This window comes from Streptomyces silvisoli (assembly GCF_029269905.1).
Lineage (GTDB): Bacteria > Actinomycetota > Actinomycetes > Streptomycetales > Streptomycetaceae > Streptantibioticus_A > Streptantibioticus_A silvisoli_A.
In genome coordinates, this window is the sequence record NZ_JARJBC010000012.1 from 1 (window position 1) to 56,665 (window position 56,665).

50 protein-coding genes and 1 pseudogene (1 of these 51 cut by a window edge) are annotated in these 56,665 nt (G+C 69.3%); 29 read left to right on the forward strand and 22 right to left on the reverse strand.

Annotation, left to right across the window (positions count from 1 at the left end):
• Positions 1–208: 208 nt before the first annotated feature.
• The gene (locus P3G67_RS19175; RefSeq protein WP_276094538.1) at positions 209–1,711 is read left to right on the forward strand and encodes a glycosyltransferase family 87 protein; all 1,503 of its coding nucleotides are present in this window, start codon (positions 209–211) and stop codon (positions 1,709–1,711) included.
• Between the two features lie 4 nt (positions 1,712–1,715).
• Here the strand turns inward: P3G67_RS19175 and P3G67_RS19180 are convergent, their stop codons facing one another.
• From P3G67_RS19180 to P3G67_RS19190, 3 genes are all read right to left on the reverse strand, one after another.
• Entirely contained in the window at positions 1,716–2,750 is a 1,035-nt protein-coding gene (locus P3G67_RS19180; RefSeq protein ID WP_269855415.1) for an alanine racemase, read from the reverse strand.
• Positions 2,751–2,790: 40 nt separating this feature from the next.
• Positions 2,791–3,909 carry a lipid II:glycine glycyltransferase FemX gene (locus P3G67_RS19185; protein WP_269855416.1) on the reverse strand — a complete coding sequence of 373 codons (1,119 nt, stop codon included), beginning with the start codon at positions 3,907–3,909 and terminating at the stop codon, positions 2,791–2,793.
• 97 nt (positions 3,910–4,006) lie between these two features.
• On the reverse strand, positions 4,007–4,315 hold the full coding sequence (locus P3G67_RS19190; protein ID WP_276094539.1) for a hypothetical protein: 309 nt from the start codon (positions 4,313–4,315) through the stop codon (positions 4,007–4,009).
• Between the two features lie 257 nt (positions 4,316–4,572).
• Between P3G67_RS19190 and rpsF the strand changes: the two genes are divergently transcribed.
• The 4 genes from rpsF (at position 4,573) to rplI (ending at position 6,270) form a co-directional block, all read left to right on the forward strand.
• Positions 4,573–4,863 (forward strand): 30S ribosomal protein S6, encoded by a 291-nt coding sequence (gene rpsF, locus P3G67_RS19195; RefSeq protein WP_269855418.1) that lies wholly within the window; start codon positions 4,573–4,575, stop codon positions 4,861–4,863.
• A 75-nt stretch (positions 4,864–4,938) separates the two neighbouring features.
• Positions 4,939–5,511, forward strand: coding sequence for a single-stranded DNA-binding protein (locus tag P3G67_RS19200; protein ID WP_276094540.1), 573 nt, complete (start codon positions 4,939–4,941; stop codon positions 5,509–5,511).
• A gap of 58 nt (positions 5,512–5,569) precedes the next feature.
• Positions 5,570–5,806 carry a 30S ribosomal protein S18 gene (gene rpsR / locus P3G67_RS19205; protein WP_014143881.1) on the forward strand — a complete coding sequence of 79 codons (237 nt, stop codon included), beginning with the start codon at positions 5,570–5,572 and terminating at the stop codon, positions 5,804–5,806.
• A 17-nt stretch (positions 5,807–5,823) separates the two neighbouring features.
• Positions 5,824–6,270: a 50S ribosomal protein L9 gene (rplI, locus tag P3G67_RS19210; RefSeq protein ID WP_269855420.1), complete on the forward strand. Its 447-nt coding sequence runs from the start codon at positions 5,824–5,826 to the stop codon at positions 6,268–6,270.
• A gap of 127 nt (positions 6,271–6,397) precedes the next feature.
• Here the strand turns inward: rplI and P3G67_RS19215 are convergent, their stop codons facing one another.
• Positions 6,398–7,795: an MATE family efflux transporter gene (locus P3G67_RS19215; RefSeq protein WP_276094541.1), complete on the reverse strand. Its 1,398-nt coding sequence runs from the start codon at positions 7,793–7,795 to the stop codon at positions 6,398–6,400.
• A 447-nt stretch (positions 7,796–8,242) separates the two neighbouring features.
• On the opposite strand from P3G67_RS19215, the gene dnaB reads away from it, so the two are divergent.
• The 5 genes from dnaB to P3G67_RS19240 all read left to right on the forward strand — a co-directional run bounded on the left by dnaB (position 8,243) and on the right by P3G67_RS19240 (position 16,577).
• Positions 8,243–9,754 carry a replicative DNA helicase gene (dnaB, locus tag P3G67_RS19220; protein WP_391858296.1) on the forward strand — a complete coding sequence of 504 codons (1,512 nt, stop codon included), beginning with the start codon at positions 8,243–8,245 and terminating at the stop codon, positions 9,752–9,754.
• A 199-nt stretch (positions 9,755–9,953) separates the two neighbouring features.
• The gene (locus tag P3G67_RS19225) at positions 9,954–10,673 is read left to right on the forward strand and encodes a TnsA-like heteromeric transposase endonuclease subunit (RefSeq protein WP_276094542.1); all 720 of its coding nucleotides are present in this window, start codon (positions 9,954–9,956) and stop codon (positions 10,671–10,673) included.
• Positions 10,670–12,805 (forward strand): transposase, encoded by a 2,136-nt coding sequence (locus P3G67_RS19230; protein WP_276094543.1) that lies wholly within the window; start codon positions 10,670–10,672, stop codon positions 12,803–12,805. The genes P3G67_RS19225 and P3G67_RS19230 overlap by 4 nt, the downstream gene beginning before the upstream one ends.
• Positions 12,802–13,920 carry an AAA family ATPase gene (locus P3G67_RS19235; protein ID WP_276094544.1) on the forward strand — a complete coding sequence of 373 codons (1,119 nt, stop codon included), beginning with the start codon at positions 12,802–12,804 and terminating at the stop codon, positions 13,918–13,920. The genes P3G67_RS19230 and P3G67_RS19235 overlap by 4 nt, the downstream gene beginning before the upstream one ends.
• Positions 13,917–16,577, forward strand: coding sequence for a TniQ family protein (locus P3G67_RS19240; RefSeq protein WP_276094545.1), 2,661 nt, complete (start codon positions 13,917–13,919; stop codon positions 16,575–16,577). The genes P3G67_RS19235 and P3G67_RS19240 overlap by 4 nt, the downstream gene beginning before the upstream one ends.
• A 73-nt stretch (positions 16,578–16,650) precedes the next feature.
• On the opposite strand, the gene def is transcribed toward P3G67_RS19240, so the two are convergent.
• Entirely contained in the window at positions 16,651–17,322 is a 672-nt protein-coding gene (gene def, locus P3G67_RS19245) for a peptide deformylase (protein WP_276094546.1), read from the reverse strand.
• Positions 17,323–17,432: 110 nt separating this feature from the next.
• On the opposite strand from def, the gene P3G67_RS19250 reads away from it, so the two are divergent.
• Positions 17,433–18,011 (forward strand): winged helix-turn-helix domain-containing protein, encoded by a 579-nt coding sequence (locus P3G67_RS19250; protein ID WP_276094547.1) that lies wholly within the window; start codon positions 17,433–17,435, stop codon positions 18,009–18,011.
• 192 nt (positions 18,012–18,203) lie between these two features.
• Here P3G67_RS19250 and P3G67_RS19255 read toward each other — a convergent pair whose 3' ends face one another.
• Entirely contained in the window at positions 18,204–19,730 is a 1,527-nt protein-coding gene (locus P3G67_RS19255) for an FAD-dependent oxidoreductase (RefSeq protein WP_276094548.1), read from the reverse strand.
• A gap of 421 nt (positions 19,731–20,151) precedes the next feature.
• Between P3G67_RS19255 and P3G67_RS35840 the strand changes: the two genes are divergently transcribed.
• The gene (locus P3G67_RS35840) at positions 20,152–21,363 is read left to right on the forward strand and encodes an alpha/beta fold hydrolase (protein WP_313880732.1); all 1,212 of its coding nucleotides are present in this window, start codon (positions 20,152–20,154) and stop codon (positions 21,361–21,363) included.
• On the opposite strand, the gene P3G67_RS19270 is transcribed toward P3G67_RS35840, so the two are convergent.
• The 4 genes from P3G67_RS19270 to P3G67_RS19285 all read right to left on the reverse strand — a co-directional run bounded on the left by P3G67_RS19270 (position 21,350) and on the right by P3G67_RS19285 (position 24,628).
• Entirely contained in the window at positions 21,350–22,450 is a 1,101-nt protein-coding gene (locus P3G67_RS19270; RefSeq protein ID WP_276094549.1) for an alpha/beta hydrolase, read from the reverse strand. The genes P3G67_RS35840 and P3G67_RS19270 overlap by 14 nt on opposite strands.
• Positions 22,451–22,519: 69 nt before the next feature.
• Entirely contained in the window at positions 22,520–23,617 is a 1,098-nt protein-coding gene (locus P3G67_RS19275; RefSeq protein WP_276094550.1) for a DUF1648 domain-containing protein, read from the reverse strand.
• Positions 23,614–24,054, reverse strand: a complete 441-nt coding sequence (locus tag P3G67_RS19280) for a GntR family transcriptional regulator (RefSeq protein ID WP_276094551.1) — start codon at positions 24,052–24,054, stop codon at positions 23,614–23,616. The genes P3G67_RS19275 and P3G67_RS19280 overlap by 4 nt, the downstream gene beginning before the upstream one ends.
• A gap of 73 nt (positions 24,055–24,127) precedes the next feature.
• On the reverse strand, positions 24,128–24,628 hold the full coding sequence (locus P3G67_RS19285; protein ID WP_276094552.1) for a DUF2269 domain-containing protein: 501 nt from the start codon (positions 24,626–24,628) through the stop codon (positions 24,128–24,130).
• Between the two features lie 124 nt (positions 24,629–24,752).
• Between P3G67_RS19285 and P3G67_RS19290 the strand changes: the two genes are divergently transcribed.
• From P3G67_RS19290 to P3G67_RS19300, 3 genes are all read left to right on the forward strand, one after another.
• A complete protein-coding gene (locus P3G67_RS19290; protein WP_276094553.1) occupies positions 24,753–25,385 on the forward strand; it encodes an HAD family hydrolase in 633 nt (210 codons plus the stop codon).
• Positions 25,386–26,833: 1,448 nt separating this feature from the next.
• Complete coding sequence (locus P3G67_RS19295) at positions 26,834–28,105, forward strand: globin domain-containing protein (protein WP_391858297.1); 1,272 nt, start codon at positions 26,834–26,836, stop codon at positions 28,103–28,105.
• 82 nt (positions 28,106–28,187) lie between these two features.
• Positions 28,188–28,886: a pyridoxamine 5'-phosphate oxidase family protein gene (locus P3G67_RS19300; protein WP_269855428.1), complete on the forward strand. Its 699-nt coding sequence runs from the start codon at positions 28,188–28,190 to the stop codon at positions 28,884–28,886.
• Positions 28,887–28,893: 7 nt separating this feature from the next.
• On the opposite strand, the gene P3G67_RS19305 is transcribed toward P3G67_RS19300, so the two are convergent.
• On the reverse strand, positions 28,894–29,394 hold the full coding sequence (locus tag P3G67_RS19305; RefSeq protein WP_276094554.1) for an NUDIX hydrolase: 501 nt from the start codon (positions 29,392–29,394) through the stop codon (positions 28,894–28,896).
• An 83-nt stretch (positions 29,395–29,477) separates the two neighbouring features.
• Positions 29,478–30,413 (reverse strand): LysR family transcriptional regulator, encoded by a 936-nt coding sequence (locus P3G67_RS19310; RefSeq protein WP_276094555.1) that lies wholly within the window; start codon positions 30,411–30,413, stop codon positions 29,478–29,480.
• 348 nt (positions 30,414–30,761) lie between these two features.
• Here P3G67_RS19310 and P3G67_RS19315 point away from each other — a divergent pair, with 348 nt between their 5' ends.
• A complete protein-coding gene (locus P3G67_RS19315) occupies positions 30,762–31,172 on the forward strand; it encodes an SSI family serine proteinase inhibitor (protein ID WP_276094556.1) in 411 nt (136 codons plus the stop codon).
• A 29-nt stretch (positions 31,173–31,201) separates the two neighbouring features.
• Here P3G67_RS19315 and P3G67_RS19320 read toward each other — a convergent pair whose 3' ends face one another.
• Entirely contained in the window at positions 31,202–32,335 is a 1,134-nt protein-coding gene (locus P3G67_RS19320) for a cystathionine gamma-lyase (protein ID WP_276094557.1), read from the reverse strand.
• A gap of 110 nt (positions 32,336–32,445) precedes the next feature.
• Here P3G67_RS19320 and P3G67_RS19325 point away from each other — a divergent pair, with 110 nt between their 5' ends.
• The 5 genes from P3G67_RS19325 to P3G67_RS19345 are packed head-to-tail and all read left to right on the forward strand — an operon-like array spanning position 32,446 to position 35,642.
• The gene (locus P3G67_RS19325) at positions 32,446–32,823 is read left to right on the forward strand and encodes a DoxX-like family protein (RefSeq protein ID WP_276094558.1); all 378 of its coding nucleotides are present in this window, start codon (positions 32,446–32,448) and stop codon (positions 32,821–32,823) included.
• Positions 32,820–33,698, forward strand: coding sequence for a DUF3419 family protein (locus P3G67_RS19330; RefSeq protein WP_276094559.1), 879 nt, complete (start codon positions 32,820–32,822; stop codon positions 33,696–33,698). The genes P3G67_RS19325 and P3G67_RS19330 overlap by 4 nt, the downstream gene beginning before the upstream one ends.
• Positions 33,695–34,468 (forward strand): DUF2071 domain-containing protein, encoded by a 774-nt coding sequence (locus tag P3G67_RS19335; RefSeq protein ID WP_276094560.1) that lies wholly within the window; start codon positions 33,695–33,697, stop codon positions 34,466–34,468. Before P3G67_RS19330 ends, P3G67_RS19335 begins: the two co-directional genes overlap by 4 nt.
• Entirely contained in the window at positions 34,465–35,223 is a 759-nt protein-coding gene (locus tag P3G67_RS19340) for a class I SAM-dependent methyltransferase (protein ID WP_276094561.1), read from the forward strand. The genes P3G67_RS19335 and P3G67_RS19340 overlap by 4 nt, the downstream gene beginning before the upstream one ends.
• On the forward strand, positions 35,220–35,642 hold the full coding sequence (locus P3G67_RS19345; RefSeq protein WP_269855437.1) for a hypothetical protein: 423 nt from the start codon (positions 35,220–35,222) through the stop codon (positions 35,640–35,642). The genes P3G67_RS19340 and P3G67_RS19345 overlap by 4 nt, the downstream gene beginning before the upstream one ends.
• Positions 35,643–35,679: 37 nt before the next feature.
• Here P3G67_RS19345 and P3G67_RS19350 read toward each other — a convergent pair whose 3' ends face one another.
• The gene (locus P3G67_RS19350) at positions 35,680–36,066 is read right to left on the reverse strand and encodes a phage holin family protein (protein ID WP_269855438.1); all 387 of its coding nucleotides are present in this window, start codon (positions 36,064–36,066) and stop codon (positions 35,680–35,682) included.
• Between the two features lie 71 nt (positions 36,067–36,137).
• Here P3G67_RS19350 and P3G67_RS19355 point away from each other — a divergent pair, with 71 nt between their 5' ends.
• The gene (locus P3G67_RS19355; protein ID WP_276094698.1) at positions 36,138–36,455 is read left to right on the forward strand and encodes a cupin domain-containing protein; all 318 of its coding nucleotides are present in this window, start codon (positions 36,138–36,140) and stop codon (positions 36,453–36,455) included.
• Positions 36,456–36,579: 124 nt separating this feature from the next.
• On the forward strand, positions 36,580–36,798 hold the full coding sequence (locus P3G67_RS19360; protein WP_269855439.1) for a DUF5326 family protein: 219 nt from the start codon (positions 36,580–36,582) through the stop codon (positions 36,796–36,798).
• Between the two features lie 101 nt (positions 36,799–36,899).
• Here P3G67_RS19360 and P3G67_RS19365 read toward each other — a convergent pair whose 3' ends face one another.
• The 3 genes from P3G67_RS19365 to P3G67_RS19375 form a co-directional block, all read right to left on the reverse strand.
• On the reverse strand, positions 36,900–38,411 hold the full coding sequence (locus P3G67_RS19365; protein WP_269855440.1) for a flotillin family protein: 1,512 nt from the start codon (positions 38,409–38,411) through the stop codon (positions 36,900–36,902).
• A gap of 167 nt (positions 38,412–38,578) precedes the next feature.
• Positions 38,579–38,776 (reverse strand): hypothetical protein, encoded by a 198-nt coding sequence (locus tag P3G67_RS19370; RefSeq protein WP_269855441.1) that lies wholly within the window; start codon positions 38,774–38,776, stop codon positions 38,579–38,581.
• Between the two features lie 14 nt (positions 38,777–38,790).
• On the reverse strand, positions 38,791–40,089 hold the full coding sequence (locus P3G67_RS19375; RefSeq protein ID WP_313880742.1) for a YibE/F family protein: 1,299 nt from the start codon (positions 40,087–40,089) through the stop codon (positions 38,791–38,793).
• A gap of 192 nt (positions 40,090–40,281) precedes the next feature.
• Here P3G67_RS19375 and thiC point away from each other — a divergent pair, with 192 nt between their 5' ends.
• Positions 40,282–42,039 (forward strand): phosphomethylpyrimidine synthase ThiC, encoded by a 1,758-nt coding sequence (thiC, locus tag P3G67_RS19380; RefSeq protein ID WP_269855442.1) that lies wholly within the window; start codon positions 40,282–40,284, stop codon positions 42,037–42,039.
• Between the two features lie 139 nt (positions 42,040–42,178).
• On the opposite strand, the pseudogene P3G67_RS19385 reads toward thiC, so the two are convergent.
• From P3G67_RS19385 to P3G67_RS19405, 5 genes and pseudogenes are all read right to left on the reverse strand, one after another.
• Positions 42,179–42,817 (reverse strand): annotated as a pseudogene (locus P3G67_RS19385) (LLM class flavin-dependent oxidoreductase); the annotation flags it as partial.
• Positions 42,818–43,023: 206 nt separating this feature from the next.
• Positions 43,024–43,791 (reverse strand): SH3 domain-containing protein, encoded by a 768-nt coding sequence (locus P3G67_RS19390; protein WP_276094562.1) that lies wholly within the window; start codon positions 43,789–43,791, stop codon positions 43,024–43,026.
• Between the two features lie 309 nt (positions 43,792–44,100).
• On the reverse strand, positions 44,101–44,961 hold the full coding sequence (locus tag P3G67_RS19395; protein WP_276094563.1) for a hypothetical protein: 861 nt from the start codon (positions 44,959–44,961) through the stop codon (positions 44,101–44,103).
• A gap of 244 nt (positions 44,962–45,205) precedes the next feature.
• Positions 45,206–46,465 carry a metallophosphoesterase gene (locus P3G67_RS19400; protein ID WP_276094700.1) on the reverse strand — a complete coding sequence of 420 codons (1,260 nt, stop codon included), beginning with the start codon at positions 46,463–46,465 and terminating at the stop codon, positions 45,206–45,208.
• Positions 46,466–46,685: 220 nt separating this feature from the next.
• On the reverse strand, positions 46,686–47,783 hold the full coding sequence (locus P3G67_RS19405; RefSeq protein ID WP_276094564.1) for a LacI family DNA-binding transcriptional regulator: 1,098 nt from the start codon (positions 47,781–47,783) through the stop codon (positions 46,686–46,688).
• A 385-nt stretch (positions 47,784–48,168) separates the two neighbouring features.
• Here P3G67_RS19405 and hisC point away from each other — a divergent pair, with 385 nt between their 5' ends.
• The 5 genes from hisC to P3G67_RS19430 form a co-directional block, all read left to right on the forward strand.
• Positions 48,169–49,251 carry a histidinol-phosphate transaminase gene (gene hisC, locus P3G67_RS19410; RefSeq protein WP_276094565.1) on the forward strand — a complete coding sequence of 361 codons (1,083 nt, stop codon included), beginning with the start codon at positions 48,169–48,171 and terminating at the stop codon, positions 49,249–49,251.
• Positions 49,252–49,511: 260 nt separating this feature from the next.
• A complete protein-coding gene (locus P3G67_RS19415; RefSeq protein WP_276094566.1) occupies positions 49,512–51,104 on the forward strand; it encodes a cytochrome ubiquinol oxidase subunit I in 1,593 nt (530 codons plus the stop codon).
• 33 nt (positions 51,105–51,137) lie between these two features.
• On the forward strand, positions 51,138–52,145 hold the full coding sequence (cydB, locus tag P3G67_RS19420; protein WP_269855449.1) for a cytochrome d ubiquinol oxidase subunit II: 1,008 nt from the start codon (positions 51,138–51,140) through the stop codon (positions 52,143–52,145).
• 7 nt (positions 52,146–52,152) lie between these two features.
• The gene (cydD, locus tag P3G67_RS19425; protein ID WP_276094567.1) at positions 52,153–55,764 is read left to right on the forward strand and encodes a thiol reductant ABC exporter subunit CydD; all 3,612 of its coding nucleotides are present in this window, start codon (positions 52,153–52,155) and stop codon (positions 55,762–55,764) included.
• Positions 55,765–55,867: 103 nt separating this feature from the next.
• Positions 55,868–56,665, forward strand: the start of a protein-coding gene (locus P3G67_RS19430) for a GAF domain-containing sensor histidine kinase (protein ID WP_276094568.1). The gene runs 798 nt beyond the window's last position; the window shows 798 of its 1,596 coding nt (coding positions 1–798); its start codon is at positions 55,868–55,870; its stop codon lies beyond the right edge, outside the window.

Here is a 56,665-nt window from a genome sequence, read left to right on the forward strand (position 1 = left end):
AGGTGGTCCCGGCGGTACCGGAGGCCCCGGTACGGGGGGCACCAGCAAGGGCACCAGCAACGGTGCTCTGTTCGGCGGGCCCAACGGCTAGCCACCACTAACCGGCGTACGCCGACAACACGGCCGTGGAGGGCATCTCGCCCTCCACGGCCTTTTTCTGTACACCGTGCACGGCCGTCACCCAGGTTCGTACGGCAGGATGTCCCGCATGACGACCGCGCGCGAGAACGACGACAGCGCCGCCCCCGTGCAGGCCGCGACCGTACCGCCCACCGCCGAGGACCCGCTGGCCGAGGCGGGTAGCGAACTGCTCGGAGGGCCCGTCGGGCGACGTGCGACGACCGGTCGAAGCGGTTGGTGGAATCCGCTGCGGGTGCTCGCACTGGTCGTCATCGGGATGTTCGCGCTCGGCATGGTGCAGAAGGTGCCGTGTTACGACAGCGGCTGGTTCTTCGGCGCGAACGACCAGTACACCCACGCCTGTTACTCCGACATCCCGCACCTGTTCTACGCACGCGGCTTCGCCGACGACCTGGTGCCGTACTTCGACCACATCCCGGACGCCACCTCGGGCGGCATGGGCTACCTCGAATACCCGGTGCTGACCGGGTTGTTCATGGAGGTCGCCTCCTGGTTCACCCCGCACGGCTCCGACCTGGTGCACCGCGAGCAGGTCTACTGGCTGGTCAACTCGGCGATGCTGATGCTCTGCGCGGTGATCACGGTGATCGCCGTGGCGCGCACCCACCGCCGTAGGCCGTGGGACGGACTGCTGGTCGCGCTGTCCCCCGCGTTCGCGCTCACCGCGACGATCAACTGGGACCTGCTGGCCGTGGCGCTCACCGCGGTGGGGATGCTGATGTGGGCGCGCAGCCGCCCGGTGGCGGCCGGGGTGCTGATCGGTCTGGCGACGGCCGCGAAGCTCTATCCGGTACTGCTGCTGGGGCCGCTGCTGCTGCTGTGCCTGCGGGCGGGGCGGATGCGGACGTACTGGAAGGCGTTCGGCGGCGCGGCGGTCGCCTGGCTGGTGGTCAACGTGCCGGTGATGGTCTTCGCCTGGGACGGCTGGGAGAAGTTCTACACCTACAGCCAGTCGCGGGGCGTGGACTTCGGCTCGCTCTGGCTGATCATCTCGCAGCAGACGGGCAACCCGCTCGACGGCGCGAACGCGTATGCCATCGCGCTGATGCTGCTGCTGTGCGCGGCCATCGCCGCGCTCATCCTGTACGCGCCGCGCAGGCCGCGCTTCGCGCAGGTCGCGTTCCTGGTGATCGCCGCGTTCATCCTGACCAACAAGGTCTACTCGCCGCAGTACGTGCTGTGGCTGATCCCGCTGGCCGCGCTGGCCCGGCCGCGCTGGCGGGACTTCCTGGTCTGGCAGGCCTGCGAGGTCATGTACTTCCTCGGCATCTGGATGTACCTCGCCTACACCACGGGCGGCAACAACAAGGGTCTGCCGGAGGGCGGCTACGACTTCGCGATCGCGCTGCACCTGCTCGGAACGCTCTACCTGTGCGCCGTGATCGTGCGCGACGCGCTGATGGCGGAGCGGGACCCGGTGCGGCGGGACGGCTCCGACGACCCGTCCGGTGGGGTGCTGGACGGTGCTCGGGACGTGTTCGTACTGGGGCGGCGCGCGCATCAGCCGCGGCACGCCGCCCAGTTCAGCAGCGGTTACGTCGAATGGGGCCGGGAGAACGCGGACGCCTGACGGCTCAGCGCTCGACCACCCGGTCCGACCGCGTGGTGGTGTTCCTCAGGTGGGCCACCAGTTCGTCGCCCACCGCGGGCGGGGCGACATCGCTGGGCAGGAACAGCAGCGAGACCTGCATGTGCGGGGGCTCGGCGAACCAGCGCTGCTTGCCCGCCCAGATGAACGGCGAAAGGTTCCGGTTGACGGTCGCCAAACCGGCCCGCGCCACGCCCTTCGCCCGGGGCATCACACCGTGCACCGCCTTGGGCGCCTCAAGGCCCACGCCGTGCGACGTACCACCGGCCACCACCACCAGGTGCCCGTCGCCAGCGGCCTTCTGCTGGCGGTAGCCGTAGCGCTCGCCCCGGGAGACGCGGGTGACGTCCAGCACCGCGCCGCGGTACTCCAGCGCCGCCGGCTCGCCCAGCCACAGCCGGGTGCCGATCCGGGCGCGGAACCGGGTCTGCGGGAACTGCTGTTGCAGCTGGGCGAGTTGAGCCGGGCTCACATGGCTGACGAACATGGTGCGCAGCGGGAGTCGGGCGGCGCGTAGCCGCTCCATCCAGCCGAACACCTCCTCCACCGGGTCGATGGCGCGCTCGACGCCGTCCAGCGGCAGGTGGATGGAGAAGCCCTCCAGCCGTACGTCGTCTATGGCCCCGTGCAGCTTGGCCAGGTCGTCCGGGGAGACGCCGTGCCGCCGCATGGTGCTCATGACCTCGATCACGACGCGCGCGCCGACCAGGGCGCGTACCCCCTCGACCGAGGAGACGCAGCGCACCACGCGGTCCGGCAGCGGCACCGGCTCCTCGCCCACCCGGTACGGGGTCAGGACCAGCAGGTCACCGCCGAACCAGTCCTTCATCTGGGCCGCCTCGTAGGTGGTCCCGACCGCCAGCAGATCGGCGCCCAGCCGGCCCGTCTCGTCCGCCAGCCGCTCATGGCCGAAGCCGTAGCCGTTGCCCTTGCAGACTGGCACTATGCCGGGGAACTGGTCCACCACGGTCTTCTGGTGAGCACGCCAGCGCGCGGTGTCGACGTACAGGGTGAGCGCCATGGCTGGGTCGGGACCTTTCCTTGTGTGCGGCGGGACGGATTCAGCGGCGCGACATGTAGATGTCGAGCGCCTTGTGGAGCAGCTTGTTGAGCGGGAAGTCCCATTCGCCCAGGTACTCGGCGGCCTGGCCACCCGTTCCGACCTTGAACTGGATCAGGCCGAAGAGGTGGTCGTTCTCGTCCAGCGAGTCGCTGATGCCGCGCAGGTCGTAGACGCTGGCGCCCAGTGCGTAGGCGTCCCGCAGCATCCGCCACTGCATGGCGTTGGACGGCCGTACCTCGCGCTTGTGGTTGGCGGAGGCGCCGTAGGAGTACCAGACGTGGCCGCCGACGATGAGCATCGTGGCGGCCGCGACCGCCTCGCCCTCGTGCGTCGCGAAGTACAGCCGCATCCGGTTCGGGTCCTCGGTGTTGAGGGCCGTCCACATGCGCTGGAAGTACGACAGCGGGCGCGGCCGGAAGTGGTCGCGCTCGGCCGTGATCTCGTACAACTGCTGCCAGATGGGCAGTTGGTCGTAGCCGCCCTGGACGACCTCGACGCCGGCCTTCTCGGCCTTCTTGATGTTGCGGCGCCACAGCTGGTTGAAGCCCTTGTGGACGTCCTCCAGGCTGCGGCCCTCCAGCGGCACCTGGAACACGTAGCGCGGCTGCACGTCGCCGAATCCGGCGCCGCCGTCCTCGCCCTGCTGCCAGCCCATGCGGCGCAGCCGGTCGGCGACCTCGAAGGCGCGCGGCTCGATGAAGGTGGCCTCGACGTCGCGCAGCCGCTTGACGTCCGGGTCGGAGATGCCGTTCTTGATCGCTCCGGCGTCCCAGCGGCGGATGACCACCGGCGGGCCCATCTTCACCGAGAACGCGCCCTGCTGCTTGAGGTGGGCGAGCATCGGCTGCAGCCACTCTTCGAGGTTCGGCGCGTACCAGTTGATGACCGGGCCCTCGGGGAGGTAGGCCAAGTAGCGCTTGATCTTGGGGAGTTGGCGGTAGAGCACCAGGCCCACGCCGACCAGTTCACCGCTCTTGTCGAACCAGCCGAGGTTCTCGGACCGCCATTCGGCCTTGACGTCGGCCCAGGCCGGAACCTGCATGTGGCTCGCCGCGGGCAGGCTCTGGATGTAGGCCAGATGCTGCTCTCGGCTGATCGTCCTCAGGGTCAGGCTCATTCGGGGCGCTCCCCATCGCTGCAGGTTCTACCGGGCTTTCCCGGCGAAGCCTACTGCGCGAGGGCAAGACCCCGACCTGTGACCGGTCGGAAGGGTGCTAGATGCCGCCCCAGAGCCCGCCGTGCGCCACGCCCAGGAAGAACCCGATCGCGGACGCGCCGAGGCTGAGCACCAGGACGAAGCGCTCGGCCGTGGTGGCCGAGATGAACTGGCCGTAGGCGCCGGTGAAGATCCCCGCCAGGCCGGTCCATGAGGTGAGCAGGTGGAGGTTGCTGAAGATCGACGTGATGATCGCGATCGCGCCGAGCACCGCGGTGACGGCGACGAAGGAGTTCTCCTTGGGATGGGCCTTGCCGTCGGTGTTGAGGATGGCGAGGACGCCATGCGGCCGGAAGGTCTGTGCCATGGGGCACCTCCGTGAGCGGATGGTGGCGCACTGGTGGCGCCATGCAAACCGTCGTGTACAGATTGTCCCGGTTCCCCGCGCGATTTCAAGCGGACGGTGGTGTGCGGGTAGTGTGTACCGTCTGCACCGGTGTCTGTGTGGTCCCGCCCGGCACTCCCAGCCGGATCCCGGGGTCCGCGTCACCGATGCGACGCAACGCAAACCCTCCTGCCACGGAAACGCCGTGGCCGCTGAGTCCAAAGGAGGTGGGTTCCACCATGCGTCACTACGAGGTGATGGTCATCCTCGACCCCGATCTTGAGGAGCGCGCCGTCGCCCCCCTGATCGAGAACTTCCTTGGCGTCGTCCGCGAGGGCAACGGCAAGGTGGAGAAGGTCGACACCTGGGGCCGTCGTCGTCTCGCCTACGAGATCAAGAAGAAGCCCGAGGGTATCTACACCGTCCTCGACATCAACGCTGAGCCCGCGGTCGTCAAGGAGCTCGACCGTCAGCTCAACCTGAACGAGTCGGTTCTTCGGACCAAGGTCCTCCGTCCGGAAATGCACTGAGCGCCTAAGCGCCAGAGCTGAGTACGGCTACCGAGCAGCCAGCAGCACAGCACACCCGCCGAGAGGTCACCCACCATGGCAGGCGAGACCGTCATCACGGTCGTCGGCAATCTTGTCGACGACCCCGAGCTGCGCTTCACCCCGTCCGGTGCGGCGGTCGCGAAGTTTCGTGTCGCGTCCACCCCCCGCACCTTCGACCGGCAGACCAACGAGTGGAAGGACGGCGAGAGCCTCTTCCTCACTTGCTCGGTCTGGCGGCAGGCGGCGGAGAACGTGGCCGAGTCGCTCCAGCGCGGCATGCGCGTCATCGTGCAGGGCCGTCTGAAGCAGCGGTCCTACGAGGACCGTGAGGGCGTCAAGCGGACGGTCTACGAGCTGGACGTCGATGAGGTCGGCGCCTCCCTGCGCAACGCGACCGCCAAGGTCACCAAGACCGCCGGTCGCGGCGGCCAGGGCGGCTACGGCGGCGGCGGTCAGGGTGGCGGCGGCTGGGGCGGCCCGCAGGGCGGTCCCAGCGGCGCACCGGCCGACGACCCGTGGGCGACCAGCGCCCCGGCCGGCGGCCAGGGCCAAGGCCAGGGCCAGAGCGGCGGTGGCAACTGGGGTGGAAGCTCCGGTGGCGGCTACTCGGACGAGCCGCCCTTCTAAGCCCGACGAGGGTCAAGGGCGACGAGTAACTACTTCTTGATCACAGTGGAGAAAGACAATGGCTAAGCCGCCCCCGCGCAAGCCGAAGAAGAAGGTCTGCGCGTTCTGCAAGGACAAGGTCACCTACGTCGACTACAAGGACACGAACCTGCTGCGGAAGTTCATCTCCGACCGCGGCAAGATCCGTGCCCGCCGGGTTACCGGCAACTGCACCCAGCACCAGCGTGACGTTGCCACGGCCGTGAAGAACAGCCGTGAGATGGCGCTGCTGCCCTACACCTCGACTGCTCGCTGAGAGAGGGTGACCGAAGCATGAAGATCATCCTCACCAATGAGGTCAGCGGCCTCGGCGCCGCCGGCGATGTCGTCGAGGTCAAGGACGGCTACGCCCGCAACTACCTGGTTCCGCGTGGTTTCGCGATCCGCTGGACCAAGGGTGGCGAGAAGGACGTCGAGCAGATCCGCCGTGCGCGTCGGATCCGTGAGATCGCCACGCTGGAGCAGGCCAACGAGGTCAAGGCCCAGCTGGAGGCCGTCAAGATCAAGCTGGCGACCCGCGCCGGTGACTCGGGCCGTCTGTTCGGCTCCGTCACCCCGGCGGACATCGCCGGTGCGATCAAGAACGCTGGCGGTCCGGCCGTCGACAAGCGCCGCGTCGCGCTGGTCGCGCCGATCAAGACCGTCGGTTCGCACCAGGTGACCGTCAGCCTCCACGCGGAGGTCTCGGTCAAGCTCGACCTCGAGGTCGTCGCTGCCTGACGCGCTTCGCGCGAGTCACTACGAAGGGTCGGCACCCGCTGGGGTGCCGACCCTTCGGCTTTGCTGTTTCACGTGAAACCGTCGGCAGTCGCCACGATGTTTCACGTGAAACAGCACCTGCTGGCCGTCAGGCGCGTACCGCCCCGGTCACCAGCCAGCTTCCGGAGCGTGCCCGAAGCCACAGGAACACCAGGCGGGTCAGCAGGAACAGGCCCATGGCCCACCACAGCGCGGTCAGTCCGCCGCCGAGCGCGGGCACCGCCAGCGCGGCGGGTACGAAGACGGCGAGCGTTCCGAGCATGGCCCAGGCCAGATACGGACCGTCGCCCGCGCCCATCAGCACACCGTCGAGCACGAAGACGATGCCCGAGACCGGCTGGGTGACCGCGACCACCAGCAGCGCGGACAGCAGTTGGGCACGCACCACGGAGTCGCTGGTGAACAGCGGGATGAACAGCGGCCGTGAGACGGCCACCAGCACCCCGAGCAGAATGCCGGAGGCGATCCCCCACTGCACCATGCGGCGGCAGGCGGCCCTGGCGCCCGCCGCGTCCTCGGCGCCCAGATAGCGCCCGATGATCGCCTGGCCCGCGATGGCGATGGCGTCCAGCGCGAAGGCCAGCAGGCTCCACAGGGTGAGCAGGATCTGGTGTGCGGCGACCTCGGCGTCACCGAGGCGGGCGGCGACCGCGGTGGCGATCATGAGGATGGCCCGCAGGCTCAGGGTGCGGACCAGCAGCGGTACACCGGCGGTAGCGCAGGCACGGATCCCCGCCGCGTCCGGCCGCAGTGGCGCGCCATGCCGTTTCGCGGCGCGTACGACGACGGTGAGGTAGGCGGACGCCATACCGAACTGGGCGATCACGGTGCCCCAGGCGGATCCGGCGATGCCGAGCCCGGCGCCGTAGACCAGTCCGGCGTTGAGCCCGGCGTTGGCGGCGAAGCCCGCGACGGCCACCACGAGCGGGGTGCGGGTGTCGTGCAGCCCGCGCAGTACGCCGGTGGCGGCCAGCACCACGAGCATCGCGGGAATGCCCAGCGAACTGATGCGCAGATAGGTGACGGCGTACGAGGTCGCGTCGCCGGAAGCGCCGAACAGACTCGCCAGTATCGGGGCAGTGGGGACGACGACCGCGATCACGGCCGCGCCGAGCAGTAGCGCCAGCCAGATGCCGTCGACGCCCTGGCGGATCGCGGCCCGCAGATCCGCGGCGCCGACGCGGCGGGCGACGGCGGCCGTGGTGGCGTACGCCAGGAAGACGAAGACGTTGACCGCGGTGTTCAGCAGGGCGGCAGCCACGCCGAGACCGGCCAGCTGCCGGGTTCCGAGATGGCCCACGATGGCGCTGTCCACCATCACGAAGAGGGGCTCGGCGACCAGCGCGCCGAAGGCGGGCAGCGCGAGGGCGACGATCTCGCGGTCATGGTGTCGCCTGATGTCCTTCGGGAGCCGGGTCGGGCGCTGCGCGGGGGCGCCGGAGCGCTCCCGCGAGGCGGTCGTGGGTCTCTCGGAGGCCGATTTCACAGGCTTAGGATAATCTTCCACAGGTAATAGGCACAACGGGAATGTGGCCATTACCACTGGTGGCGCTGAGTGATCAGGTCCGCGCCGTTTGTCGTGATCTTGCGCCAACCGGGAAAGTTTTTCTCCTGCACAGCCGGTGGATGATGAACGTGCAGGTCAGAGGTGGTGCGCTCAAGGTGTGGGGGTCTTGTCCACAGCGCTTTCCCCCGCCCTGTACACAGGTTTGGCGGGCTTCTCCACAGGCTCTCGCCGTTCATCCACATGGCCTGTGGATAACCATCTTGGCTGACGGGGGCTGTGGCCCTACCGTAGTCCGGCACCCGCCTTCCGTCCGGTCCTCGCACTCGACGCGCCGCAAGCGGAGTCGCGTGTCTTTTTTGTCAGAGCCGTGCCGTAAGAAAGAGAGGCACGGATCGGGGTCCGAAGGACCGGGAGGAGGTGGCGGGGGTGAGCCAGCCCGAGCCCGCGGACGACCACTGGGGGGACGCGCCGCCCATTGATCCGCCGTTTCCCGACGGCCCCGGCGACCGGCTCCCGGCGGCCCGGTACCGCCGTTCCGACCGAGACGGCGGCGGTCGCGACGGCGGGTCGAGGGACAACGGGCGGGACCGCGGCGGCTGGTCGGAGGGCGGATTCGAGCGGGTCCCCCCGCAGGACCTCGACGCCGAGCAGTCGGTGCTCGGCGGCATGCTGCTCTCCAAGGACGCCATCGCCGACGTGGTCGAGGTGCTCAAGGCCGCGGACTTCTACCGCCCGGCGCACGAGACCATCTACACAGCGATCCTCGACCTCTACGCCAGAGGCGAGCCCGCCGACCCCATCACCCTCGCCGCCGAGCTGACCAAGCGCGGTGAGATCACCCGGGTCGGCGGCGCCGCCTATCTGCACACGTTGGTCAACGCGGTCCCCACCGCCGCCAACGCCGAGTACTACGCCGAGATCGTCCATGAGCGAGCGGTGCTGCGCCGCCTGGTCGAGGCGGGCACCCGCATCACGCAGATGGGGTACGCGGCGGACGGCGACGTCGACGAGATCGTCAACCGCGCCCAGGCCGAGATCTACGCCGTCACCGAGCAACGCACCTCGGAGGACTACCTTCCGCTGAGCGAGATCATGGAGGGCGCCCTCGACGAGATCGAGGCGATCGGCTCCCGCAGCGGACAGATGACCGGTGTCCCCACCGGCTTCACCGATCTCGACGCGCTCACCAACGGCCTGCACCCCGGCCAGATGATCGTGGTCGCCGCGCGTCCCGCGATGGGTAAGAGCACCCTGGCGCTGGACTTCGCCCGTTCCTGCTCCATCCAGTACGGCCTGCCCAGCGTCTTCTTCTCCCTCGAGATGGGCCGCAACGAGATCGCGATGCGTCTGCTGTCCGCGGAGGCGCGCGTCGCGCTGCACCACATGCGCTCCGGCAACATGACCGACGACGACTGGACCCGGCTGGCCCGCCGCATGCCGGAGGTCTCGGCCGGGCCGCTGTACATCGACGACTCGCCCAACCTGTCGATGATGGAGATCCGCGCCAAGTGCCGTCGCCTCAAGCAGCGCAACGACCTGCGGCTGATCGTCATCGACTACCTCCAGCTGATGCAGTCCGGCGGCTCACGCCGACCCGAGAGCCGTCAGCAGGAGGTCTCGGAGATGTCCCGGAACCTCAAGCTCCTCGCCAAGGAGCTGGAGGTCCCGGTTATCGCCCTCTCCCAGCTCAACCGTGGCCCGGAGCAGCGCACCGACAAGAAGCCGATGGTCTCGGACCTGCGTGAGTCGGGCTCCATCGAGCAGGACGCGGACATGGTCATCCTGCTGCACCGCGAGGACGCCTACGAGAAGGAGTCCCCCCGGGCCGGCGAGGCGGACCTCATCGTCGCCAAGCACCGTAACGGCCCCACGGCAACCATCACCGTCGCCTTCCAGGGCCACTACTCGCGCTTCGTGGACATGGCGGGGAACGTCTGACGAGTTTGTAGGGTCTCAAATTTCGCGGCACAATCTCAGACTCGATGGCACATCGGTGGCACTTGTGCCGCTTTCGTGAGACTTGCTGGTCGAGGCGCTCACCCTTTTGGGTGACGGAGGCTCCAGTCTGCCAACTCGCCTACGTGGCACTGACACCCTTGGCTACACGGGCCATCGCCCGTGGGCTGGGGGGTGTGCGATGGACAGTGCCACTGCGACGGTGAGCATCCGTCGACAGCGCGGCCCTCTCGTGGAGGACCAAGATTGGGGCACCGCGCCCGTCGACCTTCTGCAGTCGGCTCGCCCGTGGCGGACGTTCCGCTGGTACAAGGGGCAGAAGCACTACTCGGGCACCTACTGGTCGGCGACTATGCGCGACCACGTGATTTACGAGTCGCGACTTGAGCTGTCGCGCCTGCTCTTCGCCGACTTCGATCTGTCCGTACGCGGCATCGTGGCCCAGCCTTTCTTGCTGAAGATGGTGTTGGAGGGGAAAGTTCACAGGCACATCCCCGACTATCTCTTGCTCACCGGGCAGGTGCCGGTGGTCGTCGACGTCAAGCCCCTGCACCGGTTGTCCAAGCCGGAGGTGGCGTTCACCTTCGGCTGGACTCGGGAGGCGGTGGAATCACGGGGATGGAAGTACGAGGTCTGGAGCGAGGTGCCGGCCGTGGAACTGGAAAACGTCCGGTTCCTGGCGGGCTACCGCCGGGACTGGCTGTTCAGCCCCGAAGTCCTGGACGAGCTTCGCGGAGCTGAGCTTGATGGAGTCACTTTGGGGCAGGCCTCGTGCTGTCTGCCGGACCGTCCTGAGCCTCAAGTCCGCTCGGCTATTCATCACTTGCTCTGGACACAGGAGCTCGTCACCGATCTCGGCCGTCCGCTCGGCCCTTCGTGCGTTTTGAGGCGGGCGGCATGAGCAGGGCGGGGGTTCGGGTCGGGGTCGGTACGCGTTTCCACTACGACGGGGAGACCGTCGAGGTGGTGGAGATGGCCGCCACGACGGCGGGCAACGAAGTGGTTCTGAAAGACGGCCAGGGGAGGCTGCTGCGGCTGGCACTCAAGGAACTGCTGTTTTCCGACCGCGCTGTCATCAGTCCGGACGGCCCGGGGCCGTCGGCGGACGACGAGGGCGAGATTGCCTCCGTGGTGCTGGGACAGCTTGATGAGGCAGAGAAACGGAAGGTCCTCGACCGGGCTGAGCATGTTCGAGAGGTGCTGACAGGCTATCGGTCTGGCAGTTCAGAACTCGCACGCGATGATGAGCCTCGTCCCGAGTACTCGCTAGACAGACCGTTGGAAGCCAGATACGCGGCGAAGGTCGCCGAACTCGGAATGGGCTTGCGCACCTTGAAGCGGTGGATTGCCGAGTTCCGGGATCACGGAGAGGCTGGCCTCGCGCCCAAGAAGGGACCGACTCGGAAGGCGCAGATCGCGGTCGATGACCGGTGGGTGGAGACCGCGGTGGAGGTGATGGTCGAGCACACCGATCAGTCGCGGCCGTCGCGGACGATGGTGATCGAGCGGACCCGGGCTCGGGTGATCGCGCGGTTCGGCGAGGGTGTGGTGCCGCAGCCGAGTCGGGCGACGGCGTTTCGGCTGCTGCAGGAGTTGGAGCGACGACATCCGCTGTTCCGGCTGAGTACGAAGCGCAACCGGGATATCGCCGGTCGGCCGGAGGGCCAGTACGGCAAGCTGCGGCCGACACGACCGGGCGAGTACCTGCTGATGGACTCCACCCGCCTGGACGTCTTCGCATTCGACCCGCTGACGCTCAAGTGGGTTCAAGCCGAACTGAGTGTCGGGATGGACTGGTACACCCGCTGCATCACGGGGATTCGGCTCACGCCGGTCTCGACGAAGGCGGTGGATGTCAGCGCGGTGCTCTTCCAGTCGTTTCGGCCGAGGCCGGCGGGGCGGGACTGGCCGCGACACGCGGTCTGGCCCGAGCACGGCATCCCCCGCACCGTCCTGGTCGACGTCGAGGGCGCCGCCGGCCCCGGCCTGGCCTCGCCTCCTCTGGTTCCCGAGACGCTGGTCGTCGACCACGGCAAGGTCTACGTCTCGGAGCATCTGACCAGCGTCTGCCGCCGGATGGGTATCTCCATCCAGCCGGCCCGGCTGCGGACGGGCCGAGATAAGGGGCCGGTTGAGCGCTATTTCCGGACCCTGCGGGAGGGGCTGCTGCAGGTGCTGCCGGGCTACAAGGGGCCCGACATCCACTCGCGGGGCGAGAACCCGGAGGATGATGCGTTCTTCTTCCTCGACGAGCTTGAGGCAATCATCCGGGAGTGGACCGCGGCGGTCTATCACTGCAGGCCGCACTCCAGCCTGGTCGATCCGGGACTGCCGGGCCTGCGGATGTCCCCGGCGAAGATGTTCGAGCACGGCATGGCGCGGGCGGGCTACATCGAAGCACCCCGCGACCGGGACCTGGCCTTTGAGTTCCTGCAGACGAAGTGGCGCACGGTCCAGCACTACGGGGTCGAGATCGGCCGCCGCCGCTACAGCGGTCCCGGCCTGCCCGAGCCGGGCATCCGCAGCCCCTACGACAGTCCAGTCAAGAACGGCTGGCCGTTCCAAGCGGACCCCGACGACATCACCAAGATCTACTTCCGCAGCCCCACAACTCGCGAATGGCACACCCTGACCTGGGAGTACGCGCCGTCAGAGCGGATGCCGTTGAGCGAGGACGCACTGGCATTCGCCCGGAAGTTGGCCGCCGCGAAGTACCGCTACCCCGATGACCGGCTCGCCGTCGCTGATCTGCTTCAGCGCTGGAACCTGGGGCTGGGCACCACCCTCGTCGAGCGGCGCATGGCCCTACGGCTCTCGCGCGAACAGGCCGCGATCGAACTCCCGGCAAGCGAGGCGGAGACGGTCGTCTCGCTTCCGTCCGTCCGCAAAGCTCTCGGTCAGAGCGACGAACCGGCGGAGTGTGAAGTGCCAGAGTCGGAGTCGGTGGCTGAGGTGGGCGATGACGACGAGGCCGATCTGGAGGATCTCGCCGACGAGACCGACTTCTACGCGGATGCTTTGGAGGACGTATGAGCACGGTCAGCCTGCCGAGCCTGGGCAATCTGGCGCTGTCGCGGAAGGAGGACTTCAAGATGTTCGCTCAGGCCCCGCGTCGCAGCCAGCCGGAGGTGTTGACGTCGGCCCAGCTGAAGGACCTGGGCGAGGATGCGAGAGCCGAGTACGACCTGCGGCGGCGGGAATGGCACGCGAACATCGGTCCGATCAAGACTCCGCAACTGGCCGATCTGCACGAGGATTTATGGGACATCGTCGACAGCAACCTGCAGGACGGTGACAAGGCCAAGGGAGCTGTGGCCCTCGACGCCTTCCCTGGCCTGGGCAAGACCACCTCGGTCCTCGCGTTCGCCCGCGAGTTCTACCGCAGGGAGATCGCCGAGCGGGGTGAGTTCACCGACCAGGGGCACGAGCGCCTGCCGGTCTGCCGGGTCGGCCTGACTGGGAACACCGGCATGAAGGACCTCAACCGGGCCATGCTGGAGTTCTTCGGACACCCCGGCCGCAACGGCGGAACGACCGCCCAGTTCGGCCAGCGAGCTCTGGACTGTGTGCTGTCCTGCGAAGTTCGCCTCCTCGCCCTTGATGACTTGCACTTTCTGAAGTGGAACCAGCGCAACGGCATCGAGGTCAGCAACCATCTGAAATGGATCGCGAACGAGTTCCCTGTGACCTTGCTGATGATCGGCGTCGGTCTCGTAGAGAAGGGCCTGTTCAGCGAAGGCGACGCCAGGCGGGATGCGGCGCTGGCCCAGACCGGGCGCCGCACCACCCGTCTGGGGATGCGGCCCTTCACGATCGAGTCCGAGGCCGGCCGCCAGGAATGGCGGCAGATGCTGCTGGCTCTTGAACAGCGCGTGGTCCTGGTCGAAAGGTATCCCGGGATGCTCGCGGACGAGTTGTCCGACTACCTTTTCGCCCGCAGCACCGGCCACATCGGCTCCTTGATGACACTGATCAACCGCGGCTGCCAGCGGGCGGTCCGCAGCGGCACCGAGTGCTTGGACTGTGACCTGCTCGACGGCGTGAAGAACGACGAGGCAGCCGAGGCGGCCCGCAAGGAACTCGAAGCGGCCCTGGAGAAGCGGCGGCTGACGAGCCGTCCGCGATCCTGCCGCCGCAAGGCCGCATGAACGAGGGCGTCCGGACCCTGCCGATCCGGCTGCCGCCCCTGCCGGGTGAGGCACTCGATTCCTGGCTCGAGGCTCTCGCACGCCGACTGGACAGCCCGCTCGGTGACGTGCTGCGGCATTTTGGCCTTCCGGCCAGAAGCGGGCGTGGGGATCACCTGCGGGGCATTCCGACGGACTGGACGATCCTGCTGGACAGAAGACAGGCCGCAGCCATCGCGCACGCGAGCGGACTGGGCGAGCAGACGATCACGGGCATGACGCTGGCGCACTACGACGGGCGGGCCATTCGCATCAACTTCGAGCGCCGGTACGTCAACCGCTGGGTTCTCTGGGGCCGGGGTGCCGGATCCCGGTTCTGCCCGGACTGCCTCACCGACAGCGGCGGCCGCTGGCCGCTGTTTTGGCGCCTGGGCTGGGCCTTCGCCTGCCCCCGTCATCACCGACTGCTGGCGGACTGCTGCCCGAACTGCGGTCGTATTCAGCGACGGTTGCCCCGATCCGGCAGACTCATACCCGGGCTTGGCATCTGCGGCAATCCACCCTCCCGACAAGACGGCGATCCCTCAGGCGGATGCGGCTTCGACTTGACCGAAACGGAAACACCGCTTCTGCCTGCAGGACACGCGGCGCTCATAGCCCAGGACCGATTACTAGAGATCATCGACTCTGGGACAGCAAGCTTCGGCGCTTATATTGCCGATCCGCAACCAACCCGGACGGCCCTCGCGGACATCCGGGCCGTCGGTGGACGCGTTCTTGCAGACCTCCCGGCGGACAACATCAGGAGCCTGGTCCCGGCGGATATCGCCGACATGCATCTCACACCCGAACCCGATTCTCGACTCGCCTCCCGAGCCTCTGAGCGGCCGGGCTTCATGGCTCCGCCCCGGGCCGTGAGTGCCGCGGTTGCAGTGATTGCCGCGCTGCGAGTCCTTGAACCTGGCGATGTGCACGAGGGCGGTGAGGTGATGCGCAGCCTTCTGGAAGCAATGCGTGAAAGGCTCTATCAGATCAGTCCGAGGAGCATCGATACCTGGGGGAAAGGCCTGAGTCCTGTCCTCCACGGCGTATACCTGGCCGCCCTCGCCCCTTCATTCCGCACAAGTGAACAGCTCCGCTTCCGCACGCCTACCACCATGCCCAGCCGCCCGAAAAGTACAAGTCGGGCGGTCGCCCGGCGAGCACGAAAGGTCCCCAGTACGTTTTGGCCGTCCTGGGCAGTACGGCTCACGCCATCCAACGGGATCTATCCCCGCACTCTCGCCCCCGTCCTGGCCAGCTCACTCCTGATCGTGGGGAGTTGCACCCAACTCACCACGGCCGCAGGATTCCTCGGCTCGGTCACCGACGGCGTCACCATGTCCCGGATTCTCCAGGCTCTGCAGAACCACCCGCATTGGCAGGACATGGTGACCGCACTGCTCCGACTAGTGGACTACCTTGATGCCCACGACGTTCCTATCGATTACCAACGGCGCCGCCGTCTGGACTACACGCGCCTGCTGCCGCACGCGCGATGGCTGGACATCTGCCGCCGCACCGGCACAGTGCCCGGCAGCGGCCCTCGCGAGCGGATCGTCCGCTGCCAATTGTTCCAACGCATCAGCGGCCTTCCCGCCGAAGCTGCACCCGACTATCCAAGCATCAACGAAGCCCGGTTCCGGGCCGAAGTTGCTCGCTTCGCTGTCTTCCAAACCCCGGAACTGGCCGCGGCATTGGTCGACGAAGCACGGTACTTTCTCGCCGCCCATCGCGTCCGCGACGAGCCAGTGACCTGGCAACCGCCCATGTCCCTGCTGGCTGGGCTCGAGCTGCCCGGCTCAGACCCAGCGCACATCGATGTCTCCCGCCTCCACACACTCATCCGGCAGCACAAGAACCCTGTTCAGCATGCTGCTAAGACCTTCGGCACGAGCATCAGGGTGGTTCGGCACCTCCTGGACGAACATCCTGCCCCCGCAGCACCGCTGACCAAGCGCGCAGCTAGGGCAACAGGACATATCAGATTCCAGGCCCGCCAGGCAGTGCCGAAGGAGACCTTTACCCGCCTCTACCAGGACGAACACCGCTCCTTGAAGCAAATAGAGGCTCTGACCGGCTTCTCCAGCCACCTCCTGACCACCCTGGCGCGCGAATATGGCATCCCGCTACGCGACGGACCACAGGACTACAAACGCTGGACAGTCGAACGGGATTGGCTGATCGAGCAGTACGTCATCCGCCAACGGAGCCTGACAGACCTAGCCGATGAGACAGGCATGAGCCGCATGACCATGAGCCGATGGGCCCACACCCATAACATCCCTGTCCAACCCGGCAGAGCAGGAAGCCACAACGCAGCGCTCCGTGCTCCTGACATCCTGCGGAAGGCCTTCAGTGACACATATGCATGGCAGCGAGTCGAGCGCTTCCTCGACGCGGTCGCGCACCCCACGCTATACGAGGCCGCCCAAACGCTAGCCATCAACTACACGACACTGACCACCCAGATCGCCCGACTCGAGCAAGAACTCGGACAGCCCTTGCTCGAACGCGCCGAACGTGGCCGAGCCATGCAACTGACCCCTTTTGGCCAGCGCGTTACCGTTGCTGCAAGGAAGTTCCGCGCGGAGGAAATGACACGGCAGGTGATGCAGGATCCTCCGGCCAAGCCGTGAGACAACCGGAGAAACCGCAGTTAGGCCGCAGGATGCGACAGAACTGCCTTCGGCCGGAACATGGCCGCCGCCGTCAAGCGCCTGATTGACCCAGACTGGCGGCCTTGATCGTGCGTCGCGCGAAGACGTCTTCACGGCGGTCTACCATCTGCCGCAACGCCTCCTTGCGGTCCCGTTTGGAGAGCCGGTCAAGATACGTGTGGCCGACGAGGTGATCGGTCTCATGCTGCAGACACCGGGCGAAGTAACCTGTCGCCTCGATGATGAGAGGGTTGCCCTCGTTGTCCAACCCGCGAGCGACGGCACGATCAGTGCGAGGAACCTCCATGGCGGCACCGGGCACGGACAGACAGCCCTCGAAATCGTCAACAAGGCGGCGGTTACCCGGATCGGGCAGGTCCAGAACCGGGTTGATGATATGACCGACATGCCGGATCCCGTAGTCGTCCGGGCAGTCATACACGAACAGCCTCAGATCGACACCTACCTGGTTGGCCGCCAGGCCGGCACCGTCGGCCACATGCATCGTCAGGAACATGTCGTCGATTAACGCCGACAACTCCCGAGTTCCGAACTCCGCCACATCCCGGCACGGACGGCTCAGGATCTCCTCACCCACCACCGTGACCCGCCGCACCGAACCCCGTTCCGCCTCCGGCGGCAGCGCTGGATACGAGTCGACGGGTTGGCCCTGCACACGGACTCGCCGGTCTACGGGACGGGACCGGTCGGGACGAACGGACATCGCTGTCTCCCCTTCTACGCACGCCGCATACGCCGCGGACGGCACCGCGGCCTGATACTCCCAGCGAGAACCACTTGCCAGGATCTTTGCAAAGTAGCAGACTTTGCAAAGTGACTGAAGATGACCTCAACTCCCAGCCCGACCAGACACCGGACACCGGCGACAAACTGCGTGAGCACGAGGTCCGCACCGCCCTGCGGGACCTGCTGGCCGAAGTCGGCACCGTCACAGCGACCGAAGCCGCCGCCCGACTGGGCTACAGCTCTGGGCTCTGCTCGTTTCACCTTCGGCAGCTCGAACGTCACGGACACATCGAGGAAGCCCCTCACCGAGGGGGTCGCGCACGCCCCTGGCGTTTGAAGCAGCACACCCCCACCGCAGGGACACCCGCGGAGGAGCAGTTCGGCGACTTGGCCCGAGGGCTGGAGGACGAGAGCTGGCAGCGATGGCTCGCCCAACGCGACCAAGCGCCGACCGAATGGCGCCAGGACGAAGCCTTCAGTGCTGTCGCCTACCTGACGCCGGAAGAGATGAGCCGGGTCGGGGACGCCGTCCGACGGGCGCTCGCTCCCTACCAAGACCGCGAACAACGCCCCCTGGCCCGGCCTGACGGCGCCCGACCGGTCGCCCTCATCACCCGGCTGTTCCCCTTGCTTCCCCATGCGACAGACGAGGGCGGCCAGGACTGAGAAGTCGAGGACTGCGCAACGGCTCACCCGAGGAAATGCCACGAACCTGAGACGGCAGGCAGGTGCCACGGCGTGAGACAGCTTGAGAAGGTCCAGGTCATCGCGTCGCTGCATGACACGGAAGGCGAGACCCTACAGAGTTGTATCGCCCCCGCTCGGGGGCGGCTCAACCAGCCGCCCCCGGCGGGGAGTTCAGTCGATGGCCTGGGCGAAGTGGAAGAAGCGGTACGGGTCGTAGCAGCGCTTGGCGTGCTGTAGCCGCGCGTAGTTCTGTCCGTAGTACGCCTGGCGCCAGTTGGTCAGAGCCGGGTCCATGTAGTTCTGGAAGGACTCGTGGTTCGAATACGGGTCAAGCGTCGTATAGCCGTGGTTCACCCAGCCCTGGGCGGAATCGATGTCGGCCTGGGCGGGATTCGGCTGGGTAAGGCCGATCTGATAGCCCGCGGCGAACAGTGCGTCGCGGTGGACGAACGCGGTGGCCGTGGGCTCCACGTCGTTGATCTTTCCGCCGTAGGCGAATAGACCAAAGAAACGGAATTGGCCCCCTCGGTTGTCCGCCAGGAATGCGGTGAGCGCTTCCGAAGCCGCGGAACGGCTCAGCGGTTCATGGAAGTACAGATTCCGCTGGGTCGCCCAAATGTCCCTGGGCAACTGCGCCTCGGACGAGTACCCCACCCGATGGCATTGCGCCACGGTGCGTTCCCCGCAGCCGAACACCGTCATCATCGCCTGCTGATAAGGCTGTTCCACGACGTCCCGAGTGGTGTTCGGCCGACCGACGGCGGATACCAGCTCGTCGAGCAGGCCGTCGCAGTCCGCTTTCGCTCCGAGATATCCTCCGGTGGCCACCACCAGGGGCTGGGTTCCCGTGGCGCTGTCGGTCTGGAACTCGATGAGCAGTTCCGCGGACAACTCCCTGGGCGCCTGGGCCACCCACTGCTGCCACGCCATGATGACGTCGACCGCGTCCGACCAGTCCCAGTTCAGGTTGTAGTTGGTGATCACGGGAGCCTGTGTCGGCAGCACCTCGTACTCCGTGACCACACCGAAGTTGCCGCCACCGCCGCCGCGCAGGGCCCAGTACAGTTCCGGGTGCTGGTCGCTGGAGCAGCGCACCACACTGCCGTTGGCCAGCACCACCTCGGCCGACACCAGGCGGTCGCAACCCATGCCGAACTTGCGGGCCTGCTGGCCGAGGCCGCCGCCCTGTAGCCAGCCCCCGACGCAGACGGTGGGGCAGGTACCGGTGCACACCTGGACGTTGTACGGGGCCAGCGCGGCGGCGATGTCCACGCCCTGGCCGCCCGGGCCGAGCCGCACGGTGTTCTGGCCGACCTGGACGCTGTTCAGCCCGGAGACGTCGATGACCAGGCCCGGCGACGTCGAATAGCCGCCGTAGCTGTGGCCTCCGCTACGCGGCGCCACCGGAAGGGAGTTGTCCTGCGCGAAGCGTATGCACGCCGCGACATCGGCGCTGTTGGCGCAATAGGCGACGGCCTGCGGGTGTATCGCGTCGAACTGCGCCAACTGGAGCTGTTTCGCAAGGCCGTAACCGGAATCCGTCGGTAGCACGAGGCGTCCGCTGAGCTTGCCCCGCAGAGTGCTCCACGGCGGCGATCCCGCGGCCCATACGGAACCCGTGCCAGCGGTTGCCGCGGTGAATGCGGCCGCGGCGCCGACACCGGCACCGGCTCTTAACAGTGCACGCCTGCTGATCATGACAGACACCTCTCCCCGTTCTGTACTGCCGTGTGTTGGGTGGAATGCGGAAATCGCGGGCATGCCAGGGCAATCGTCAACGGCGGTGTTTCCTGTGCCGGACGGCCTTACCGATACGCAGAGTTGGGTTACCCGCAAGTAGAGTGAGACGCCCGTGCCAAGAAAACCTGCCTCCCCCCGTCGGCACGGCAACGCCTGTGGTCCGGACCGCGGCCCGGTAGCCGGGAATTTACACCGACGCCCCGGCGGTGCACAGGCCCTGACAATGGATTTGTCAGTCCGCTTTATTCGCCGTCAACGACCCGGATAAAGGCCGGCCGATCCCGACATCGCGGAAGCCCGACAGGAGCCGACGGCCAGGGTCCCGGTCGGCTCGGCGCGAGCATCCGGCGTTGTCAGTGGTGCCTGTCAGTCTGGTCACATGAAGCCGTCGACTCCGTGGACGCTCGTCCGCATCCAGCGTGCGCTGCACGCCAGTTGGGCCGCTGACACCTGCTCGGCGGACGACGTCGCGCGTGCCCCCTGGCAGCCGGACAATCCGGCATGGGGCCACTGCGACATCACCTCGCTGGTGGTGCACGACCTGTTCGGCGGCGAGCTGGTGCTCGGCCGGGTGCGCCTCGGCGACGAGGAGCGCGGCCACCACTGGTGGAACCGGCTGCCCGGTGGGGCGGAGGTCGACCTGACGCGCGAGCAGTTCCGGCTGGGGGAGTCCGTGGTCGGTGGGCGGACCGTGCCGCGCCCACCCGGCCTGCCGGTACGCAGAAGGGCTGAGTACCTGCTGCTACGCGACCGCCTGGCACGGCAGTTGGGGTCCGAGCTGCCGCCGTCTCCGGCGGGGGAGGCCGAGCCGGTGCGCGGATGCCTGGAGATGGACGGGCGCCGACTGTCCTACCTGGACTTCGGCGGACCTGGGCGGCCACTGCTCGCGCTGCACGGGCACTTCTGCGAGGGCCGTACGTTCACCCGCCTCGCCCGGCAACTCGCCCCGCATTGGCGGGTGATCGCACCTGACCAGCGCGGTCACGGCCACTCGGACCGGCCGGTGTCCGGGGAGCGGGACAGGCCGGACTACTCCCGCTCCGGTTACGTACAGGACGCGGCGGCACTGCTCGACCGGCTCGACCTCGGCCCCACGGTGGTGCTGGGGCACTCGCTCGGCGGGGTCAACGCCTACCAACTCGCCGCCCGGCACCCACACCTGGTCAGCGCGCTGGTGATCGAGGACATCGGAGCAGTGGTCGATGACGACCTGTCCTTCTGCCTGGTGTGGCCCAGCCGGGCACCGAGCAGGGCGGCGCTGGTCGAACGGCTGGGGGATGCCGCGCGCTATCTCACGGACTCCATACGTGAGTTCGCGGACGGCTGGGGGCTGGCCTTCCGGTCGACGGACATGGTCGCCTCTCACCGGCGGCTCCTCGGCAACCACTGGGGGGACTGGTTGGCCACCGACTGCCCGGCGCTGCTCGTCCATGGCGCGTTCAGCGACACGCTGGACGCCGAGCACGCCAAGGACATGGCGGCCCGGCGTCCGAACACGCGGCTCGTGGAGCTGCCCACGGGTCACACGGTCCACCAGAGCGATCCCACCGGATACGCCCTGGCCGTGGGCGGGTTCCTCAGCTCGCTGTGAGCTGCCGCCAGGGGCGGACGAAGTCGTGCAGGGCGCGTCGCGCGGCCGGGGCGAGCGTCCGTTCGTTGACCGGGCTGCCCGCCGGATGCAGTAGGTGGTCAAGGCCGGGCAGCACCCGTAGCCCAGGACCGGTGGTGCGGGCGCTGGCCAGGGCGGCGAGCAACGGCGGGGTGGTGCGGCACGGCACATTGGCGTCCGCGGTGCCGCAGGTGACCAGTCCACGCGTGCCGTGGGCGATGCCCCGGGCGATGTCCGGCGGATAGCTGGCGTCGTCGCTGCGGACGAAGACGGCGTTGTGCGGACCGAACAAGGCGTTCAGGAAGGAGGCGATGGATGGCAGCAGCCCTGAGGTGCCCACCTGGTGGTGGGCGCGGAACTCCGCGATGGCCCGGCGTACACCGGCCTTGTTCAACGCCGCCTGACCCGCGCTGAGTTGGTCGACTGCGACGGCCTGGTCCAGCTGACCGGCGAGCTGGTAGTCGACCGCGTCCAGCAGCCGGGTGTCCTGCGGGGCGATCAGCGCCAGCCCGGCGGGCTTCTGCCGTACGGCGCGGTCCACCAGCAGGGCCTGGAGGCCGCCCTCGCTGTGCCCGACGATGAGCAGCGCGTTCGGGTCGGCCTCGGGCTGGGCCCGCAGGGCGTCGTACGCGGCCACGGCCTGGCGGGTGTAGGCGGCCATGTCGATGTGGTCGGAGTTGCGGTAGCGGCCCCAGCCGGTGTTGCCGGTGCCGTACTTGTCGAAGCGCAGGCTCATCACGCCGTCGTCGCCGAGGGTGCCGGCGAACAGGGCCAGGGTGTGCGGGGTGAACGCGGGTGGTTCGTCACCGTCGCGGTCGGTCAGGCCGCTGCCCGGGATCAGCAGGGCGGCGGCGAGCCGGTAGCCCGCGCGATGGGCGGGGATGTGCACGGTGCCGTACGCCGTGCTGCCGTCGGCGGTGAACCGTACCGGGCGGTCGGTGGCCGCTATCAGGGGCGCGGGGCGGGCGGCCGCGGTCGCCTGGGCCACCGGTCCGACGGTGGTGACGGCCACCGCGGTCAGTAAGGCGGCCTGGATACGCCGCCGCCAGGCGGTGTTGTGCCAACGCATCTGTCCTCCGGGGAAGTTGGGGAACCGCTGAACCACAAGGGCGGTGGGTGTGATGTGACGGAACGGCGGTCAGTGGACGATCAGCGGCAGGAGGAGCGGAACGCCCACGATGAGCACGAGCAACACCAGTGCGCGAGGGTTGCCGAAGTTGAACGTCCACCCGAAACCGGACCGTTTCTGCACCATTAGCGAGGGATCGGTGCGATTGGCGTAGAGCGATCCGGCCACGTGCCAGTAACGGTCGTCGTCGCGCTGGACCATGCCGGTCTCCGGCTCCCGCGCCGCGCCGTCCGCCGCGGGCAGGCGGCTGCCCGCCTGCCCGGTGCGCAGTGCGACGCCGACCACGACGAGCAGACCGACCAGCAGCGGCAGCAGGACGAGAAACGGCGACAGGCTTCCGGTATGCCACATGGACCAGGCCGCGACGAGCATCGACAGATTGACGCAGGCGGCGAGCAGCAGCAGGCAGACCACCGCGCGCACCGAGAAGCGCCGGTGCCTGCGCGCGGAGTCGACCGGCCGCGCCGGGTCCAGCTCAGGCCGGGCACGGAACGAGAACCAGGACAGCCCCAGGAGCAGCGCGGTCACCCCGGCCTGCGTGAAGACCAGGAAGAAGACGTTGCCGATCGACTTGGTGGCGTAGTTGTCCGCGTGACCGACCGCGTTGAAGTGCACCGGAAGGCGTTCGGGCACTGACGGATAGACGATGACGCCGGTCACGGCCGTGGCCGCGACGATCAGCAGGGCGGGGATCGACCAGAGCCAGGGGAAGCGTTTCGTTTCGGTGCGCAGCGAGGTGTCGGCCACCACGCCCTGGCGCAGGCCGCGGTACCACTCCTCGTCGCGTTTGACCGCCGCGATCGCCCTGTTGGCCCGGGCGAAGGCGGCCAGGGCCAGGGCCGCAAGCAGCAGGGGCGACATGCCGGGGAAGCCGAAGTGGGTAGTAGCCGTCAGCGTGGTGCACACGGCGATCACTCCCGCGCCGCCGACGCCCACCATCCACCGGTAGCGTCCGCGCTGTTCGGCGATCACCGGAGCGTTCACGCGAGCGGCGGGGATCCGTACCCCGAAGGGCAGGGTGGGGCTGGTCAGCGAGGGCGTGAGCCACACAAGTGCCGTGATCACCAGTCCCAGGAGCGGGTCGACCAGTAGCCCTGCGCTGTTCATGACGCCGAATCTCCTTGCTTCGCCCCGTGGTCCGCGCCGTGTGCGACGAGCGCGGTCGGTGTGAACGAGGCCAGTACGGAGGCGCAGCTGTCCAGTACCGCCGGGTCGCCGACGCCATGCGCGACCGCTTCTGCGAGCAGCGTCCGCAGCCGTGTCTCCCACTCGTCGGTGAAACCGGGTTCCGGTGGACCAGTGCTGGGGTCACGCTGGACCAGGGCGCCGCTCTTGCGGTTGATCCGCAGCAGTCCTTCCCGTCGCAGCAGGTCGTAGGCCTTGTTCACGGTGTGGAAATTGATGCCCAGATCGACCGCGAGCTGCCGGGTGGAGGGCAGCGAACCGCCCTCCACCAGCTCACCGGATGCGATGGCCTCCACGATCCGGTCCCGGATCTGTAGGTAGATCGGCACCTCGCTGCCCAGATCGAGGCTGAGGATCACGTCCGAACTCCCGCTGTCGCTCTGCTATAGCTTTTATAGAACAGTACAGCAAACTGGCCTATCCCCAGGGGTGTTAGGAATGTGACAAGGCCTTGGTGGAGCGACGGGTGCGCCCCCAGGGCTTGGTCACCGAGATCGCGGTGATGAAGACGTACAGCGCCAGCGCCACGCTGGGCGCGATGACGAGGTCCCGGCCGCCGGCCGGCGCCGGAAGCCCGGCCACCGCCGCGTCCGCGGCCTGCCCGATGACCGTGCGCAACGCCAGGATCGAGGCCGCGGTGGCCGCCAGCGTCAGCCAGAACTTCGTCAGGACCCAGCGGTGCCGGGCCAGCCCCCAGTGCGTGCCGAGCGACAGCACCAGACCGCTGACCAGTGTGAGCAGGCTGACCGGCGTGACAAGCCAGTCGGCGAGGATCCGCATGGCCGGGTAGGCGGCGGCAGCGGTTGCCGGATCACGGCTCCCGGCACCCGCGATGCCAAGGGCGAGCAGCGCGGCGGTGAGGCCGAGCCAGCCGACGGATACGGTGACGTGGAGTACGAGGACGGCGCGGCGCGTCCGGCGGGTGAGGTTCATGGTCCCACCGTCGCCGGGGTCGCGCGTCCAGGCGTCGCACATCGGGAGTATTCGCGACGTCTTCCCTGGCAGCAGACCCGCTGGACCCACCGGTATCGTGCCCTGACACTCAGGAGGGGGTTCGGTGGCGAAGCTGCACCTGTTCGACATGGACGGAACACTTCTGTACGGCTCGTCCGCGAATGTGGAACTCGCGCGGGAACTGGGGCTGGTCGAGGAGTTCCATGCCCTGGACGCCGACTTCCTGGCCGGGCTGATCGACTCGCCCCACTATGCGCGGCGGGCGTACGAGTTGTGGCAGGACCTGACCGTGGCGCAGGTGGCGGCCGCGTTCGCGGCGGCGCCCTGGCTGGAGGGTATACGTGAAGTCTGGGCGGACATCCGGGCCCGCGGTGAGTACTGTGCGGTGATCTCGCTTTCCCCGGACTTCTTCGTCCGTCGGCTTACGGCGTGGGGTGCGCACGCGGCGTTCGGCGGCAGGTTCCCGGAACTTCCTTTCCGCGGCGCGCCGTTGGACGTGTCCGGTCTACTGGCGCCGGAGTCGAAGGTCCGGATCGCGGATCGGCTGTGCGCGGAGTACGGACTCACTCGCGCGCAGTGCGTTGCGTACGGGGACTCGATGTCGGACGCCGCGTTGTTCTCGGTGGTGCCGACCTCGGTGGCGGTGAACGGCGACCATCATGTGAGCGGGCTCGCCACGTTCTCGTATGCCGGTCAGGACCTGCGTGCCGCCTACGAGTTGGTACAGGGCGTCTGACCAGCGCGAAGGCGTTGGTTCGCCGATTATTACCCACGGGTAATTAGTCGGTGCCGCAACTCGGCGGTCGCCCTAAAGCAGTTGATGACCCGGGGTGATGCTAAGTAAGTGAATTCCGGGCGTCTGTGGGCAGAATCACGGAAATTGGCGGAACTTGGATCCACCGGGGGTATCGGGGCTTGTGGATTCCCGGCCGCCCGGTATGGTCGACTGCGATCGTTCGCGGCCTGCCGCCGCGGAGCCGGAGAGTCCGTCGGGTGGAATCGATGTGCAGCAAGGGCAGGGCCGAAGCCGTGAGCCAACCCACCTTAACCTGAACAGCCCTCCGTTACCCGGACTTCCGGCTATTTGTCCTATGCCGTTGCGGGACGTGGCACGCTCTCCCCGTAGCGACCGGCCGCCGACGGCCACGTTGGGGGCCGGTGCGGCGCGTCCGCTCCGCCGGTACTGTGGCGCGGCCCAGCGGGAAGCGGCGGAGCGGCGGAATGCGGATATTGAATGGGGGACAGCCGGAACGCCGCCTGCGGCGTTTCGATTGTGACGTATGAAAACCGACCGGGAGATGTTCGAGGCAGACCATGGACGCTCTGACCAGCAGTTCGGCCGATCGGGGGCCCGGTTCCGATAGCGGATACGCCAAGGGCCGAACTGGCGAGGCGAACGCCGCTTCCGCCGCATCGAGGTCGGATAACCAGGGCGATTGGGACTGGTTCGCCCCGGCGAAGCCGCACTCCACGGACGATCCGGCCAATGGCGACCCCGACACCGGCGACTTTTCCAACTCCGGCCAGGGAGAGGCCGACCCGCACCAGCGGTCGACCGACGGCGGCGGTGCCGGGATACCCAGCCGTGCCCCGACGGCGATACGGCCGGTGGGGAGCAGCCCCCGGCGAACCGAGCCCGGCGGTCAGGACCTGGCCCCCGGTGCGCCGTGGGATACGGAGCGGGACGTTCCGCCTCCGGCGGAGGCCACCCGTCCGGGGCTGCCGACCCGGCCCCGGCAGCCCGCGAGGTCGGCCGAGGAAGCGGCGGCAGCCACGTGGAGCGGCCGCCCGGACACGGTGCCCCAGCAGCGCGGCGCACAATCCGGCGCTGTCGCTACGCACGCAGGGCACCGAGAGACGCCGCCCCAGTCCGAAGGCTCCTGGTTCGACCCCTCGCCGGCCAACCCCACCGAACACCAGCGGCCCGCGCCCCCGAACCCGAGCACCGAGGCGCCTCAAGCGGCCGCCGAGGCCCGGACGCCGGAGCCGTCCGCCACGTGGGGGAGCACTCCGCCGGTGCCCGGTGTCCACACTCCGCGGTCTTCCGGTGCCGCCACGGCCGAACCATCCACCGCGGCACGGCGGTTCACGGCGCCGCAGCAGCCGACGGCCCCGCAAGAAGGGGCCCAGTGGGAGCACGGCGGCCCGGCCGCGCGCCAACCCGCCACCGAAGCACGGCCTTCCGTGGCACCCGAGCCTCAACCCGCCGTCAGCGCACAGCCGTCCGCCGCGCCCCGGCCCACGGCACCGGAACCCGCCGCGTCACGGGGCGAGCCCACGCGTACCACCGTCCCCGCGCCGCGGGCGACCGCCAAGGGCGCCGCCCCGTCCGCCGACGCCGTGCTCATCCGTCGCACGATGGACGCCATCGAGCCCGTCGCGGACAAGACCACCTCGTACTTCTACGCGCTGCTGTTCCTGGGCCATCCAGAGCTGCGCGACCTGTTCCCCGCGGCGATGGACGCGCAGCGCGACCGGCTGTTCAAGGCGCTGCTGACCGCCGCCAAGCACGTGGACGACGCCGACACGCTCACCGAGTACCTCTCCAACCTCGGTCGCGGGCACCGCAAGTACGGCACCAGGCCCGAGCACTACCCCGCGGTCGGCGAGTGCCTGCTCGGTGCGCTCGCCCGCTACGCGTCCGATGTCTGGAACGAGGAGGTGGAAGCCGCCTGGGTGCGCGCCTACACCGCCATCTCGCAGATCATGATCGACGCCGCGGCCGCCGCGGAGCTGACCTCACCGCCGTGGTGGCAGGCGGAGGTCGTCAACCATGAGCGGCGCACCAAGGACATCGCCGTCGTCACCGTCCGCCCCGACCAGCCGTACCCCTTTCTCGCCGGGCAGTACACCAGTGTGGAGACCCCGTGGTGGCCGCGGGTGTGGCGGCACTACTCGTTCGCCTCCGCCCCGCGCCCGGACGGACTGCTGTCCTTCCACATCAAGGCCGTACCGGCCGGATGGGTCAGCTCGGCTCTCGTCAACCGTGCCCGCCCCGGTGACGTGATCCGGCTCGGTCCTCCCGCCGGTTCCATGATTGTGGACCACGGCACTGACAACGGGCTGCTGTGCCTGGGCGGCGGTACCGGCATCGCGCCGATCAAGGCGCTGGTCGAGGACGTGGCGGAGCACGGTCGTAGACGCGCGGTCGAGGTCTTCTACGGCGCCCGCAGCGGCCATGACCTCTACGACCTGGACACCATGCTCCGGCTGGAGCAGGAGCACTCGTGGCTCTCGGTGCGCCCGGTGGTCTCCGAGGGGCCGTCCGGCGGGCTGACCGGGCCGCTGTCCGAGGTGGTGTCGCGGTGCGGTCCATGGCACTCGTTCGACGCGTATCTGTCCGGCCCGGCCGGGATGATCCGCAGCAGCGTCGACGCGCTGGTGGGTATCGGCATGCCCGCACACCGCATACGTCATGACTCGGTGGCGGAGCTGGTCGGAGCGGCAGGGCACTGAACGAGCGGCGTGCTCAACCCACGGTGCCCGACAAGGCGTTCAACACATCTCGGGAGAAACGTTGAACCAAGATCCTCTTGACTTGACGTTCGCCGCGCGACGGCCTGGTAGCGATGGTGAGCACCAGATCCAGCGGGAACTCGGCACGGTGGAGCGTGCCGACCGTTTCTACCGGGAGCAGGTCCGCGACCGACTCAACGCGCGGATGCGGGAGTTCACGGCGCGGCAGGAGATGCTGTTCCTGTCCACGGCGGACCGCGACGGCGAGTGCGACAGCTCGTTCCGCGCGGGACCGCCGGGGTTCATCCGGGTGCTGGACGACCGGACGCTCACGTACCCCGAGTACCGGGGCAACGGTGTGATGGCCTCGCTGGGCAACATCCGGCAGAACCCGCATGTCGGGATCCTGATGATCGACTTCTCCCGGGACCGCATCGGTCTGCACGTCAACGGTCGCGCCCGGCTGGTCCCCGACGACCTGATGCGCGCCACCCACCCCGATCTGCCGGTCGACCCGGTGCCGGGGCGGCGTCCGCAGGTGTGGGTGGAGGTGGCGGTCGTGGAGGCGTACATCCACTGCTCCAAGCACATACCGAGACTGGTCAAGGCGCCGCGAACCGGCGCCTATGGCGACGGCGAACAGGTTTGGGGCACGGACGACGTCAAACGCAAGGGCGGGGACTATTTCGGCGCCGCCGCCGAGGCACGGCAGCGGGTGGCCACCGAGCCGTGCGGTGCGGGGGGCGCCGACCAGCAGGGCGGATTCGAGTGGTTCGGCTGAGGTCCGCTCACCCGAGGTCGTTGGCGAGCAGTGCCCGGACGCCCTCGATGTTCGCGTCGAGGTAGCCGCGCAGCGAGGGCGGGACCACGTCGACGGACCCCACGCCCTCGCGGGTGAACGGGACACGGACGACCTCGTACGTTCCACATGGCTCGTCCACCTCGGGGCCGTGCCGTCGGGACAGGTCCATCGAGGCCAGTCGGCAGACGAAGAAGTGCTGCACCTTCACCCCGCGCACGCCGTCCTCACGAACGTGTTCGACGGTGTCCACGAAGGCCGGGACGACATCGGTCACCTTGGCGCCGAGTTCCTCGTCGACCTCGCGATGCAGGGCGTCGACCACCGTGGCGTCCTCGGGCTCCACTCCACCGCCGGGAGTGATCCAGTACGGCGGCTCACCCGGCTTGGTGCGCTTGATCAGCAGGAGGTGGTCGCCGTCGAGGAGGATCGCCCGTGCGGTGCGTTTGACCACCGGCCGGGCGGCGGGATCTGGGCTGTCCGCTGCCATGGAGGAAAAATGCCGCACCTCGGCGGTGGTGAAACGCCTTGGCCGGGGCGAATCGGAGTGCGAGATTCCAAGGGCTCCGGCGGTCACCACTCGGCGGCGGCGTTGAGCAGCCGCTCGTGCGCGCGGGCCAGGTGCGGCAGGGCGAGGGTGCCCGCGCGGACCACCAGGTAGTAGGTGCGCAGCGGTGGAATCCGCGGTTCGAGTACCGGGACGACCTCACCGGCGGCGATCGCGGCGGCGCACAGATAGCGCGGCAGCACGGCCATCCCGGCGCCCGACCGTACGCACTCCAGCACCGCTCTCAGGTCCGGTACGACCACGGTGGCGTCGGCGACCGGTTTGCCGCCGAAAACCTCCGCCCAGTAGCCGACCAGCAGCGGGAGATCCTCCTCGTAGCCGACGAGCGGAACGCTGTCGAGCGCTTCCACCAGTTCCGTGGTGGGCTCGGACGCCGGTGCGCGCAGCGGTGTGGGCGCGGGCGTCGTGAGGAGCGCGCCGATACGCTCCGCCCATCGCGGCGCGGTGACCAGCACCTGTTCCTCGTCCCACAGCGGCGTGGCGTGCAGCAGCCGGGCCCGTGGCCGGGTGGTGCCGACGACCAGATCGTGCCGCCCCTCCGCGAGGCCGGCCAGCGCCTCGTCCCCGCAGCTGTGTGCGACCCGCAGGGCGAAGCTCTCCCCGGCGAGCGGCGCCAGCGCGGGCAGCACCCGTAGCGCCGTGAACTCCGTGGGACCGGCGAGGTGCAGCGTACGGTCCTGTGCCGCGCCGTCCAGCTCGCTCTCGGCGATCTCGCGGAGCGCGTCGAGGTGCGGCGCCACCTTGTGCGCGAGCTCGTCCCCCACGGTGGTGGCGGCGACGCCGCGCGGCAGACGGAGGAACAACTGGCGACCCAACTGGCGTTCAAGGCTGCGGATCTGCCCGGTCACCGCGGGCTGGGAGAGCCCCAGGAGCTGCGCGGCCCTGGTGAACGACCCGGCCCGGTGCACAGCGACGAAGGTGCGCAACAGGGCCAGATCCATGGGTGCTCCTTGTTCGGTGCGTATGCAGGAGGCGTTTGCCTGGCGAATCGGCAACGATAAATATGTCGATGGGCACGCTCTATAACTGTGATTGGACACTGACGCAGAGTCAACTAACCTTGTGGGGGCGCTAATTCGCGCTGAGGGGCAGGGCGGTCGGAGCCACGAGGGGGGAGGCTCTGACCGCCCGTTCCCGTTACGCGCCGCTACCGGGCCGGACGCGGCCCCGGGGACGCGCCCCTGTTCCCGGCTTCGGCCGACACGCCGCCATGCGAGTGACGATCACGGAGAGTGGTCCGTGGACTCGCTATTGCTTCGGTGAGCTGTTCCCGAAGCAGAGGAGACCCCATGGGCACCATCGCCCGCCGAACCGTTCCGCTGGCGCTGGCCTTGTCCGCCGTGCTGGCTCCGCTCACGGCGGCTCCGGTCGCCGCCGAGCCCGCCGCCCGCGCGGTGCTGAAACTCAGCATCGAACACCGGCACCACCGCCACGGCCGCAGCGCGCCCACCAGGGTCCTGCTGCTGTGCGGGCCCGCCGGCGGTACGCATCCGTCCCCCCAGGCGGCCTGCACGGCGCTGGAGGACGCACGCGGGCACTTCAGACGGTTGCGGCGGGCGACGCGGCTGTGTCCGATGGTCGTGGACCCGGTGACGGTCAGGGCGCACGGTCACTGGTGGGGCAGGCCGGTCCGGTTCCGGCGGACGTACGTGAACAGTTGCGTGGCCGCCCGGCAGACCGGAGGGGTGTTCGCCTTCTGAGCCCGCCGCGGTGTGGGAGTTCCGCGCGGCTAACGCGCCGCGTCCAGTGCCTGGAGCACGTCCGCCACGATGTCCTGCGTGTCCTCCACGCCGACGGAGAACCGGATGAACCCCTCCGGAACCGTGTCCCCTCCCCAACGGGCCCGGCGCTCCGCGGTGCTGAGCACCGAGCCGAAGCTGGTCGCCTCCCCGGCCAGTCGTAGTGCGGCGAGGAAGCGGTCGGCGTGCTCGCGATCGGGCAGGACGAAGGACACCACGGGCCCGAAGTTACGCATCTGCCGCGCCGCCACCTGGTGTGCCGGGTCGGTCGGCAGCCCGGGGTAGCGCAGCCCGGTCACCTCCTCGCGCTGGCCCAGGGCGGCGGCCAGCGCGAGCGCGTTGCGCTGCTGCTGGGCGACCCGCAGATGGAGCGTCGCCAGGCAGCGGTGGGCCAGCCATGCCTCCATCGGGCCGGGGATCGCGCCCACGGTCTTGCGCCACAGCCGCACTGACGCCGCCAACCGTGGGTCCCGCGCGGTCACATAGCCAAGCAGCAGGTCTCCGTGGCCGGTCAGCGCCTTGGTGCCGCTGGCCACCGCGAAGTCCGCACCCAGTTCCAGGGGCCGTTGGCCCAGCGGTGTGGACAGCGTGTTGTCGACTGCGACCAGGGCGCCGACCGAGTGCGCGGCGTCCGCGAGCCGCCGGATGTCGCAGACGTCCAGGCCGGGGTTGGAGGGCGTCTCGATCCACAGCAGCCGCGCGCCGTCCAGGGCGTCTAGTTGCGCATCGCCTGCCGTTGGCGCCAGCCGTACCCGGACGCCGTACGACTCAAGGCGCTCTCGCAGCGCACGGGTTGTCTGGTAGCAGTCGGAGGGCAGTACCACCGTGTCCCCGGAACACACCTGGGAGAGGAGCACCGCCGATACCGCGGCCATTCCGGAGGCGAAGGCGACCGTCTCCGCCGGGGCTTCCGGCGACTCCAACCCGCAGATCGCCTCTTCTAGACGGCTCCAGGTCGGGTTGTCGTCACGGCCGTAGGTGTAGGGGCCGACCGCCTCGCCGGGCAGGTGGTAGTGCGCCGCGAAGGTAGGACCCGGTAGCGACGGGGCGTACGGCTCGGCGGGTGGCCTGCCGGCGTGCACGCTTCGGGTGCCGTCCCCTGTCCCGGTGGGGTGTTCGGACATCGCTGCCTCCTGCTCGGACGGTCGATGTTTCACGTGAAACCACGATCCCGCCGGAGGGCGGATCGCTATGCGCTGGTTGTATATGGCCTGTGATCCTAAGAGGCGGGGCGATGCCGGGATGGCGGGTTGTGGCGCCGCGGGCAGCTGTCGCACTGGTGTGGTTCTACGAAGGCCTGTGGTGCAAGGTCGTCCCCGGGCGGGCTGACCAGCGCGCGATCATCACACAGATTCCGCTGCTACCGCACTGGGCGGTGACACCGGTGATGGTGTCAATCGGCTTGGCGGAGGCGGCGGTTGGAGTGTGGGCCCTCAGTGGGGTCCGGCCGTATCTGGCGGCGGGCGTCCAGACCTGGCTGATCGGATCGTTCAATCTGGGTGGGCTGCTGTTCGCGCCGGACCGAATAACCGAGCCGGGACGGCTGATCGTGATGAACCTCGCGCTGATCTGCCTGATCTGGCTGGTGGCCGAGCGGCGGGCGTCCCGATGAGGGAGACGCCTTGGGCGACCGGGCGGATCCTCACTGCGCAGAGCGGTGGCCCCCGGCTGCTGTTCGGCCGGATGTACGAGGACCCGCGCATCGAGCTGCGCGCCTTCCCCGCTGCCGCCCGTGTGCTGTGCATCGCCTCGGCGGGCGATATGGCGGCCGCCCTCGCGCACGCCGGACACGATGTCACAGCCGTCGACATCAACCCCCGCCAACTCGCCTACGCGGCAGACCGCGTGACCCACGGCGCCCCGGCCCGTACCGGTACCGCGGAGCACCTGACGTCCGTCGGACGGCGTGCCGCCGCCGTGCTGCCCGGCTGGCGGCCCACGGAACTCGCGGCGTTCCTCGAACTGAACGACCCCGCACGCCAGTCGGCCTGGTGGCGGACACGGCTGGATGGCCCGGGGCTGCGCCTGCTGATGGGCGTCGCACTGCGGCCCGCAGGTCCGCTCGCGGCGCTGCTGCGCCCCGGATTCCGCGGCGTGGCCCCTACGCGCTTCGACGCCGTACTGCGTCAGCGCATCGCGGGCACCGTCGCCCGGCATCCGAACGCGGACAACCCCCTGCTGCGGTTGCTGCTGCTCGGTCTGGCCCCCGATCCGGCGCCCGCCACGGGCGTGCGGTTCATGCACACCGAGGTGGCCGAACACCTGGAGTCGGTGACCCCCGGCAGCTATGACGCCGTGACGCTCTCCAACATTCTGGACGGCCCGGGCGGTTCGTACGCCCGACGGCTGCGCGCCGCAGTGGAGCGCGCGGTACGGCCGGGTGGCCTCGCCGTTCTGCGCAGCCTGCGCGGCTCGGGGCGGCCCACCGACGACCGCTGCCCGCTGTGGGGAACCGTGCGTCTGATGCCTACAGGAGGCCCTAGGTGAAGCATCTGCTGCGCCGCCATCCGATCCCACTGCGCACACACTTCGCGCACTCGCTCGTCCTGACCTACGCCTTCCCCGCCGACGTACTGCGGCCGCTGCTCACCCCCGGCCTGGAGCTCGACACCTACACGTCGGACGGGCAGGAGTACGGTTTCGCGGCGGTCGCGCTGGTCGATCTGCGGGCACTACGGCCGGTGTTCGCGCCACCCGTACTCGGTACCGACCAGCTGATGACCGGCTACCGGGTCTTCACCCGCTTCCGCACTCCGGGCGGGCGGACCATGCGCGGGCTGCGGATCCTGCGCAGTGACACCTCCAGCCGGGTGCTGGCGCTCGGTGGCAACGTGCTGACCCGCTACCACTACCAACTGGCCGGACTGCGCTGCCGGTTGACCGGTGACCGGCTGGAGTTCGCGGTCCGTTCCCGGGACGCGGCGGCCGATCTGCTGGTCGCCGCCGACCTCAAGGGAACCGCCACGCTGCCCGAGGGCAGCCCCTTCGCCTCCCTGCGCGACGCCCGCCGCTTCGCGGGGCCGCTGCCTTACACGTTCGAGTACGAGCCGCGCGATGACAGCGTCACGGTGGTGAAGGCGTTCCGCACCCGGTGGGAGCCCCGGCCGGTGGATGTGGAGGTACGGCGGCTGACCTTCTTCGAGCACGGCGTTTTCACAGGTACCCGGCCCGTGCTGGCCAACGCCTTCCATGTGGCGGGCGTGGACTACGGCTGGCACGCGGGCGTACGGCATGGGACGGACGGGAGCCGGATATGACCGTCGAGGCCGTGGACGGTACACCCGCACCGTCTGGCGCCCGGCATGTCGTCGCCTACAACTGGCCGCTGTATGTGGCGGGTTCTGCGGCGGCCGCCGCCGGTGCGGTGATCGGGCGCCGCCATCGGGCCGCCTGGGCGGGAAGCGCGCTGGCCGCGTGGTGGCTTTCGGCCAGTGTGCTGGCCAGTCACCGTGTATACGACCGTTCGCCGCTGCACAGCTGGCGGTGGCTGGACCGGGTGCTGCCGGAGGGGCCCGGGCGCCATCTGGTGGTCTCGGCCGGGCTGGACGAGGCGAGCGCGGCGCTGCGGGCCCGCCACCCCGGCGCCGCGCAGACCGTCGCCGACCTGTATGACGCGCTACCGGTGACGGAGTCCTCGTTGCGCCGGGCGCGCCGCCGGGTGCCACCGCGGCCGGGCTCGATACCGGCGCGCCCGCACCGGCTGCCGGGCGCCGACGCCTCGTACGACACGGTGATCGCGCCGTTCGCGGTGCACGAACTGCGGCGGGCCGCGGACCGGGAAGCGCTGCTGGCCGAGTGTGCCCGGATACTGCGGCCGGGCGGTGCCGTCGTGCTGGTCGAGCACTGCCGCGACGCCGCCAACACGGCGGTCTTCGGGCCTGGCGCGCGGCACTTCATGCCGAGGCGCGAGTGGCTGAGGCTTGCCGCCCGCTCGGGTCTCACGGTCGCCCACGAAGGGCGGATCGCGGGCTACGTCACCGTACTGGTGCTGCGGAAGCGGGAAACGGTGTGACGGCGCTGCTCACCCTGGAGGGGCAGCTACGGCTGGTCGGGCTGGCGTTGGTGGTCATGGGGGCGGTGCATGCCGTACTTCCCCGGTTGATGGGCTGGCCCGCCGATCTGGCGAGCACCACCTTGCTGACCCGGCAGGTGTCGTATGCGCACCTGTTCTTCATCGGGCTGGTCTGTGTGCTGTTCGGCCTGCTGCCGTTGGCGCTCGCGCCCGAACTGCTCGCCGGGACACGGCTGGGCACCGCGCTGCTCGCGGGCGAGACGGTCTTCTGGGGGTTGCGCTGGGTGTTCCAGTTCACGGTGTTCCCGGCTCGGTTGTGGCGCGGGAACCGGATGCGTACCGCGGCGCACATGGCGCTGGTGCTGTTGTGGACCTGGGTGGCGGCCGTTTTCGGCTATGCGCTGGCCGCCACCCCGTGATGCTGTGTTTCACGTGAAACATCAGCTGTCGTGCACATCAGCGGTGGTCGTCCTCGTCCGGGAGGATCAGATGCATCGCCCAGGCGACGATGCTCACTACGAGGCCGCCGACCAGTGCGGCCCAAAAGCCCGAGACATGGAAGTCCAGCGTGAGCTTCTTCGACAGATACGAGGTGAGCATCAGCATCAGCGCGTTCACGACCAGCGTGAACAAACCGAGGGTGACGACGAACAGCGGAAAGGACAGCAGCTTCACGACCGGCTTGACGAGCCAGTTCACCACGCCGAAGACGAGCGCCACCAGGACCAGGGTGAGCGCTTTGTGGGCGGTGTTGGAGCCGGTGAGTGTTATGCCCTTGATCAACCAGACGGCGACGCCGAGGGCCACAGCGTTGGCCAGCGTCTTGAGCACGAATTTCTTCATGGTGTGATCGTCGCAGAGACTCTGGTGGGGGCAAGGAAGAACTGGTGGAGAGAAGGCGAGGGACCGGGCACATGAAGGCGTTCCGGCTGGACGACCTGGATGCCGAGCGCGCGGCGAACGACGGCGCATACCTGCGCTTTCTGCGGGAGCGGAACATGTCCGCCGGGCTCTACGCGCTCCCGGCGGGCGGCACCGACACGCAGTCGCCGCACCCGCAGGACGAGATCTACCTGGTGGTGAGCGGCCGGGCGTCGATCACGGTGGGAGAGGAGACGACGCACGTGGCCAGGGGCAGTGTTGTCTACGTACCGGCCGGAACGCCGCACCGCTTCCACCACATCACCGAGGATCTGCGGGTGCTGGTGGTCTTCTCCCCGCCCGAAGGATGACCGGCGGCTTCAGGGTCCCGTAAGGGTCCGATCAGGGGCGGATGGGGACCGTGGACCCTCGGTTCCGGGTACTCGTGACCGTAAGCTCGAATCACAAGCCAAGTAGGGGCGGAGGGAGTCGGAAATGAGCGACAACGGGTTCTTGAGCGGCCTGCCCTGGTGGGTCAAGTGGGTCGCCGTGCCGGTGATCGCACTGGTCGTCTTCGGTGGACTGATCGCCAGCATCATCGGGTTCATCGCGGGTCTGCTGTTCAAGGTGGTGCTGTTCGCGGCACTGGTCGGCGGCCTGGTCTATGTGGTGAAGAAGTTCACCTCGTCCTCGACCTCGCGCAGCGACTGGTAGTCGCCCATGGCGCGGACCCGGCAGGAACAGCGAACGCTCGCGGCGGAGGAGATTCCGAACCGCGAGCGTCGCTGTTTTTCCGGCCAACTACCCGGAAAGGCCTAGGAGTTGTGGCCCTCGTCCTGGACCGGCACCCGCTCGGAGCGCGGTGCCGAACCGTTGGGCGATGCCGCAGATGCCGCAGATGCCGCAGATGCCGCAGTGGTGTCCTTGGCGGTCTCGCTGTTCATGGAGGCGAGTAGCTGACGGGCCAGGCCGAGCCCGGTGCCGCCCATGGTGAGTGCCTTGGCGAACATGTCGGACATCCCGTCGGCGCCGTTGAGCAGCACCATGTGGTCGACGTTGCCGAAGGCCGCAGAGCCCGCCCTGACGATCTCCGGCCAGTTCTCGGCGAGTTGCTGGGCGACCACCGCCTCCTGGTTCTCCGCCAACGCCGCCGCCCGCGCCTTGATGGCCTCCGCCTCGGCCAGACCCTTCGCCCGGGCCGCCTCGGCCTCGGCCAGACCACGAGCCTGAGCCGAGGCCGCCTCCGCCTCACCGGTGGCCTTGGTGGCCGCCGCCGCGGCCATACCGCGGGCCTTGGTCGCCTCCGCCTCGGCGGCCGCGGCGGTCTTCACCCGGGTCGCCTCGGCCGCGGCGGCCAGCTCGGTCTCCTTCGCCTTGGCCTGCGCGGCAGAGATACGGGCGTCGCGCTCTGCCTCGGCCAGGGTGCGCTTCTCGTACGCCTTGGCGTCCGCGGGCTTGCGGACGTCCGCCTGGAGCTGCTGCTCGCGGCGGTGCGCTTCGAGTTCCGCGACGCGGGTCTCCTGGACCACGACCTCCTGGCGCGCCGCGGCCTCCGACAGCGGGCCGGCCTGGCGGGCGGTGGCCGCCGCCTTGTCGCGCTCCGCCTGGTAGCCGGCCTGGAGGATCTCGCTGTCCCGGGTCGCCTCGGACATCCGGGCGGCGGCCTTCTGCTCGGCCTCGGTGGCCAGCCGGTCCGCCTCCGCCTGCGCGATACGGGCGTCCCGCTGGACGGCCGCGGCGTGCGGCGCGGCCAGGTTCTTGATGTAGCCGGTCGGGTCCTCGATCTCGTGGATCTGCAACGAGTCGACGATCAGGCCCAGCTTCTCCATCTCCGTACCCGAAGCGGAGCGGGTCTGCGCGGTGAGCTTCTCGCGGTCGCGGATCATCTCCTCGACCGTCAACCCGCCCACGATGGACCGCAGATGACCGGCGAACACGTTGTGCACCCTGTCGCCCATGTACTTCTGCTGGTCCAGGAAACGGCGGGCGGCGTTGGCGATCGACACGAAGTCGTCGCCTACCTTGAAGATGACCACGCCGCGGACCTTCAGCGGAATGCCCTGCTTGGTCACGCAGTCCACCGACAGCTCGGACTCGTTGAGGTCGAGCGAGAGCTTGCGGACCGCCTGCATACCGGGGAGGACCAGCGTTCCGCGCCCGGTGACGATGCGGAAGCCCATCCCCTCCTCCAGGCCCTCGGTACGGTGCTTGGAGCCGGAGATGACCAGTGCTTCGTTGGGCTCGGCCACGCGCCACATCAGCTTGAACAGCGCGACCAGGATGATGATTGCGACGAGTACCGCACCCGCCACGACGCCGATGACCATCGGCACATGCCCCCTCTTACCACGGCTCCCTGATGGAGCCGACATACGCGAGTCTGCTCCCGCCTACGGCGGGCACCAAGACCCCGACCCGCACAGGACGCGGTTGTCGAACCCTTGGTTCACACCCGCGTCCAGACCGTTATCGATCTTCGGGTTTAGCCGGGGGTTCACACGAAGGGCGCGACGTAAACGGTGCGCGGCGGCTGGTACTCCACGACCACGACCAGCGTGCCGGTCTCGATGCGCTGGCCCGCGTCCATCGGGTAGGCCAGGAAGTGCTCGGCGCCACCCCGGATCCGTACGATCACTTCGCCCACCAGACCCGGGCCGATCGTCCCCGTCACCCGCCCTTGAAGCCCCACCATGTCCGGAGCGTAACTCAGGCCCTGCGCCGACGCCCCCTGCGGTGCGCCCGCTCCGGGCGGTCCGCGCAGACCACCAGGGCCGCCAGCAGCGTGGTCAGCGGTACGGACGCGACGAGTCCGATGCTGCCCACCAGCGTGCGCACGATCTCCTCGGCGACGATCTCGCTGTTCGCCACCGTCGCCACCCCGCTGCGCGCGATGGAGAACAGCAGCAGCAGTGGTAGCGAGGCGCCCGCGTACGCCATCACCAGGGTGTTCACCACGGAAGCGATGTGGTCCCGGCCGATGCGCATGCCCGCCCCGTACAACCGGCGCCAAGTGGCCGCCGGATCCGCGTCCTTGAGCTCCCACACCGCCGCGACCTGGGTCACCGTCACATCGTCGAGCACCCCGAGCGAGCCGATGATGACACCGGCGAGCAGCAGGCCGCGGATCTCGATGCCCGGGTAGAGGGTGTGCACCAGACCGGTCTCGTCGGAGGTGTCGCCGGTCAGCAGCGCCCAGTCGATGAACACCGAGCCCAACAGCCCGATCAGCAGCAGTGAGCACAGGGTGCCGAGCACCGCGACCGAGGTACGGGCCCCCACGCCGTGGCACAGGTAGAGCGCCACCAGCATGATCGCGCTGGCCCCGACCACCGCGACCAGCAGCGGGTTCGCGCCCTGAAGGATCGCCGGAAGCACGAACAGGGTCAGCACCGCGAAGCTGATCACCAGCGCCACCAGCGCGGTCACCCCGCGCAGCCGTCCCACCGCCACCACGGCGAGCGCGAACACCGCGGCGAGCGCGGCCATCGGAACCGTACGGTCGACGTCGATGACCGAGTACCTCAGGTTAGCCGGAGCGCCCGGCGAGTAGGCGACCACGACCCGCTGCCCGGTCGTGTAGCGGCGCAGCTGGCCCGGCTGGACGATCTCGGTGAACGTGTGGCCGGTGTCCCTGCCGGAGGTCACCTGGACGACGGTGCGCTGGCAGACACCCGAAGTGGCGGTCGATATCGGGCCGTTGGTGCACGGCGTGTCGACGACCTGGCGGACCTGGGCGCTCTGCGTCTGCTGGTCGAAGCCGACCCCGGTGTGCGTGTGCGCCGGGGCGCCGTTCGGCCACAGCACGACCAGGCCGATGGCGACGGCCGCCGCGAACGGGACCAGGACCGCGGCGATCACCTTGCGCAGGTGCGCGGAGACCGGATGGGCGGGGCCGTGCGCATGGCTGTGGCAGTGCCCCTGAGCGCGGGCGCGGGCCGGGTCGGCGTCAACGGGGTGCGCCGCGCGGGTGAAGCCTGCCGTATCCGACGTGTCCGTCGTGTCCACCCGCAGATCATGGCAAGGGCCCCTGGCGCCGCGCCCGGGTGACCCGCTAGCGTTGTGCGTACCTTTGCAATCGCGGGAGCTCGGAGCACCGGGCTGAGAGGGCGCTGATCTCCGTACCACGGGACGTACGGAAACCGCTGCGTCGACCGCTGAACCTGTTACCGGGTAATGCCGGCGTAGGGAGTGGGTCTCATGACCATGCAGGATGCACGCACGCCTGAAACCTCTTCGGAGATCGGCTGGCACAAGGGCTACCTCGAAGGATCCCGTCCGGATCTGCGGGTGCCCGTGCGCAGGGTGCACCTCACCAACGGCCGCGATGTGACGCTGTACGACACCTCCGGCCCGTACACCGACCCCAACATCGAGACCGATGTGCGGCGTGGGCTCGCCCCGCTCCGGGAGAACTGGATCATCGCCCGGGGCGACACCGAGGAGTATCCGGGCCGTGAGCTGCGCCCCGAGGACGACGGACTGAAGCACACCTCCCCGCGCGGCGGTCTGCGCAACCTGGACGCGGTCTTCCCCGGGCGTCCGCGGCTGCCCCGCCGGGGGCGCGGCGGGCAGGCGGTGACCCAACTCGCGTACGCCAGGCGCGGCGAGGTCACCGCGGAGATGGAGTACGTGGCGCTGCGCGAGGGCGTCTCCCCCGAGGTGGTCCGCGAGGAGATCGCCGCCGGGCGCGCCGTGCTGCCCGCCAATGTCAACCACCCGGAGATCGAGCCGATGATCATCGGCAAGCGGTTCCTGGTGAAGGTCAACGCCAACATCGGCAACTCCGCGGTCACTTCCTCCATCGAGGAGGAGGTGGAGAAGATGACCTGGGCGACGCGCTGGGGCGCCGACACGGTCATGGACCTGTCCACCGGCCGCAACATCCACACCACCCGTGAGTGGGTGCTGCGCAACTCGCCGGTCCCGATCGGCACCGTGCCGCTCTACCAGGCGCTGGAGAAGGTGGACGGCAAGGCCGAGGAACTCACCTGGGAGATCTACAAGGACACCGTCATCGAGCAGGCCGAGCAGGGCGTCGACTACATGACGGTGCACGCCGGTGTGCTGCTGCGGTACGTACCGCTGACGGCGCGGCGCAAGACCGGCATCGTCTCGCGCGGTGGCTCCATCATGGCCGCGTGGTGCCTGGCGCACCACAAGGAGAGCTTCCTGTACGAGAACTTCGAGGAGCTCTGCGAGATCCTTCGGGCGTACGACATCACGTTCTCGCTGGGCGACGGTCTGCGTCCGGGCTCCATCGCGGACGCCAACGACGAGGCGCAGTTCGCGGAGTTGCGTACGCTCGGCGAGCTGAACCAGATCGCCAAGTCGCATGACGTGCAGACGATGATCGAGGGCCCCGGCCATGTCCCGATGCACAAGATCAAGGAGAACATCGACCTCCAGCAGGAGATCTGCGAGGAGGCCCCGTTCTACACCCTCGGCCCGCTGACCACCGATGTCGCACCGGGGTATGACCACATCACCTCCGGCATCGGCGCGGCGATGATCGGCTGGTGGGGCACGGCCATGCTCTGCTACGTGACTCCCAAGGAGCACCTGGGACTTCCGGACCGCGACGATGTGAAGACCGGTGTCATCACGTACAAGATCGCGGCCCATGCGGCGGACCTGGCCAAGGGCCACGCGGGCGCGCAGGAGTGGGACGACGCGCTGTCCGACGCGCGCTTCGAGTTCCGCTGGGAGGACCAGTTCAACCTGGCCCTGGACCCCGACACGGCCCGCTCGTTCCATGACGCGACCCTCCCCGCGGAGCCCGCGAAGACGGCCCACTTCTGCTCGATGTGCGGGCCGAAGTTCTGCAGCATGAAGATCTCGCAGGACATCCGCCGGGAGCACGGTGGTACGGCCGAGGAGATCGAGGCCGGGATGGCCGAGAAGTCGAAGGAGTTCGCGGAGGCGGGGAACCGGGTTTACCTGCCGATCGCGGACTGAGGTTCCGGTCCACCGCGGAGGGGCTCCGGCTTCTGCTGGAGCCCCTCCGGTCTGCCCGAACGTCACTGCGCGCGTGCCCGGAGGTTGGCGGCGCAGGAGTCCGGCGCTTCGGTCAGCGGGATGTCCGGTCCGCGCACCGCGGTCCCAGGACGACGTTGACCTGGGCGACGAGCCGGGGCCGTCCGGTACGGCCGGCTGCCTGCCAGCACTGTTCGACGCGTCGGAACAGGCCGTCCATGTGCTCCGGCGGAAGCGCCGCGCCCAGGAAGCCGTCGCCCCAGCGTGCGACGCGTTCCATCACGACCGGAGCGAAGCCGCCGAAGAGGACCTCCGGTCCGCTGGCGCTCGCGGGCGCCGGACCGATGGGGCCGATGTCCGCCGAGAGCGGTTTCCCTGACCAGAGTTGGCGAAGGGCCGCCAGCTGCCCGTCGAGGCGGCGGCCACGGTGGTGCAGGTCGACATCGGCGGCGAGGTAGTCGTCCGCACGGCCGCCCACGCCGATGCCGAGGGTGAAGCGGCCGCCGGAGATCCGGTCGAGCGTCGCGCACTGCTTGGCGAGCAGCACGGTGGAGCGCAACGGCACCAGCAGTACCTCGGTCTGCACCCGGACGCGTGAGGTGGCACCGGCGAGCGTGGCCAGGGTGACCATGGGCTCGGGGTTGTCGTACACCAGCCGGTCGAGCAGCCCGAGGGTGCGGTACGGACCCTCGTCGGCGCGCCGCGCCCAGGTCAGCAGCGTGGCCGGGTCATTGATCGGCAGGCCGAGGCCCACCTCGATACGGGACATGGATTCGATCCTCCGGAAGGGCTCAGGGCATGACTGACCAACTGCCGCCCCTCCATGGCCCGTTGCCGGGCGCGCTCCCACACTGCGGCGTACTTCTGGAGAGCCTGATCCTCAGAGTGCGTCCACATTAACCGCGGTTCCGGCTACGTGCGACAGGGTTTCCGGATGGCACGTCCGGAAACCCCGTCGGCGTTGCGTCAGTGGTGACGGTGGGCGCACCAGCGGGGGGCGTGGCCGAGGGGCTGGACGTAGCGGGCGGACGACCAGCCGTACGTGCCGTCGGTCAGCAGGTACCAGCGCGGGTTGCCCTTGATCGACTCACCCCTGACCGCGCAACGGATGCTGAGGATCGAGCCGGTGGCGTGCCAGCCGACGACGCGGCTGTGCGTGGTCGGGCGCTGGCGGACGTTGAGGCCGCGACGGGCGATGACGCGGCCCCGGTAGTGGCGGTGGTGACGACGCCCGTTGTGCAGGCGGTGGTCGTGGCGGCGGTGTTGACGGTGGTCTCGGCCGTGGTCCCGGCCGTGGTCCCGGCCGTGGTCGTACCCACCGTCGCCTCTGTGGTCGCGGCCGTGGTCGCGGCCGTGGTCGTATCCACCGTCGCCTCTGTGGTCGCGGCCGTGGTCGTAGCCGCTGTCGCCTCTGTGGTCGCGGCCGTGGTCGTAGCCGTCGTCGCCTCTGTGGTCGCGGCCGTGGTCGTAGCCGCTGTCGCCTCTGTGGTCGCGGCCGTGGTCGTACCCGCCGTCGCCTCTGTGGTCCCGGCCGTGGTCGTAGCCGTCGTCGCCTCTGTGGTCGCGGCCGTGGTCGCCGTCATGGCGTCCGCCGTGGTGGTGGGGGTCGTCGGTGGGGGAGGACACGGCGGCCGGGCGCACGTCGGCGACCGCGGGGACGACGGCGGTGGCGGTGAGGAACGCGCTCGCGGCGACTGCGATCAGTGCCCTGTTGAGCTTCGACTGCGGAACCATCTGCTCACTCCTGGGAACGGAAGACCGACCCGTCCGCGACCCGTGCCGAAGGGCAGGCGGACAGGCAGGTGGGTGGGGTGGGGGGAAGTCCTGATGAAACGAAGCTAGTTCGCGGTGCGCCGGATGCCCCTCAACGCCTGGTGTGATAGGCCGATTAACCACCCGTCTGCGGAGTACGCGCAGGTCAGCGGGCAGGCCGAATGCCCTTCTGGCCGCCCTGGCATGTCGGTGCCGGCGCCGCCCGGCGTACGAGCCGGTCAGCCGCGTCCGGCGTACGAGCCCGTCAGCCGCGTCCGGCGTACGAGCCGGTCAGCCGCGTCCGGTGTCCGAGTCGCCGAAGTCGGGGCTGCTGAAGTCCGGGCTGGAGTACCGCGGGCTGCTGAACCGTGGCGGACCGGAGTCCGGCTCCTCGCCGCCCGGGCTGGAGAAGCCGGGGCGTGAGTACCCCAGACCGTGCGGCATATGGGGCCGGTCGTCGATGGGCGCGTCCTCGGAACCCGGCAGTCCCGGACCGGAGTTGGCCCGTCCGCTGCTGGCCTGCGCCTCGTGCAGGAACGGCAGCATGCCGCGCTCCAGCAGCGCCGTGAGCCAGGCGTCCTTGGCCGCCATGACCTCGGCCGGGTCATCGTGTTCGGTCGCCCGGATCGCCGACGAGCCGTCGCGCAGCGCGGTCAGCACCAGGCCGACCGTGCCCGCCAGCACCCCGGCACCGGCGATCGCCAGGAACAGCCAGCCCGCCGTGCGCAGCGGTGCCGCTATCGCGGGCTCCGGGTCCATCGCCGCCAGTACGTACCCGACCAGCAGGAAGATCAGCGCGGCGGTTCCGGCCAGGATCGGGGTCAGCACCGCCACGATCGCGAACAGACCGGCGCCGCCCGAGGTGTCCCCCGCGCCGCCACCCGCCGTGGCGTGCCCGTTGTCAGCGCGCGGCGGCTCGGGGACCACGGCGCGCTGCGCTTCGCGCACGCGCAGGTAGTGGTCGTACTCGGCGGCGGCGCATGCCGAGATCGCGGCGGCGGCACTGAGAGCCATGGTGCGCAACTGCTCGGAGCTGAGCCGGGTGCCGTTGGCGGCGGGTGCTTCCGCCGCCGCTCGCAGCGCCTCGTCGAGGACCCGCTCGAAATCCGGGCGGTCCTCGCTCAGCAGGTGCGGAGCGCTGTTCATGTACATCCCCCGATGCTCCGTTCCCCTCCGACCTGCCATGTCCCGGTCCTGCGCCGGGGCGGCTGGTCGAAAGCGGAAGGCGAGCGTATGACGGATAAACCGATGGTAGAGCGCGGCACTGACACGGTGACAGAGTGTTTACCGAATTCGGCTGCTCGGGCTGGTACTTACGGTCCTTCCAGGTAGGGACGGTGTCCGGCTCGCGCGGATTGCCCTCTTACCGGAGCTCTATGCGGCAGGGGGCCAAAACCTATACGGTGAGCGGCAGTTGGGCCACCAGTAGCTTGCCCTCCATGGTCACCCCGCCGTCCATCGCGACCGCGAGATCGTCGGCGTAGACGTGCGGCCCGGACACCGCGGGCGCGCTGACCTCGCCTCCGTCCTCGGTGCCCACCTCGCCCAGCAGGTACGGGATGGGGCTGTGGCCGTGGACGACGCGCTGTCCGCCGTAGGCGTCGAGGAGTTCGCGTACCGCCGTGGTGCCCGTGTCGCCGCGGAAGGCGAAGCGCTTGGTGAACTTGCGGAACAACTCCCAGCATTCGTCCGCGTCGGCGCGTTGCAGCACACCGGTCACCGCGTCGTTGACCGCGTCGATGCTGGTGCCGTACTCCAGGTACGCGGTGGTGTCGGAGTGCAGCAGCAGGTGGCCGTCCTCCAGTGCCACCGCGTCCAGCCGGGACATCCAGGCGACATGGTGGTCCTGGAGGCGTTCCATGTCGGTGGGCTGGCCGCCGTTGAGCCGCCAGGCGGCGAGGAACGAGGCGGTTCCGGCGGTGGAGTTGACGGGTGTGTCGTCGAACTTCTTGGCGCCGATCAGCAGTAGTTCGTGGTTGCCCATCAACGCCTTCGCGTAGCCGCCCGCGGCGGCGGCCTCGGCGGACAGCTGCATCACCAGGTCGATGACGCCGATGCCGTCCGGACCGCGGTCGGTGAAGTCGCCGAGGAACCACAGCCGGGCGCGGCCCGCCGACCAGTGCCCTTCGGCGTCGATGAGCCCCTCGGCGTGCAGCGCGGCGCGCAACTCGTCGAGGTAGCCGTGCACATCGCCGACGACGTACAGCGGTCCTGGCGGTGCCTCGTCCGGGTCGGCCACGGCCTCCAGCTGGACGGTCGGGGTGTACTCGGCGCGCTGCACGACGGGCAGGTCATGGACGGTCGGCGTGTACTCGACCACGGGCGGCGCGGGTGGAGCCGTCGCGCCCGTGGGCGGGAAGCCGGGTGCGACGGGGGCACCGGTCAGGCCGGGCGCCGGCGGTGGTCCCGGCGGAAGGCCCTGGCCGGTCATGGCGGACCCGTCGGAGGCCGTGGGAAAACCGGGCGGGGACGACGTGATCACCGGGAGTGCGGTCGCCTCCTCGAACACGGTCGGGCCGTCCGGAAACGCCACCGCGCCCTGCGGATAGGCGGGGGGTAGCTCCACACCCGGCGGAACGACGGGGTCGGCCGGGTGCCAGCCCCCCGACGCACTCACCCCGGGCGTTACGGGTTCCTGACCGGCCCCCTGAGTCATCGACCCCTCCACCTTCGCGCCGCCGTGCACCGCCGCCGCGCCCTGCGCGGCCTGCGCCGACGCGTCCTCCGGTGTCATCCGCCCATCATAGGAATGCCGCTCTCGCGTTGCGACGCACCTGCCACCTGCCAATTGGGGCGGAGCGGACAATATCCGTGAAATTGTCCGCGCGCTGTCTGCGGGACACCGTGAAGACGACCGCCGGACCGCCGAAATCCGTTCAATCGTCGTCCGGGGAGCGCGGTGGACTCACCGTGGTGCGCGGGGAACGCCGTTGCGAGGAGGCCCGCACGATCAGATCGGTCGGCATGACCTGCGCCACCGGACGGCCGGCGCCCACTCCCTCGATCGCGTCGATCAGCAACTGGACGACCGCGGTGCCGATCCGGCCGGGCTTGAGGGAGAGTGTGCTGATCGGCGGCTCGGTGGTGGCGTAGGCCGCGCGCTCGCTACAGCAGACCAGCAGCAGGTCCTCGGGAACACGCAGCCCGTACCGCCTGGCGGCGGCCAGCAGGTCGGTGCCGTTGGGGTCGAACAGGCCGTAGACCGCGTCGGGCCGGTCGGGCCTGGCCAGCAGCCGGTCGGCGGCGACCGCGCCCGCGCAGGGGTCGTGCGCCGGGTACGACTCGTACACCGGCTCCTGGCCCACGCGCTCGCACCAGTTGAGGTAGGCCGTGGTCGACAGCCGGGTGTACGTGTCGGTGCTGGTGCCGGTGAGCAGGCCGATGCGACGGGCGCCGGAGTCCGCGAGGTGTTCGAGGATGCCGAGAACGGCCTGTTCGTGATCGTTGTCCACCCAGGCGTGCACCGGAAGGTTGCCCGCCGGGCGACCGTCGCTGACCACCGGGATGCCCTGCCGGACCAGATCGGCCACCACCGGGTCGTGGTCCGACGGATCGATGACGACCGTGCCGTCCAGCGCCACGTTGCTCCAGACGTCGTGCCGGGAGGACGCGGGGAGGATCACCAGGGCGTAGCCGCGGGCCAGCGCGGCGGAGGTCGCGGCACGTGCCATCTCGGCGAAGTAGGCGAACTCGGTGAAGGTGAAAGGTTCTTCCCCGTATGTGGTCACCGTCAAGCCGATCAGCCCGGATCTACCCGTGCGTAGTGTCCGCGCTGCGGCAGACGGGCGATAGCCCAGTCGGTTCGCGACCTCGCGGACGTGGCGACGGGTAGCGTCGGGCAGACGGCCTTTGCCGTTGAGTGCGTCGGAGACAGTCGTGATCGAGACCCCGGCCGCGGCTGCCACGTCCCGGATCCCCGCTCGCTCCAGCCGGCGCCCGGACCGGCTCGCCTGGTGGTTACCTGCTGCTGTCATGGCAGGCCGATAGTAGGGCTCGGGTGGTCTGGTGGCGGGGGCTGGCGAACGGCGATGTGCAGTGACGTTTCTGTATATGCGTGGGGCGGGTCTTCCCTTGAAATGCCAGGCAGAACAAGGGATTTGGACTCTTTGGTTGGCTGTACGGTCCGCTTGACTCGCCGTGTGGTCCAGTTTCTCGGGACGTTCCACCTCACCTGTACGAGTGACGCGCGCCAGGGCGTACGCCACCGGCGTACGCCGGGGTACATCACCCCTCCCGTTGGGCGCACGCCCCCTCTTAGGGTGTGAGCAGCGGGTGTGAGCAGCCGCTGAGTACGGCGTGGCAGTACGGACGGCCGCCACTGGTCGCCCGTACCCCCGGGATGGTCGAGGAGGACCTACGGTGACAGAAGCACAACCCAGGCTCCGTGCCGCCCTGCGCGGCATCCCCGCGTACAAGCCGGGCAAGCCCGCGGTCTCCGGGACCGGCGCGCCCGCCTACAAGCTGTCCTCCAACGAGAACCCCTACCCACCGCTGCCCGGTGTGATGGAGACGGTGGCCGAGGCCGCGCGCTCCTTCAATCGCTACCCGGACATGGGCTGCGCCGGACTCACCGCCGAGCTGGCGAAGCGCTTCGACGTGCCGGAGACGCACATCGCGACCGGTACCGGATCGGTGGGCGTGGCCCAGCAGCTGCTGCAGGCCACTTCCGGGCCGGGCGACGAGGTGATCTACGCCTGGCGGTCGTTCGAGGCGTACCCGATCATCACGCAGATCTCCGGCGCCACGGCGGTACCGGTGCCGCTGACCGAGGGCGAGGTACACGACCTCGACGCGATGGCGGAGGCGATCACCGACCGCACCCGGCTGATCTTCGTGTGCAACCCCAACAACCCGACCGGCACGGTGGTGCGCCGCGCCGAGCTGGAGCGGTTCCTGGACCGGGTGCCGTCCGACGTGCTGGTGGTGCTGGACGAGGCGTACCGCGAGTTCATCCGCGACGCCGAGGTGCCCGACGGCGCCGAGCTGTACCGGGACCGCCCCAACGTCTGCGTGCTGCGCACCTTCTCCAAGGCGTACGGGCTCGCCGGGCTGCGGGTCGGCTTCGCCATCGCGCACGAACCGGTGGCGGCGGCGCTGCGGCAGACCGCGGTGCCGTTCGGGGTGAGCCAGCTGGCCCAGGACGCGGCGGTGGCGTCGCTGCGGTCGGAGGAGGCGCTGCTGGAGCGGGTGGAGGCGCTGGTCGCCGAGCGCACCCGGGTCAGCAAGGAACTGACCGAGCAGGGCTGGATAGTGCCGCAGACACAGGCGAACTTCGTCTGGCTGCGGCTCGGCGACCGCACGCTGGACTTCGCGGCGGCGTGCGAGCGCGCCGGGGTCGTGGTGCGGCCCTTCCAGGGGGAGGGCATCCGGGCGACGATCGGTGAGCGGGAGGCCAACGACCTGTTCCTGCGGGCGGCGGCGGAGTTCCGCGGGGAGCTGTAGGAAGTTGTAGGGGGCCGACAAAGGCCCCGATGACCGCCCGGCGAAGCGGAACGCGGGCGAAACGTTACGTCAGGGGTGCGCCGATACGGCGCGCCCCTGATGCGTTCCCGCCCCAGGTAGTCGGTTGAAACGGCTGCCAGCGCCGTGTGAAGAGTGTCACCCACCCCGCTGTCAAGAGCCGAAACAAGCTGAGACATAATTGCTTGTGAATGTGAACGCGTTCACAAGCTCACCCGCGCGCCAAGGTAAGGAGACGCGACGTGGACCTCGCTCTCGCCCCGGAGACACTGGCCCGGTGGCAGTTCGGCATCACGACCGTCTACCACTTCCTCTTCGTCCCGCTCACCATCAGCCTGTCCGCGATCACCGCCGGGTTCGAGACGGCGTGGGTGCGGACGGGGAAGCTGAAGTACTTCCACGCCACCAAGTTCTGGGGAAAGCTCTTCCTCATCAACATCGCGATGGGCGTGGTCACCGGCATCGTGCAGGAGTTCCAGTTCGGTATGAACTGGTCGGACTACTCCCGCTTCGTGGGCGATGTCTTCGGCGCCCCGCTGGCGATGGAGGCGTTGATCGCCTTCTTCTTCGAGTCCACCTTCATCGGACTGTGGATATTCGGCTGGGACAAGCTGCCGAAGAAACTGCACTGCGCGTGCATCTGGATCGTGTCGGTCGGCACCGTGCTGTCGGCGTACTTCATCCTGGCCGCGAACTCCTGGATGCAGCACCCCAACGGCTACCGGATCAACCCGCACACCGGACGGGCCGAGCTCACCAGCATCTGGACCGTCCTCACCCAGAACACCACGCTCGTTCAGGCCTTCCACACGCTCACCGCCTCCTTCCTCACCGGCGCCGCGTTCGTCGTGGGTATCGCCTCGTACCACCTGTGGAAGGCCAAGCGGCGGCAGAACGCGGGCGAGACGACGACGGACAAGGACCGCAAGAGGATCGGCGCGCTGCGCAGTTCGCTGCGCACCGGCCTGGTCCTCGCGGTGGTCGCCGGACTCGGCACCGCCGTCAGCGGCGACACCCTGGGCAAGGTCATGTTCGAGCAGCAGCCGATGAAGATGGCGGCGGCCGAAGCGCTCTGGGACACCCAGGCGCCCGCGCCCTTCTCTGTGTTCGCGGTCGGCGACGTCAGCAAGGGCCACAACACCGTGGAGCTGTCCGTCCCCGGCATCCTGTCCTTCCTCGCGCACAGCAACTTCCACGAGGCCGTCCCCGGTATCAACGACGTCGCCAAGCAGGAGGCGGCCAGGTACGGCGGCAAGCCGGACGACTACATCCCCAACATCTTCGTCACCTTCTGGGGCTTCCGGTTGATGATCGGCTTCGGGATGACCTCGTTCGTCGCCGGACTGATCGGACTGTGGACCACTCGAAGGAAGCGCTGGCTGGCGCCGGAGTTCCGCACCGGCGAGGAGGACGTACCGCGCCTGATGCTCACGCCCAGGCGGGAGATGAGCACCTTCTTCACCAAGTGGTCCTGGCGCATCGGGATCCTGACCATGGGCTTCCCGCTGATCGCCAACTCCTTCGGCTGGGTCTTCACCGAGATGGGACGGCAGCCGTGGGTGGTCTACGGGCTGATGAAGACCCGCAACGCGGTCTCCCCCGGTGTCAGCCAGACCGAGGTCATCGTCTCGATGTCCGTCTTCACGCTGCTCTACGCGATCCTGGCGGTCATCGAGGTGCGGCTGATGGTCCGCTACGCCAAGGCGGGACCGGTCACCGACGAACTGCCACCGGCCGACGACCCGCGGCTGCGCGGCCCGTCCAACGGCTCCGGCACCGGGTCGGACAGCGGCGAGGACGCCGAGTCCGACAAGCCCATGGCCTTCGCCTACTGACCGGCGTACGGCAGAGATCGGGAGAGAACGACCATGCACCTTCACGACGTCTGGTTCGTGCTGATCGCCGTTCTGTGGACCGGCTACTTCTTCCTGGAGGGCTTCGACTTCGGCATCGGCGTGCTCACCAAGCTGCTGGCGCGGGACGAGAAGGAGCGCCGGGTGCTGATCAACACGATCGGCCCGGTCTGGGACGGCAACGAGGTCTGGCTGCTCTCCGCGGGCGGCGCGACCTTCGCGGCCTTCCCGGACTGGTACGCCACGCTGTTCAGCGGCTTCTACCTACCGTTGCTGATCATTCTGGTCTGCCTGATCGTGCGCGGCGTCGCCTTCGAGTACCGGGCCAAGCGCGATGACGCCCGCTGGAAGCGCAACTGGGAACACGCGATCTTCTACACCTCCTTGCTGCCCGCCTTCCTGTGGGGCGTGGCCTTCGCCAACATCGTGCGGGGCGTGCCGATCAACGCGGACAAGGACTTCACCGGCACGCTCCTGGACCTGCTGAGCCCCTACGCGCTGCTCGGCGGGGCGGTGACACTGACGTTGTTCACCTTCCACGGCGCGGTGTTCGCGGCGTTGAAGACGCTCGGCGACGTACGGGCCAGGGCGCGTGCGATGGCCGGTGTCCTCGGACTGGTGGCCGCGGCCTTCGCGTTGGCCTTCCTGGTCTGGACGCAGGCGCACAGCGGCAACGCGCGCAGCCTGGTCGCGCTGGTGGTCGCCGTGGCCGCACTGGCCGTGGCGCTGGTCTGCAACCGGTTCGGCCGGGAGGGATGGTCGTTCGCGCTGTCCGGGGTGACCATCGCGGCGGTGGTGGCCATGCTGTTCCTGGCGCTGTTCCCGGACGTGATGCCGTCCACCACCAACCCGGCGTGGAGCCTCACCGTCTCCAACGCGTCGTCCAGCCCGTACACGTTGAAGATCATGACGTGGATCGCGGGCATCATGACGCCGCTCGTGCTCGGCTACCAGGCATGGACCTACTGGGTCTTCCGCAAGCGCATCGGGACCCAGCACATACCCGACCCGATCACCCACTGAGGCCACCGTGCGACCCGTCGACCCGCGCCTGCTCCGGTACGCCAGGACCACCCGCGTCTTCCTCGCCGCGACGGTGGCCCTCGGCCTCGCCGGGGCGGGCCTGGTCGTCGCCCAGGCGATGCTCATCGCCGAGATCGTGGTCGGCGCCTTCCAGCACCACTACGGAACGTCCCAACTCGCTTCCGCCATAACCCTCCTCATCGCAGTCTCCATCGGCCGCGCCGCCGTGGGCTGGCTCACCGAACTCGCCGCCCACCGCACCAGTGCCTCCGTCAAGTCCCAACTGCGCCGCCGACTGCTCGCCCATGCCACCCGGCTCGCTCCCACGCCGTCCGACCCGGGGCGCGGTGGCCCGCAGCGCATCGGTGAACTCACCACCCTCGCGCTGCGCGGAGTCGACGCCCTGGACGACTACTTCGCGCGTTACCTGCCCCAACTCGGCCTGGCCGTGGTCGTACCGGTCGCCGTACTGGCCAGGATCGCCACCGCCGACTGGGAGTCGGCGCTGGTGATCGTGGTGACCCTGCCGCTGATCCCGGTGTTCATGGCACTGATCGGCTGGTACACCGACGCGCGGATGAAGCGGCAGTGGCGGCTGCTGTCCCGGCTGTCCGGCCACTTCCTCGACGTGGTCTGCGGGCTGCCCACGTTGAAGGTCTTCGGCCGGGCCAAGGCCCAGGCGGCCTCGATCCGCAGGATCACCGACGACTACCGGCGGGCGACGCTCACGACACTGCGCATCGCCTTCCTCTCCTCCTTCGCTCTGGAACTGCTCTCCACGATCTCGGTGGCACTGGTCGCGGTCGGCATCGGCTTCCGGCTGGTCGACGGCGGGCTCGACCTCTACACCGGACTGCTGGTGCTGGTCCTGGCACCCGAGGCGTACCTGCCGTTGCGCCAGGTCGGCGCCCAGTACCACGCCGCGGCGGAGGGACTCGCCGCAGCGGACGAGGTGTTCGCGCTGCTGGAGACCCCGGCGCCGGCCGAGGGCACGGTCCCGGCTCCCGACGCCCGTGCCGCCACGGTCAGCGTGGACCAGCTGACCGTGACCCATCAGGGGCGGGACGAACCCTCGCTTGCGCGGACCAGCTTCACCGTCCGCCCCGGCGAGACGGTGGCGATCACCGGTCCGTCCGGCGCGGGCAAGACCACGTTGCTGGGCGCCCTGTTGGGCTTCGTCCGGCCGACATCCGGCCGTATTCGTATCAACTCCACCGATCTCACCTCCCTGTGTCCCGACAGTTGGCGAAACCAGATCGCCTGGGTACCGCAACGTCCTTACCTGTTCGCCGGATCGATAGCCGACAACGTCCGGCTGGCGCGCCCGGAAGCGAGCGACGCGGAGGTAACCGAAGCGCTTCGGAACGCCAACGCCCTCGACTTCACCGAAAGCTTGCCACGGGGCACTGACACTCGGCTCGGCGAGGACGGCGCGGGCCTGTCGGCCGGACAGCGGCAACGCCTGGCACTGGCCCGCGCGTTCCTCGCCGACCGCCCGTTGCTGCTGCTGGACGAGCCGACGGCGAATCTGGACGGCGAGACCGAGGCGGTCGTGGTGGACGCGGTCCGGCGGCTCGCCGAGGGGCGCACCGTGATCCTGGTCGTGCACCGCCCGGCGCTGCTCGCGGTCGCGGACCGGGTGGTTCGGGTGGGGGAGACCGCGGCGGCCGGGGCCCAAGGGCAGTACGCTGCCGTGGACCCGCGGGGACCGGGTGTCCGGGCCGTGGGATCGCCGCTTTCCGCCGAAGGCGGGGCCGGGGCGTCGACCGGCGCTGCGGCCAGGCCAGTGGAGGCCGCCGGTGCCCCCGCCGGGACCGTCGTGCCCGGAGACGTGACGGACCTCGCGCCCGAAGGACCAAGCGTGTCTGGGGCGTTGGCCCGCGTGCGGCGAATGGCGCGCCCCCTACGTGCGCGGTTCGCGCTCGCCGTGCTCCTCGGCGCCCTCACGCTCGGCAGCGCGGTCGGGCTGATGGCCACCTCGGGGTGGCTGATCTCCCGTGCCTCCCAACACCCCCCGGTGCTCTACCTGTTGGTGGCCACCACGGCTACCCGTGCCTTCGGCATCGGTCGCGCGGTGTTCCGCTACGCCGAGCGCCTGGTCTCGCACGACGCCGTCTTCCGGGCGCTCGCGGACCTGCGCGCCGCCGTCTACCGACGGCTGGAGCGGCTCGCGCCCGCCGGGTTGCGGAGCACCCGGCGCGGCGATCTGCTCTCCCGGCTGGTCGCCGATGTCGACTCACTACAGGACTACTTCCTGCGCTGGCTGCTTCCGGCGCTCACCGCGGTGCTGGTCAGCGCGGCATGCGTCGGTTTCGTCGGCTGGCTGCTGCCGGTGGCGGGCGCGGTGCTCGCGGGCGGTCTGCTGGCCGCGGGGGTGGGCGTTCCGCTGCTCGCCGCCGCGGTGTCCCGGCGTACGGAGGCCAAACTCGCGCCCGCGCGTGGCGAGTTGTCCACCCGGGTGGTCGATCTGCTCTCCGGTGCAGCGGAGTTGACGGTCGCGGGTGCGCTGCCCGGCCGACTCGAAGGGACGGTACGTGCGGACCGGCTGCTGACCCGTATCGCCGCCCGCTCGGCGGCGGCGACCGCGCTGGGCGCCGGGCTCAGCGCGCTGATCACCGGTCTGACCGTCGCGGCCAGCGCTTATGTGGGCGTGCTGGCGGTGGCCGACGGCCGGCTGGCCGGGGTGAAGTTGGCCGTTGTCGTCCTCACTCCGCTCGCCGCGTTCGAGGCCGTTGCCGGGATGCCGCTGGCGGCGCTGCACCGGCGCCGTGGCCGCCGGGCCGCGGAGCGCGTCGACGAGGTGCTGGACGCTCCCGTTCCGGTGCGCGAACCGGCGGAGCCCGCCGCTCCGCCCGCGTCCCCGTTCCCGCTCAACGTCAGGAACCTGGCGGTACGGCACCCTGGTCAGGAGGGGCTGGCGTTGGACGGACTCGACCTGGAACTTGTCGCCGGGCGGCGGATCGCCGTCATCGGGCCGTCGGGCGCGGGGAAGACGACGCTCGCCCAGGCGCTGCTGCGGTTCGTGGACCGGACGGCCGGTAGCTACACCCTCGGCGGCGTCGACGCGGCGGCGCTGGACGGTGACGCGGTGCGCCGCATGGTCGGACTGTGCGCGCAGGACGCCCATGTCTTCGACAGCTCGGTGCGGGAGAACCTGCGCCTGGCGCGTCCAACGGCGGACGAGGCGCAGTTGCGCGCCGCACTCGCCGCCGCGCGTCTACTCGACTGGGTGGACTCGCTGCCCGAGGGTTTGGACACCCTCGTCGGCGAGCATGGCGCGCGGATCTCCGGCGGACAGCGGCAGCGCCTTTCGCTGGCCCGCGCACTGCTGGCCGACTTCCCGGTACTGGTGCTGGACGAGCCCGCCGAGCACCTCGACCTGCCCACCGCCGACGCGCTCACCGCGGATCTGCTGCGGGCCACCGAGGGCCGCACCACCGTGCTGATCACCCACCGGCTAGCCGGGCTCGCGGCCCCCGGTGCGGTGGACGAGATCATCGTCCTCGATCATGGACGTGCGGTGCAGCGCGGCACCTACCAGGAGCTGGCCGCCGCTGAGGGGCCGTTCCGCGGCCTGCTGGAACGTGAACGGGCCAGCGAGGCGATACCGGTGGGTTAATGCGCCGCCCAGCGCTCCGCCGCCTGTCTGATGCCGGGGAAAGCGTACTTACAGCTTCTTTAGGGACTTCTCATACCAAAGTGTCCCATTTACCCTCGTGGGCATGGCGGACCGCGTAGGTGACCTCGGGGAGCTGACCGAACTGAGCGATCGGCTTCCTCAGCTGCTGTCCGCCGTGGTCTCCGTGGGCTCCGGTCTCGACCTCCATGAGACGTTGCGCCGGATCGTCCTCACCGGTGCCGAACTGGTCGGCGCCCGCTACGCGGCGCTCGGCGTGATCGATCCGGACGGGGACGGGCTGCGCGACGTCGTCACACACGGCATCGACCAGCACGTGGCCGACCGCATCGGTGTGCTGCCGGACGGGTACGAGGGGCTGCTGGAGGCGCTGCTCCACGATCCCGCGCCGTGCGGCGTCCTGGGCGTTCCGGTGCGGGTGGACGGGAACGTCTTCGGGAACCTCTACCTGGCCGGGAAGCTGGAGGGCGGCGAGTTCTCCGACGTCGACCTGCACACCGCGCAGATCCTCGCCGCCCAGGCGGGCGTGGCGATCGGCAACGCCCGGCTGTACGAGGCCACCCGGCAGCGCGACCGCTGGATCGACGGCGTCAACGCCGTGACCACGGCGCTGGTCAGCGGAAGCGACGCGGACGAGGCGTTGCAGGTGGTCGCCGACCAGGCGCGGCGGCTGGCCGAGTCGGCGGCCGGGGTGGTGCTGCTGCCCACCGAGGACCTCGGAATGGAGATCGTCGCGGTCTCCACCGAGGAGCCGCTGCCGCTGCTCGGCACGGTGGTCGCGCCGACCAGCCCGATCGTCTCCCAACTCCTCGCGGGCGAGCCGGTGTTCGTCGCCGACTCGGCGACCGATGAGCGGATGACCACCGATGTCTCCCGCTTCTTC

Excerpts from the sequence above, each read along its gene's own strand:
- P3G67_RS19175 (WP_276094538.1), top strand. The coding sequence starts at position 209 with ATGACGACCGCGCGCGAGAACGACGACAGCGCCGCCCCCGTGCAGGCC.
- P3G67_RS19180 (WP_269855415.1), bottom strand. The coding sequence starts at position 2,750 with ATGGCGCTCACCCTGTACGTCGACACCGCGCGCTGGCGTGCTCACCAG.
- P3G67_RS19185 (WP_269855416.1), bottom strand. The coding sequence starts at position 3,909 with ATGAGCCTGACCCTGAGGACGATCAGCCGAGAGCAGCATCTGGCCTAC.
- P3G67_RS19190 (WP_276094539.1), bottom strand. The coding sequence starts at position 4,315 with ATGGCACAGACCTTCCGGCCGCATGGCGTCCTCGCCATCCTCAACACC.
- rpsF (WP_269855418.1), top strand. The coding sequence starts at position 4,573 with ATGCGTCACTACGAGGTGATGGTCATCCTCGACCCCGATCTTGAGGAG.
- P3G67_RS19200 (WP_276094540.1), top strand. The coding sequence starts at position 4,939 with ATGGCAGGCGAGACCGTCATCACGGTCGTCGGCAATCTTGTCGACGAC.
- rpsR (WP_014143881.1), top strand. The coding sequence starts at position 5,570 with ATGGCTAAGCCGCCCCCGCGCAAGCCGAAGAAGAAGGTCTGCGCGTTC.
- rplI (WP_269855420.1), top strand. The coding sequence starts at position 5,824 with ATGAAGATCATCCTCACCAATGAGGTCAGCGGCCTCGGCGCCGCCGGC.
- P3G67_RS19225 (WP_276094542.1), top strand. The coding sequence starts at position 9,954 with ATGGACAGTGCCACTGCGACGGTGAGCATCCGTCGACAGCGCGGCCCT.
- P3G67_RS19230 (WP_276094543.1), top strand. The coding sequence starts at position 10,670 with ATGAGCAGGGCGGGGGTTCGGGTCGGGGTCGGTACGCGTTTCCACTAC.
- P3G67_RS19235 (WP_276094544.1), top strand. The coding sequence starts at position 12,802 with ATGAGCACGGTCAGCCTGCCGAGCCTGGGCAATCTGGCGCTGTCGCGG.
- P3G67_RS19240 (WP_276094545.1), top strand. The coding sequence starts at position 13,917 with ATGAACGAGGGCGTCCGGACCCTGCCGATCCGGCTGCCGCCCCTGCCG.
- def (WP_276094546.1), bottom strand. The coding sequence starts at position 17,322 with ATGTCCGTTCGTCCCGACCGGTCCCGTCCCGTAGACCGGCGAGTCCGT.
- P3G67_RS19255 (WP_276094548.1), bottom strand. The coding sequence starts at position 19,730 with ATGATCAGCAGGCGTGCACTGTTAAGAGCCGGTGCCGGTGTCGGCGCC.
- P3G67_RS35840 (WP_313880732.1), top strand. The coding sequence starts at position 20,152 with ATGAAGCCGTCGACTCCGTGGACGCTCGTCCGCATCCAGCGTGCGCTG.
- P3G67_RS19270 (WP_276094549.1), bottom strand. The coding sequence starts at position 22,450 with ATGCGTTGGCACAACACCGCCTGGCGGCGGCGTATCCAGGCCGCCTTA.
- P3G67_RS19275 (WP_276094550.1), bottom strand. The coding sequence starts at position 23,617 with ATGAACAGCGCAGGGCTACTGGTCGACCCGCTCCTGGGACTGGTGATC.
- P3G67_RS19285 (WP_276094552.1), bottom strand. The coding sequence starts at position 24,628 with ATGAACCTCACCCGCCGGACGCGCCGCGCCGTCCTCGTACTCCACGTC.
- P3G67_RS19305 (WP_276094554.1), bottom strand. The coding sequence starts at position 29,394 with ATGGCAGCGGACAGCCCAGATCCCGCCGCCCGGCCGGTGGTCAAACGC.
- P3G67_RS19310 (WP_276094555.1), bottom strand. The coding sequence starts at position 30,413 with ATGGATCTGGCCCTGTTGCGCACCTTCGTCGCTGTGCACCGGGCCGGG.
- P3G67_RS19315 (WP_276094556.1), top strand. The coding sequence starts at position 30,762 with ATGGGCACCATCGCCCGCCGAACCGTTCCGCTGGCGCTGGCCTTGTCC.
- P3G67_RS19320 (WP_276094557.1), bottom strand. The coding sequence starts at position 32,335 with ATGTCCGAACACCCCACCGGGACAGGGGACGGCACCCGAAGCGTGCAC.
- P3G67_RS19325 (WP_276094558.1), top strand. The coding sequence starts at position 32,446 with ATGCCGGGATGGCGGGTTGTGGCGCCGCGGGCAGCTGTCGCACTGGTG.
- P3G67_RS19330 (WP_276094559.1), top strand. The coding sequence starts at position 32,820 with ATGAGGGAGACGCCTTGGGCGACCGGGCGGATCCTCACTGCGCAGAGC.
- P3G67_RS19340 (WP_276094561.1), top strand. The coding sequence starts at position 34,465 with ATGACCGTCGAGGCCGTGGACGGTACACCCGCACCGTCTGGCGCCCGG.
- P3G67_RS19350 (WP_269855438.1), bottom strand. The coding sequence starts at position 36,066 with ATGAAGAAATTCGTGCTCAAGACGCTGGCCAACGCTGTGGCCCTCGGC.
- P3G67_RS19355 (WP_276094698.1), top strand. The coding sequence starts at position 36,138 with ATGAAGGCGTTCCGGCTGGACGACCTGGATGCCGAGCGCGCGGCGAAC.
- P3G67_RS19360 (WP_269855439.1), top strand. The coding sequence starts at position 36,580 with ATGAGCGACAACGGGTTCTTGAGCGGCCTGCCCTGGTGGGTCAAGTGG.
- P3G67_RS19365 (WP_269855440.1), bottom strand. The coding sequence starts at position 38,411 with ATGGTCATCGGCGTCGTGGCGGGTGCGGTACTCGTCGCAATCATCATC.
- P3G67_RS19370 (WP_269855441.1), bottom strand. The coding sequence starts at position 38,776 with ATGGTGGGGCTTCAAGGGCGGGTGACGGGGACGATCGGCCCGGGTCTG.
- thiC (WP_269855442.1), top strand. The coding sequence starts at position 40,282 with ATGACCATGCAGGATGCACGCACGCCTGAAACCTCTTCGGAGATCGGC.
- P3G67_RS19390 (WP_276094562.1), bottom strand. The coding sequence starts at position 43,791 with ATGGTTCCGCAGTCGAAGCTCAACAGGGCACTGATCGCAGTCGCCGCG.
- P3G67_RS19395 (WP_276094563.1), bottom strand. The coding sequence starts at position 44,961 with ATGTACATGAACAGCGCTCCGCACCTGCTGAGCGAGGACCGCCCGGAT.
- P3G67_RS19400 (WP_276094700.1), bottom strand. The coding sequence starts at position 46,465 with ATGACTCAGGGGGCCGGTCAGGAACCCGTAACGCCCGGGGTGAGTGCG.
- P3G67_RS19405 (WP_276094564.1), bottom strand. The coding sequence starts at position 47,783 with ATGACAGCAGCAGGTAACCACCAGGCGAGCCGGTCCGGGCGCCGGCTG.
- cydB (WP_269855449.1), top strand. The coding sequence starts at position 51,138 with ATGCACCTTCACGACGTCTGGTTCGTGCTGATCGCCGTTCTGTGGACC.